We start from the raw sequence: 57,671 nt of genomic DNA on the forward strand, positions 1-57,671 counted from the left end.
TTTTTAAGCGGGGCTGCGGATGAAACTCCGTCATCGGATAAAACGGGGCGCTCCCTCACGGCGTTAAAATTCACCGGTTCAATGGAACATGCTTGCATCGTCCAAGCAATTTCGGGATTGGTAAATACCCGAAGCTCGCGCTCCCGGATCTCTGTCCATTCGGTCAAGCCCCGCAGCACGTCATCCACGTAACCGGGATGGCACATAATCTCGGTAATCCCATCCGGAGCAGAGCGGATATAGTGCAGCAGCCGCTGCAGGCCTTCGCTGTCGCCATAGGTGTCCAGAAGGACCCGGTCTGTCATTTTCAGAGCAGGCGGGGAAAGATGAGGGTGTTCAATCTGCGATCTCCGGAGCGGGATCCGGTGCCTGCACGCCAGCTCAGCCATCACTCGGTAGATCACAGGGTCGTCCTGATGCAGCAGCTGATGTGCATCCAGGTGTGTGGGGAACAGGGAGGTTTCCAGGAACCGGTTCCACTGGGCATCCAGCTCGGCGGCAACATCGGCGGCATTCCGGCTGCGTCTGATTTTACCATCAAGAAATACCCCGTTCTCTCTCACCAGCGAAGGGACGGCAGCCGGGTCCGACAAGGGCCGTCCATATGTCAGGTTAAAATGCAGCCCGACCCCGAGACCGGGCAGCGAGCGTGCTGCATGCACAGCGTCTGCCAAACCGGGCATATTGACCATCATCGAGGTGCTGGTGATTCCACCGGCTCGGTATGCCTCAATAATGCCGCGGTTCACGGCAGGTGACAGGCCAAAATCGTCGGCATTGATAATGACTTGCCGGTTCATCGCAGCGCACTCCCTCCATCGTTCATAGAATCTGGCCATAAATAACCGATTATACAGCTTAATGCGGTACGCAGGCGTTTGGAAACGTACGGACGCCCGGCTGGGAAGGTTTTCCCCCATCGTGCCCGGACAGCGGTGACCGGGCGCATTTTTATACTTTTTTTAGATTTGGTTTAGAGGCGTTTTAGAGACGGGGGATAAGATGGTGTTAGAGGGCCAGGGCGAGTCCGCTCCGAAGGCGGACGGCAGCTGCCATCCCGGGACCCGGGCTTTCTAATTCTTGAAACAATGGAGGATATGATGAGAAAAAAATTGTTGTCGGCAGGAGCGGTGGTCGGGCTGGGCGCGGTTATGCTGTTCGCAAGCGGGTATTCCGTCATGGCGAACACATCCGGATATGAAGCTTACAAATCAGCGTTTACGCATACGAAGGGTGCTGACAGTATGGCTTCCCATGTCGTATGGAGTTTGAGCGATAACGGTACGAAGGTGCTGTCCGGTACGGCGGACATGAAGGTCAATCACGCCAAGCAGGCGATGAGCATGACGGCGGTGATAGACGACGGTACACGGACACATACGATGCAGACTTACAGACAGGACGGCAAGATGATTCTTAAGAGCAGTGATTCGGAAGTATATCGGGTGATGGACCAGGCGCCAGAGTGGCAGCATGACGGTAAAGCGGCCCAAATGCCGCAAGCCGCGGAGCAGGTAATGGAAGCGCTGATGGGGAACATCAAGGATTTGGCGACAGTGGAGACGGGCAGCGACGGTACGAAGGAGGCGGAGCTCCATTTATCGGGCAGCCAGATTCCGGCCGTGGTGAATGCCGTAGGCTCACTCATCGCTTCCAAGGCCGGCAGCGCGGATGGCTGGAATCACGGTGCGGCGGCCCAGGGACATCTGCCGGCCGGAAATTCGGAATGGAAGATGAATCTGCCGAAGCTGACGGATGAGATCAAGGTGGTGCAGGTCGATTTGGATGCCAAAATCGGCAAAAACGCTGCCTTGGAAAACCAATCGGCGGAAATCCGGGTTACGGGGAAGGATGCGGCAGGAGCAGCGCATGTGCTCACCTTCCAGCTGAACGCCGGCTTCTCGGGGTATGACGCAACGACGCCCGATCGGATCGATCTCGCGGGTAAACAGACCGAGAAGGTCGAAAACCATTGGGATAGAAACGGCTGGAAGCATCACTAAGCAGGAAGGCTAAGCAGGAAGGCGGCGGCCGGGCAGGAGAAGGTCCGGCCGCCCTTTTTTAGAAGGAGGGATTGAACGCATGAACAGCGTACTTGAAGTGGAGGGAATCACCAAGCTTTTCCGTAACCACCGCGGGGTCAAGGATGTGTCATTTACCGCCTTGGAGGGCGAAGTATTCGGATTCATCGGGCCCAACGGCGCGGGCAAGACGACGGTGCTCAAAATCATCACGGGCTTAATCCAACCGGATCGGGGAAACGTCCGGATCATGGGGCATGATATCGCGGAGCGTTTTGAACAGGCCGTCAGCCATACCGGGTGTATCATTGAGACCCCGGAAGCTTATGAATACATGAGCGCCCGCGATAATTTGAAGCTGTCAGCACGGTTTTACAGGGATCTGCCGGCGAGCCGGATTGACGAAGTATTGGAGAAGGTCGGTCTCAAGCCATACCGCCATGAACGGGTGCGCGGCTTTTCGCTGGGAATGAAGCAGCGACTGGGGCTGGCTTCGGCGCTGCTGTCCGCTCCGCGGCTGGTACTGCTCGACGAACCGACGAACGGTCTGGATATCGAAGGGATGGCCGATTTTCGCAGCACGGTCCGGCAGCTGGCAGACCAAGGAATCACCTTCCTCATTTCCAGCCACCTGATCCACGATCTGAGCTTGATCGCCGACCGTGTCGGCGTGATGCGTGAGGGTCATCTGATCAGCCTGGGAAGGGAAGACGAATGGAACGGGGCAGGTATGTCGCTGGAACAATACGTTACCTTTAAATTGCTGGAGTCCAAGGAGGGGGAGCGCGATGCACAGCTTATACGCCAATCTGCTGAATGAAACGGAGAAGCTCTGGCGGCAGCGCCGGACGAAGGGATTTCTGCTGTTGGCTTTGATCCTTCCGGTCGTTACCGTGCTGCTGTCCAGCCTTCTGAAGATAAGGGCGGGGATGCTGTTTGGATTGGAGGGTAGCCTCCCGGTGGCCATGCTTCACTTGTTCACCTTTGCGATCATTCCGCTCTACATGGCGGCTGCGGCGGCCCACTCGTTTGCCGGGGAGGTGGCGGCCCGCACGATGAAGCTGGTTCTGCTGCGGCCGGTTACGCGTGCCCGGGCGTACGCGTCTAAAGTGATCGCCATCGCGGTGTTTGCCGCCCTATGCCTTGGCGTGCTCTGGATCGCCTCAACCGTATCGGCGTGGGCGGTCGGGGGACCGGCAGGCGGCATGGCGGACAGCCTGAAGGCGTACACCGCTTCCTTTGTGCCGATGATGGCCATCGGCCTGGTGTGCGTATTCATGGCGCAGCTGTTTTCGTCCGGAACCAGCGCCTTAATGACCATCGTGCTGATTTACGCCGCGGCCAAAGCGCTGCCTTTGCTGCTGCCGCAGCTTTCTGCCTGGTCTGTCTTTTCCTACACACGCTGGGATGTGCTGTGGACCGGCAGCGGGGCGCCGGCGGGTACACTGCTCAATACGTTTCTCCTGCTGCTGTCTTATATTATAATGGCTTATGCGGCGGGACTCATGATGTTCGCGAGAAAACAGCTCTAAGGAGATTGGCCCATGTCCATCAAAACAAGACTTTTGCTTTCTTATATTGCGATGACCTTCATCCCGGTCGTTCTGTTCGCTGTGATTGCCGGAGGGCTGTATACTGTATTGTTCAAAAACATCGGGGAAGGCCGAGGCACCCCTGCCATTTGGGAAAAGGCAAGCCTTCGCGGCGAAATGGCCGCCGGCCTCAAGTTTATGATCCAGACCGAACCCGATCGGTTCGCCGATCCCTCCTTCGTGGCCAAAGCGGACGAACAGCTGACCCGATTGGATGCGGGGATCGTCGTAACAGAAGACGGCCGGATCACGTATGCCTCGGATCTGCTCCGCGGCGTCGATGTGGAGAAGGAAATCCAGAAGTGGCAGCCGGCCATGTCCTGGCACCGCTGGGGAGCGAAAGGAAGCGGCCGGTTCTCCGTGGAGAAATTCGGTGTCGCCTTCAGCGGCCAGCATACGGGAGCGGTCTACGTCTTGACGGATATGAGCACATTTTTTGCGGAAGCTAAAAAGTTATTCCCGCTGATGATGCTAACCCTGCTTCTGGTCATCGGATTGACCAACGGGATTCTGACCTACTCGGTCTCCCGGAGCCTGATCAAGCCGCTGTATGCATTAAAGCATGCCGCAGAGCAGATCAAGGACGGGGATCTGAGCCACGAAATCGCGTTGAAACGCAAGGATGAGATCGGGGAGCTGGGGGAGGCGTTTGAAGAAATGCGGAGCCGTCTGAGCGATTCGATTCGCCTGCAGCTGCAGTACGAGGATAACCGCAAGGAGCTGATCGCAAGCATCTCCCATGACCTGAAGACGCCGATTACCGGCATCAAGGCTTGCGTGGAGGGCCTTCAGGACGGGATTGCCGATACCGACGCGATGCGGGATAAGTATATGGGGATGATCGCGAAAAAGACGGAGGATATGGACCGGCTGATTGAAGAACTGCTGCTGTTCTCGAAGCTGGATTTGAAGAAGCTGCCTTTTCATATGGAGCCGACCGATCTGAAAGGGTATGTTGCGGACTGTGTTCAGGAGCTGCGGCTCGATCCCCGGATGTCCGGCGTGAAGATCGCGTGTGAGCTGCCTGATAGGGAGCGCGTTCAGGTGATGGCGGACAGGGAGAAGCTGCGGAGAGTGATCCTGAATATTATCGACAACAGCCTGAAGTATTTGGATAAGGCGGATAAGGAACTGTCCGTAAACCTGAGAGACGGGTCGGATGAGGCTGTGATCCGGATCAAGGATAACGGCTCCGGGATTGAAGAAGCGGCGCTGCCGCATATTTTCGACCGGTTCTACCGTGCCGAGCCGTCGCGAAATACGGATACCGGCGGGAGCGGCCTCGGGCTTGCGATCGTTAAGCAAATGATCGAGGGCATGGGAGGCAGGGTCTGGGCGGAGAGTCGGACCGGCGAAGGAACGAGCATTTATTTTGCGTTGCCAAAGATGACAAGAGATGGCGGTGAGCGGGCGTGAAGCGCATTTTGATCATTGAGGATGAACTGGTCATTGCGGAAGTGGAAAAGGATTATTTGGAGGCGGGCGGATATGCCGTCGAAGTCGCGGCAAGCGGGGATACCGGCCTGAAGAAGGCGCTGGAAGAGGAGTACGATTTGATCATCCTCGATCTGATGCTGCCGAAGGTGGACGGATTCGAAATCTGCCGCCAGGTCCGCGAGGCGAGGAACATTCCGATCCTGATGGTGACCGCCCGCAAGGAGGATATCGATAAAATCCGGGGACTCGGCCTCGGTGCGGACGATTATATTACGAAGCCCTTCAGCGTAGGGGAGCTTGTGGCACGCGTCAAAGCGCATTTGTCCCGCTATGACCGGCTGACGTCGGAGCACCGGCGGGAGCCGAAGAGCGAGCTGCGGCTGCGGGGAATCCGGATCGACCAGCTGTCCCGCAAAGTGTTCGTGAACGAACAGGAGGTGCTGCTGACCTCTAAGGAGTATGATCTTCTGCTGTTCCTGTGCAACCACCCGAACCGGGTGTTCAGCAAGGACGACCTGTTCGAACGAATTTGGGGACTGGATGCTATGGGGGATAACGCCACCGTCACGGTGTACATCAGCAAATTAAGGGAGAAAATCGAAGCGAACCCCTCCAAGCCGCAATATATCGAGACGATTTGGGGCGTGGGTTACCGCTTTAATGTATAGATGAAGATGCGCAATGGATCCTAATAACGCGTTTTGGGAAGGCCTTTACTGTCGGTAAAGGTCTTTTTGCGTTTTCGGAGCTTGGAGGCCCGAGCGTGTTTTTATACTTTTTTTAGATTCGGTTTAGAGCCGGTTTAGAAACGGGATCTATGCTGAAGAAGGAGGTGAATCGGATGAAAAAAATGACGGTGAAGCAGCGGAAATGGCTGCTGACCCTGCACTTGCTGTTTTCGGCCGTCATGCTGGGCACGGCTGTTATTTTCTTGTTCTTGAGCATTACGGCAGCCGTCACAGAGGATGAGGGCGTATTTCGCGCATGCTACAGCATCATGCATATGCTGTCCGAAAAGACGGTGCGCGTGTCCACGATCGCAACGCTCGTAACCGGCATCATGCTGTCGGTCTGGACGCCATGGGGATTGTTCAAATATTACTGGATCATCGTCAAGGAAATCCTGACGCTGCTTCTGGTCATTCTCGGACCCGTCGGCATGTATTTCTGGACGCTGCAAGCTGTACAATATGTCTCCGAGCCGGGAATGCAGGGTATCCTCAGCCCGGAATTTACGGTGAACAACGTACAGCTGTGGACCGGGATCATTCTGCAGATCGTTTCGCTGGCAGGGTTATTTATCATTTCGGTATTCAAACCGTGGGGAGCAAGGCGGGACAAAGCAAGACTCCATGTTAAAAGATGAAAGGGAGCGGTAAGGAATGGGTGGCAGGAACGAAAAGCAGGGGAAAAATGAAGCAAAAGGAGGATTCGGTACGAAATCGGAGCCTGGGTGGCAGTTCAACTCCGGTGATGCAGGAGCTGCAACGATGCCGGTCCGGATCCGAACCGTTAGGTGGATCTACGCATTGTTGGCGGCGGGTTACCTCGCCTGTGTAGTTGTGCAGGTGTTTTTCGCCGGCCTCGGCATTTTTGTGGATCCCGGCGATTTGCAGCTGCATCGTGTCTTTGCGAACGTTTTTGAGTTCGTTCCTATTGTAATGTTTGTCCTGTCCTTCTTGGGGGATATCCGGGGTGGTCTACGATGGTGGCCGCTCGCGCTGTTCGCCTTGACTGCGCTGCAGCACATCACCATTCAAAATGTGACAGGTTCGCTGCGTGCGCTTCATGCGGTGGATGCGCTGCTGCTGTTCGGGTTGTCGGTCCATTTGGCTAGACGTTCCTGGCCTTGTCTGCTGGGTACGAACCGAGCCGGGAAGGCAAGTGCGTCAGGGTCCGAAGATATGAAAGGCTAGTACATGTGATGTTTTCTGACGCAATAAAAAATATTAAGCGCTTGCATGAACTTTGTATTTACAAAAACGCGGATCCCTTGTTAGAATAAATAACAAAACAGCTTGTCCTTGCGGCTTATAGGTCGTCCGATGCCGCCCATCGAACATCCCTATGGGTTCAGCAGGAGAGCGAGGAGACGGGGGATGCGTCAATTGTACGATAAAGACACGATCTACATCGTCGGCGATGCACAGACCTCGGTGAATAATCCGATAACCCAGCAGTACAGCGCCTTTTTTATCGGGCTGGTCGTGGACACCGTCAGCCACAAAATCGTGGATGCCGCCTGTTCCTCCACGATTCCACTCACGTCGCAGTTTGTACGCTCCATCTTTCTCGGGAAGAGCATGCTTTCCCTTGAGCCGGTAGCGGAAGAGATTCGGACGAGGTATTACGGCTCTTCGCAGAAGGCGATCATCGTGGCGTTTAAGGATGCGCAGAAGAAGTACAAATTGGCGCTTTCGTCGAGGGAAACTTCGCCGGATTCATGAGCAGAGCTATTCAGAACGATTCATTTCCGTATTTTCCGTGATCCACCAATTGCATACCGCTGCTTTGTTTATCAGTATGGCGACATACGCGTAAATAAAACCCAGCAAATGACATATGCACGCCCGGGCAGCGCAGGCATATGACGTTTGCCGGGTTTTTTTCATAATATCAGAAAGTATAAACTCCAGAGCCATAGCTTCCTGATATTGCAAGAAAAATTACCTTTAAACGCGGTCTGTCTTCTGTGAAGGTACGTCGATAGACGTTTTTCTTATAATATCAGAAAGTTTAAACTCCAGAGCCATAGCTTCCTGATATTGCAAGAAAAAATACCTTTAAACGCGGTCTGTCTTCTGTGAAGGTACGTCGATAGACGTTTTTCTTATACCCAAATACGACAATCGGAGGGACTTGAAGATGAAATTGTACATATCCATTGATATGGAGGGCATTACCGGTCTGGTGGACGCGACATTCGTCGATTCCAGCCGCTACAACTACACCCGGGGCCAGCATATCATGACGGCCGAGGCGAATCACGTCATCGAAACCGCTTTTGAAGAAGGGTTCAGCGAGGTGATCGTCAACGACAGCCACTCGAAAATGAACAATCTGATCATCGAAAATCTCCACCCGGACAGCAAATTGATTTCCGGCGACGTCAAACCGTTTTCGATGATGCAGGGGCTTGACGGAAGTTATGCGGGAGCCGTCTTTCTCGGCTATCACGCGATGGCGGCCCGAAAGGGCGTCCTCAGCCATACGATGATTTTCGGCGTCCGGAACATGTATATCAACGACGTCTCCGTAGGCGAATTGGGATTTAACGCTTACGTGGCGGGACATTACGGCGTGCCGGTACTGATGGTGGCCGGTGACGACGAGACCGCTATCGAGGCCGAAAGCCTGCTGCCCGGCGTGACGACGGCGATCGTCAAGGAGCGTATATCTCGCACGTCGGCGCTGTGCCTGTCACCGGAGAAGAGCGGACGGCTGCTCCGGCAGAAGATGGCCGAAGCGATTGCCGGCCGCGACCGCGTCAAGCCGCTCGTTCCGCCGGTACGCCCGCAGCTGACGATCGAATTCGCGAATTACGGGCAGGCGGAATGGGCCCATCTGATGCCAGGCACCACGATCGAACAGGGATCGCCTGTCGTCTCGTTCCAGGCCAAAGATATTCTTGAAGCGTACCAGGCTATGCTGGTCATGACCGAGCTGGCCATGCGGACGTCCTTCTGCTGACGAAGGCCGCCTGTTTTCCGAAAATACGCTGTCAGGTTTATCCGAGGTAGATGGGCCCGAAAGAATGCACCATATGCCGAGTAAAGAGAGGGTGAGATTCATGGCGCAATACATTTTGAAGCGTTTCTTATCCATGCTGGTCACGCTGTGGCTGATCGTCACGGTCACCTTTTTCCTGATGCACTCGATTCCCGGCTCTCCGTTTGACCGCGACGGGAAGGAAGCAAGCGCAGCGGTCGTGCAGAACATGATGTCGTTCTACCATCTGGACAAGCCGCTGGGCGTCCAGTATTTGCTGTATCTCAAATCGCTGCTGACCTTCGATCTCGGGCCATCGATATCCCATTACCCGACAACGGTGAACACGATGATCGACCGCGGCTTCCCGGTATCCTTCCAGCTCGGCGCGGCGGCCATTCTGCTGGCGATTGCAGCCGGAATAGCGCTGGGTACGGTGGCCGCCCTGAAGCAGAACGGCATCATCGACTATATCGCCATGGTGCTGGCCGTCATCGGCATCGCGGTGCCGAGCTTCGTGATTGCTCCGCTCCTGATCAAGTATGTCGCCGTCAAATGGGGGCTGTTGCCGGTCGCTTCGTGGGGAACGTGGAAGCATGTAGTGCTTCCGGCCTTCGCTCTCTCGGTTGGTCCCATCGCCACGATCGCGCGCCTGACCCGGGCCAATCTGATTGAGGTGCTGACCCAGGACTATATGGAGACGGCTCGCTCCAAAGGGCTGTCGCCGGGGAGGATGATTGTCAAGCATGCGCTGCGCAATGCGGTGCTGCCCGTGGTGACGCTGCTCGGCGCGCTGCTGGCCAACGTGCTGACGGGGAGCTTCGTCATCGAGAAAATCTTCGCGATCCCCGGCATGGGGAAATACTTCGTGGACGGCATCAACAACCGGGATTACGCCGTCATCATGGGCACGACGGTCTTTTACAGCGCACTCCTCATCTTCATGATGTTTATTGTGGATATCGTGTACGGGTTCATCGATCCCCGTATCAAGCTGCATAGAAAGGGGGCCTGACGCATGCAGATACCGGACCATTTGTTTACCCCAATGTACAGAACGGCCGGAGAACAGGAGCGGATCGTCAGGCCGCGCCAGTCGTTATGGCAGCAGGCCGTCCGCAGTTTGCTCCGCAACAAGCTGGCCTGCTGCGGACTCGTCCTGATCGTGCTGCTGGCACTGCTGGCCGTGTTCGGCCCGCTGCTGACGGATCAGAGCTACTCCGGCCAGAATCTGCTCAGCGCGAACCAGCCTCCGTCCGGCGCGCACTGGTTCGGAACGGATGACCTTGGGCGGGACGTCTTCGCCCGGATTTTGTACGGTTCGCGCATCTCGCTTACGGTCGGTTTGGCCGCGGCCCTGATCGATTTTTTCATCGGTATCATTTACGGCGGCATCGCCGGATATTTCGGCGGGCGCGTCGATAACGCGATGATGCGTTTCGTCGATATGCTGTACGGCATTCCTTATCTGCTCGTGGTCATTCTGCTCATGGTCGTAATGGGCCCCGGGCTGCTGACCATTATTCTGGCTTTGACGGCAACGGGGTGGATCGGGATGGCGCGGATCGTCCGCGGGCAGGTGCTTCAGCTGAAATCGTCGGAGTACGTCCTGGCCGCCCGGACCTTGGGGGCCGGGTCGTGGTACATCATCCGCAGGCACATGCTTCCCAACGCCGTCGGGGTCATCATCGTGCAGGTGACGTTTTCCGTGCCGTCGGCCATTTTCGCCGAAGCCTTCCTCAGCTTCCTCGGTCTTGGCATCCAGCCGCCGCTCGCGAGCTGGGGAACGATGGCCAACGATGCCCTGCCGACCATTCTGTCCGGCAACTGGTGGCGGCTGTTCTTCCCGGCCTTTTTCATTTCGGTGACGATGCTCGCCTTCAACCTGTTGGGAGATGGACTCTTGAACGCCTTTAATCCGAAGCAAAGGAGGTAACGGAAGATGAACAACGACGCGCTGCTCGAAGTGGACAATTTGCATGTTTCGTTCTCCACCTACGGCGGGGAGGTGAAGGCCGTCAGGGGCGTCAGCCTCCGCGTGCACCGGGGAGAGACGCTGGCGATCGTCGGCGAATCCGGCTGCGGCAAAAGCGTCACCGCCCGCAGCATCATGCGGCTCCTGCCCAAGAACAACTCGAGGATTACGGAGGGCAGCATCCGTTTTAACGGACGCGAGCTGACGCGTTTGAGTGAAAAGCAGATGCGTGACGTGCGCGGCTCGGACATCGCGATCATCTTTCAGGATGCGATGACCGCGCTGAATCCGACAATGACGATCGGGGAGCAGCTGATGGAGGGCGTCATCCGCCACCTGCGGCTGTCCCGGACGGAGGCGAAGAAGCGGGCGGTCGAGATGCTGCAGTTCGTGGGCATCCGCGACCCGGAGCTCCGGCTGAAGCAGCACCTGCATCAGTTCAGCGGGGGCATGAGGCAGCGGATCATGATCGCGATGGCGGCGATCTGCAGTCCCGCCGTCCTGATCGCGGACGAACCGACCACCGCGCTGGACGTCACGATCCAGGCGCAAATCCTGGATCTGTTCCGCATGCTGCAGCGCACGACCCAGGCTTCGCTGATCATGATTACGCACGACCTCGGCGTCGTCGCCAGCATCGCCGACCGCGTCAATGTCATGTATGCGGGGCAGGTTGTGGAATCCGCACCGGTCAAGGAGCTGTTCCGGAATCCGCAGCATCCGTATACGCAGGGGCTGCTCGATTCCATCCCGCGCCTGGACCGGCCAAGTGGGGCGAAGCTCGACGCGATCCCGGGCACGCCGCCGGACCTGTTCGCACCTCCGAAGGGATGTGCGTTTGCCGCCCGGTGTCCTCACGCGATGGAGGTATGCGGCCTGTTCCCGCCGGACAGCGTGAAGCTGGACGGAGAGCATACCGTAGCTTGCTGGCTGCAGGATGCCCGGGCCAGAACAATGCCGCCGCGAGGGCCGGCGCAGGTTGAAACCGCATCGGCCAGCCAGGGATAAGGCATGAAGAGCACGGTTTTATCATTTTGCGGGAACAGGATCCTGCTTCAGGTTTGCTCTGCAAGCCTTGGGACTTGACCATAGATCAGCGTCTTGAATAGCGCAAGCTCATGAATAACGGAATAGCTTGTATTTGCAGCAACCAACCAATTCGGGATTAAGGGAGAGGGTCTCATGGAAAAGGCTGTCATGAACAAGGCTGTGAAAAGAAGGTTAGTACTGGTGCTGCTGACGTGCATGCTGCTCAGTCTGCTGCTGGCCGCATGCGGCGGCGGAACCGAAGGAGCAGGCGGCGGTGGAGGAGATACGGGAAGTAAAATCCTCCTGTACAACAACGTTCGCGAGCCCACTTCGCTCGATCCGCCGATCGGCTTCGATCAGGTTTCCTATGACATTTTGAACAATGCGATGGAGGGCATGACGCGTCTCGGCAAGGACCAGTCTCCGGAGCCGGCCATGGCGTCCGAGTGGAAGGTATCCGAAGACGGACTCAAATACACGTTCACGCTGCGCGACGGCGTACAGTGGAGCAATGGCGAGCCGGTTAAGGCGGGCGACTTCGAGTTTGCCTGGAAAAGAATGCTCGATCCGAAAACGGCGTCTTCGGCCGCGACGCTGGCCTATGTGTTTAAAGGAGCGGAGGCTTTTAACTCCGGCAAAGGGACGGCAGACGACGTGCAGGTCAAAGCCGCTGACGACAAGACGCTGGAAGTGACGCTGGCCCAGCCGGCGCCCTGGCTGCTGAGCATGCTGGCGAATCCGGCCTTCTTCCCGGTGCCGCAAAAGACCGTGGAGTCCAATCCGAACTGGACGGCGGAGGCCGATACGTTCGTCAGCAACGGCCCGTTCCGCATCTCCCAGTGGAATCACGATTCCGAGCTGAAAATGGTGAAGAACGATAAATATTGGGATGCAGCGAACGTGAAGCTGGACGGCGTCACGTTCAAAATGATCAACGATTCCAACACGGAATACCAGCTGTACCAAAGCGGCGAGCTGCACATTGCCGGCGTTCCCGCCGATATGAGCGACCAGTTGTTCTCGGAAGGCAAGGTGAACGTTCAGGATTCGGCAGGTACGTATTTTTACCGCTTCAATACGACCATGAAGCCGTTCGACAACGCCAAAATCCGCAAAGCCTTTGCGCTCGCGGTGGACCGTCAGAAAATCGTGGACCTGGTGGTCAAGCAGAAGCAAAAGCCGGCCGGGGGTTTCGTATCCTACGGACTCAAGGAGCCGGACGGACGCGATTTCCGCGAGGTGGGCGGCGACCTGATTACATTTGACGCAGCGCAGGCCAAGAGCCTGCTTGCGGAAGGCATGAAGGAAGCGGGATACAGCACGCTGCCCGAAGTGACGCTGACTTACAATACAAACGATTTGCATCAGAAAATCGCCGAAACGCTGCAGGCCATGTTCAAGGAAAACCTGGGTGTCGACGTCAAGCTCGCGGGCAAAGAAGGCAAAGTCCTCACCGCGGAGCAGAAGCAGCTTCAGCTGCAGTTTTCCCGGTCGTCCTGGCTGCCGGATTTCGCCGATCCGATCAACTTCCTGGACATCTTCCAAAGCAAAAGTCCGAACAACCGTACGGGCTGGAGCAATGCCGAATACGACAAGCTGATCCAGGCCGCTTACCAGGAGACGGACGAGGCGAAGCGCTATGACCTGATGCACCAGGCCGAAAAAATCCTGATGGACGAGGCGCCGATCATGCCGATGTATTTCTATGATTCTGCTTATCTGCAAAGCGACAAGCTCGTCGACGTGGTACGCCATCCATACGGCTACATGGACTTTAAGTGGGCTGATTTGAAATGAGAAGGCTGAGACCGTTCATGCATGCTGCCGATTCGGGCATAGAAGGGGCGCAGGCCGGTGCCGGGAGAAGGCCGATCCGGCCGACCCGGTTGAAGCCGGGGGACACGGTGGGCATCACCGCCCCGGCGAGCCGCGGGGACGCGGAGGCGATCCGCCGTTCGGCCGAAGTGTTCGAAGAGCTTGGCCTGAAGGTCCGGTTTGGCGATTCGCTGAACCGCGGCCACGGCTACCTCGCCGGAACCGACGCGGAGCGGGCCGCCGAGCTGAACGCCATGTTTGCGGATCCCGGCATTCAGGCCATCGTTTGCGCCCGGGGAGGGTACGGCACGGCCAGGATTGCGGAGAGGCTCGATTACGATCAGATCCGCCGGCATCCCAAAATTTTGTGGGGGTACAGTGACATCACCTTCCTGCATGCCGCCATCTGGAAGATGACCGGATTGATCACAGTGCATGGGCCGATGATGATCTGTCTTGGGGACAAGGACGTGCACCCGTTGACCCGGCAGAGCTTCGCCCAGCTGGTCCGGCCCGAGCCGTTCCGCTACACCGGGGACATCACCCCGCTGCATACCTTGGTGGAGGGCAAGGCCAAAGGCCCGCTCGTGGGGGGCAACCTGACTTTGCTGATGAGTACGCTCGGAACGCCGTTTGAGATCGATACCAGGGGCTGTCTCCTGTTTATCGAGGATATCGGGGAGGAGCCGTACCGGATCGACCGTATGCTGAATCAGCTGCGGATGGCGGGCAAGCTGGAGCAGGCGGCCGGTATCCTGGTGGGCGACTTCCGAGATTGCGAGCCGGTGAAGCGCCCGGTCTCCTTTACCTTAGAGGAGGTCATCCGGCATTATGTGACCGAAGCGGGCAGACCTTCCCTGATGGGCTTCGGGATCGGGCACGGCTCGCCCAACGTCGCGGTTCCGCACGGGATGGAAGCCGAGCTGAGCACGGCTGACAAAAAGGTGGAAGCGCTGGAGTCAGCCATTATATAGAGGAGGCAACCGGCAAATGCGAATACATGATATCGAAGTGCTGCGCAAGTACACGCCGCTGACCAAACCGTTCAAGACGGCGCTGCGCACGGTTCATCAAGCCGAATCGATTGTAGTGAAAATGACGGCCGACGACGGAAAAGTGGGCTGGGGCGAGGCGCCGGCCACCGTCGTCATCACAGGCGACAGCCTTGAGGCGATTCAGTCCGCCATCGAGCATACATTCAAGCCGCTGCTGATCGGCCAAAGCCTGCTCGCTTACGAGCAGATCCTTCAGTCGGTCCATCAGGCCATGGTCGGCTGTACCAGTGCCAAAGCGGCCATCGATATGGCCGTATATGACTTGGTGGCCCAGCACGGACGTATGCCACTGTATCAGTTTCTCGGCGGCTACCGCGACCGGATCGAAACGGACTTTACGGTCAGCGTCAACTCGCCTGAGGAGATGGGAGAAGACGCGGCCCAATACGTTCAGGCGGGATTTACCGTGCTGAAGATCAAGGTCGGCAAGGATGACATCGAGCATGACATCCGCCGCATCCGGGAAATCCGGCAGCGCATCGGCAGCGACGTCAAGATCCGGCTGGATGCCAACCAGGGCTGGCAGGCCAAGGAGGCGATCCGCTCCATCCGGAAGATGGAGGACATGGGCCTCAACGTCGAACTGGTGGAGCAGCCGGTCCGGGCCGGGGATATTTACGGGCTGCAGCAGGTGACCGCCGCGGTGGACACTTTGATTATGGCCGACGAAAGCGTCTTTTCTCCAGTGCAGGCGCTGGAGGTGCTGCAGCGGCACGCGGCCGACCTGATCAACATCAAGCTGATGAAGGCAGGCGGCATTTACAAGGCGCAGCTGATCAACCAGCTGGCTGAAGAATACGGCGTCGAGTGCATGGTGGGCAGCATGATCGAATCCCGATTGGCAGTGACCGCCGCTGCCCATTTCGCCGCCAGCAAAAAGAACGTCACCCGCTACGACTTCGACGCGCCGCTGATGCTGCACCAGGATGATGTCGTCGGCGGCGTCATGTACGACGGCCGGGTGATGACCTTCTCGGATGCGCCGGGTCTGGGCATAACCGACGTGCGCACGACAGACGAAGTGGGGGTATGGTGATGGCGGATCGAGACGATCAGGCCTTATTCCCGGCATGGCGGGTGGTCAGCGTTCCGGTAGCCACCGTCTGGACCAGCCCGTCCTCTCCGCGGGCGCTGGACGCGCCGGCACTGGCCGGGTTCGCCCCTAGCGAACTTGAACGGGAGGCCAAGGACCAATCTGATTCGGGGAATCCGTTGGAGATGGAAAGCGATCCGGGGATTGCGCGGGGGAGCGGTATCGAGGTATGGCTCGCCGCGATGACGGTACCGGATAAGCTAGACCTGTGCGCGGCCAACCGCGTGCAGACCCAGGCGCTGTACGGCACGCCAGTCCTTGCTTACGAAGAGCTGGACGGCTGGAGCATGGTCGCCATCCCGGGCCAGCTCTCGCCCAAGGATGAGAACGGATATCCCGGCTGGATTCCGACGGAGCAGCTGCTGCCGCTGAGTGAGGAGGAAGTGCGTCGGCTGCTGGACAGCAGCGGAAACGTTCCAGGCGCCGCTGCTGCTCCAGCTTCTGCGATCGTTACGGCACCTACGACGGACTTGGAGATGTTATCCTCATCGGCGAAGATGCGTATCAGCTTCCTGACAAGGCTGCCGCTGGCGACCGAGGAGGAGCGGGGGACGGTGCTTGAGGTAGAACCCGGCGATGGAGTTCAAGCCGTCCCGGGTTTTCAAGCCGAAACAGGGGCAATACCGGATGTTGGAGCTCTTTCCCATACAGGAAGTCCTTCTAAAGGAGGCGTTGAGGCAGGAGCAGATTATCGTAGGGATGCTTTTGTCGTCGTGCAGACCCCGCACGGTCTTGCCCGGATCAGACGGGCAGACGTACAGGTGGTGGCTGAGCCTGGGGAATACCCGGGCTCTCGTGCGGATGAACAGAATAGGGGCCAGGCCATCGTGTCGCAGGCCAAGCGCTTTCTTGGACTGCCTTACTTGTGGGGAGGCATGTCGGCCTGGGGCTACGACTGCTCCGGGTTTGCCCACTCCATGCTTCTCGCCTGCGGCATCGTCATCCCAAGGGACGCCTCTGTCCAGGCGCTGCACGGAGCAAGCATCCCGCCGGAGGAGCTGCAGCCGGGGGATCTGCTGTTCTTTGCCTATGAGCAGGGCAAGGGACGCGTCCATCATGTCGGCATCTACGCCGGGGACGGGCACATGATCCATTCGCCGGATTCGGCTAGCTCCGTGGAGCTGATTCCGCTGAAAGGGTATAAGCTTGCTGACGAGCACTGCGTCACCCGTCGTTATTGGACGTAGAGGCACGCGGGAAAGGGAGCAGCGATGGGGACGACTAGCTGCGCTAGGAAGTGAGCCACTCCGGGAATAAGGCCGGTCGGAAACGAGGTGCCTGGAAAAAAGCTGGTCGGAGACAAGACAGGTGCCTGGAAAAATAATCGCCTGAAATGGGATCGCCGGAAAAGTTCGGGTTCTAATAGACCTGCTCATTCCCGGCAGGCCGCCCCTGAATTGTGAAGCTTGTTGATATGATACAGCCAAAGGGCCGTCCTCAGCCGCATGATACCCGCGGCGTACAAGACGGCCCTTATCATTTTCAAGTATGGGTCATTCCGATAAATCGGCGATCCTGACAGCCGCACCCGAGCGGGCCGACAGGTTGGAAGCTTCCATCAGCCGGGTCAGGTCAAGCGCCATCTCCGTATTGAACGAGCCGGGCTCGCCCGTGACGATATGGTCGACCCATTGCTCCATCGCCGAATGAAGTGCCTCCGGAAGCGGCCATTCCACGATCGGTTCGGCACCGTTCTCAGTGCTCGCGACGATCACCTTACGGCTGTGCGTGGAGTACTGCAGGCTGCCTTTCGTGCCGTGCACTTCCAGCGTGAACGGGGAGAGAGGATTCACGAAGCCGGCTTCAACGATGCCGAGCGCACCATCCCGGTAGCTGAGCACGGCTACCGCGTTATCCTCTACCTCGCGGCCAGTCACGTAGCCGTAGCTGGCGCTGACGATCTCCGGCATGCCGAGCACGAAGCGCGCCAAAATCATCGGATGGCAGCCGAGATCGATCATAGCTCCGCCGGCACTCTGCTGCGGATCGTAGAAGTACGCGGGCAAACCGTTTTCCGTAAGCGCGCCTTTGTGCGCCAGCCTGACGCGGGCGATCGTCAGCTTGCCGAGCAGACCTTTGCCGATGACCTCGCGTGCCGCCTGTGCGAAGGACGTATTCAGTCGCGGCAGTGAAACAGTAAGCATAACGCCGGCATTCCGAACGGCCGCGACGATCTCGTTGCATTCCCGGACCGTCTTCGCGAGCACCTTTTCCGTAAAAATATGCTTGCCCGCATTCGCCGCCGCGATCATAATCTCGCGGTGCATCGTCGTCGGCGCGGTTACTATTACGGCATCGATGCCCGGTTCGGCCAGCAGCACGGGCAGCTCCCTGTAAAATGGAACACCGAGCTCTTCCGCCTTTGCCCGGCCCCGCCCCGGATCCTCGTCCCATACCGCCTTGATGGATAAGTCAGGATGCTGCTGCGCCTGAAGCACGTAATCCTTGGCATGGACATGCCAGAAACTCAAGATGGCGACATTAATCATGTCTTTATTCCTCCAGTCTGCCGGGTCAATCGAAATAGACGGCTTTTCCGGTCCGGTTCGATTCGTAGAGAGCTTCGATAATTTCGGATACGACGCAAGCCTGCTCCGGACGAACCACGGGCTGCGTGTCGTTTATGACGGCTTCGATCCAAAGTCGAATTTCCTTGTCGTGCATGCTTTCCTTCCGGCCCTCGAAGAAGTCCGCACCCTTGACGTTGAATTGAATGTCGTTCGCGTACAGCCGCCCGTACTTCTCACCGTTAATGCGCAGCGTTTCCTTCACGTCGGCTCCGCCTTCCGTTCCACACAGCGTGTAGATCGCTTCCCGCGTATCGAGCATGTTCAGCGCCCAGCTGGATTCCAGCATGACCGTCGCGCCGTTTTTCATCACGATCATGCCGAAGGCCGAGTCCTCGACCGTGAACTTGTCCGGGTCCCAGGCGCCGCCTGCATTCGCTGCCTGCTTGCGCTGCGACAGCTTGTGATAGGCGGTGCCCAGCACGACACGCGGCTCGTAATTGTTCATGAGCCACAGCGTCAGATCGAGCGCATGCGTACCGATGTCGATAAGCGGCCCGCCGCCCTGCTTGTCCTTGTCGAGGAAGACGCCCCAGGTCGGTACGCCCCGTCTGCGGAGCGCATGCGCTTTGGCAAAGTAAATTTCGCCAAGCTCGCCATTCTCGCACATTTGCTTCATGAACAGGCTGTCGGGACGGAATCGGTTGTTGTAGCCGATCGTCAGCTTTTTGCCCGTCCGTTGTGCGGTCTCCGCCATGCGTCTGGCATCGGCCGCCGTCTTTGCCATCGGCTTTTCGCACATGACATGCTTGCCTGCTTCCAGCGCAGCGATGGATACCTCGGCATGGGCGTCGTTCGGTGTGCAGACATGGACGACGTCGATGGACGGATCGGCCAGCAGCTCACGGTAGTCCGCGTAAACTGTCGCATCGGCGGCTCCGAATTTTTCTTTAGCCTGCACCGCCCGTTCTTGTACGATATCGCAGAAGGCGACCAGCTCGACCTGCTCCAGTTTACTGAGCGAAGGCAGATGCTTGCCATTGGCGATCGAGCCGCAGCCTATAATCCCAACCTTAACTTGATCCGTCATTCGTTGTTCCCTCCTAGAAGCTCTTTGATCTCGGCGAGTCTATCCTTAATCCGCAAGGGTACTTCCGCGTGCAGCTCCGGCCAGGTGACATACAGGGACGGATCGATCCGGTATTCCGTAAACGTCATGGCCGGCTTGAAGCGGCGTGTCTTCAAATACCGTTCCACCAGGCGGTCCGTCTCATCATCGGTCGTGTAGACACCGTCGAACGGGCCGGTGATGAGCAGCCCGCGCCGGCCGGCGGTTTCGTCCGTGCTGGTCATCAGATCCGGCAGCAGATAGAACATTTCGGGCTGCGGCAGGAAGGCATGCTTGCCGGGCTGGGAATACAGCTTGACATGGGTGCCGTCAACGAGATTGCTGCGATCATGGAGCAGTCCTTTGAAATGTCTGCCATGGAAGCTGGCGTCGCAGTCTACGACTTCACCGTCACGACCAACGTAGACCCACACATGCTCGAGCTCGTACAGATGCTGGATATCGTAATCCCAGTAAATCGCGTATTCGATGATGGCTTTGACCTTGGGATCGTTAAAGTCGAACGTTCTCCGCGTCGAAGGAGACGGACCGGCTTGCTCCAGCACGGTAATGCCGACGCGGACGGGAAAGAACGGCTCATTGTCGTCAAAGTAAATATACGGGGCGTATTTTGCAATCCATTCGTAGTTCATAAGGTTCATCCTTTCATTGAAGCGATTTTGGATGTGATCAAGGCGTGACTTTTGTCGATTTCTTCGGGCAGGCATTGCGATTTCAGCTCATAAACTTTGATTGGCGAACGATCGATGATTTCCAGAAAATGATCGAAGAATACATCATCCTTGCTGTGAACGTAAGGGCACCAATGATCCGAGAGCCCGATCGTCTCATGGATGTGGACGCCTACGATATAAGGGCTGACCGCTGGCAAATCCTTCAGGTTGTCGTACAGCCCCATCCGGTCCATCATCATGGCGTGCCCGATGTCATACCACAGACCGACCGGGCTGCCTTTCAGACCGGCGATAAGCTCGCCCGCTTCCCGGAGCGTCGGAATCTGGTTGCAGCGGGCCCGGGTTTCGATGCCGACGGCGACGCGGTAGCCCTTCCGGGCGATATAATCGCTGATCTCCTCCAGGCTGCGCCGGATCCGTTTCAGATAAGCCGGAGCTTCAGCTTCCCGCCGCTTGGCCATCTGCTCCCACAGATCGCGATACTCCATGGATTCCGGGCCGTTATCACGGTAAATTCGCTTCAGCTGAGCGTCGACGTTAACCGGAAACGGTACCTCGCCGGGATGGACGACGACCGCACCTGCCCCGTAACGGACGGCGTATTCGACGGACTGCTCCAGCAGCTCCACCGCGCGTCTGCGTTTCGATTCGTCCTCGTAGCCGAGCATGACGGAATCCGTATCGTATTCCTTGTCGTCGACAAAAGGAAACGCGTGATGCACGCTGGAGATGCGGATCTCGCCGCGCTCAATCATCGGTTCAATTGTTGCGAGATGCCCCTGCGTCACGTTATAATTCAGCTCGACGCTGCCGAATCCGAGTCCTTTGATTTCTTCGATCATGGCTCGTCCGTCTTTGTGATTTTTGATGTTCCAACAGGTTGAGTATGAATAATCGCCTTTGTCCATCTCCGTTACCTACTCCTTTATGGATCCCAGCATGACGCCTGAGATAAAATATTTCTGCAGCCACGGATAGACGATCAGAATCGGTACCGTGGCGAACATGATGCTCGCCGCCTTGATGCTCTCCGGCATGATCGACACCAGCTGGTCGCCCTGCATCGACAGCGGGTCGTTGGTCATGCTGTTTACGATGACTTGGTACAGTTTCAACTGGATCGGATACAGCTTCGGATTGGTAATATACATAAGCGCATCCATGAAGCCGTTCCACCGTCCTACCGCGTAGAACAAGCTGAGAGTAGCGATCGCCGGCATCGACAGCGGCAGCACGATTCGCGTCAGCGTGCGCATCGGACTGCATCCGTCTATCTCGGCCGCTTCGGATAAGCCTGGCGGAAGCGACCGGATGAATGAAATGAGGATGAGAAGAAAAAATGGGTTGATCAGGGCCGGCAAAATCAGCGAGCCGATATGATTGGTCAGGTGGAGTCCCCGGATCAGCAGGTAATCGGGGATCGTGCCGCCGCTGAAGAACATCGTAAACAGGATAAGGAACATGAAGACGGATCTTCCTTTCAGCCGCTTGGAAAGCGGATAGGCCGCCGCGATCGTCATCAGCATGGCCAGGAAGGTATAGCCTGCCGTCAGGAGCACCGTCAGCCCGAGCGACTTCAGCATGGAATTGTCCTGGAACACCTTCCGGTAAGCCTCCAAATTGATGCCTCTGGGAAGCACACTCACTTCGCCCGAAAGAATCGCCCGGTTGGAGCTGAGCGACATGGAAGCGATATGCAGCAGGGGAGCCAGGCACAAGATAACCATCACGATAATCAAAATGACGTTGATATACTCAAAAGGCGTTCTTCTTCGGGCCATCATCCGCCCGCCGTTATCTGCCATCATTTACAGCACTCCGTTATCGGTTATTTTTTTGGCGATCGCGTTCGCCATAAGCAGCAATACGATCCCGACGACAGCCTGGAACAGACCGACGGCGGTCGCAATCGAATACTGAGCCGTCTGTATCCCTGTCTTGTAGACGAAAGTGCTGATGACCTCGGAGAAATCGCGGACGCTGACATTGCCGAGTACGTAAGGCCGGTCAAAGCCGATCTGGACGATTTCACCGATCTTCAGAATGAGCAGCATGACGATCGTCGGCCGGATGCCCGGAAGCGTCACCGACCACATGCGGCGCAGCCTTCCCGCTCCGTCGACGGAGGCAGCTTCGTACAGTTCGGAATTAACGCCCGTTATGGCGGCCAGGTAGATGATCGTTCCCCAGCCCGCGCTTTGCCAGACGCCGACGGCCAAATAAGTAACGAGCCAGGCGTACTTGTCTGTCAGGAACGGAACCGGATCGATGCCGAACCGGCCGAGCAGCAGATTGACGATGCCCGTTTTCGTAGCAAATACCTGGAACATGATGCCTCCGATAATAACCCAGGACAGAAAGTGGGGTAAGTACAGAACCGTCTGTGCAAATTTCTTGAACCGCCGTTCGGCCAGCTCGTTCAGCATAAGCGCGAGCACGATCGGGGCGGGGAAGGAGACGAGCAGATCGAGCAGGTTGAGCATGAACGTATTTCTAAGCGCTTCATAGAAGCCGCTCATCCCGAACACTTCCCGGAACACGTCCAGTCCGACCCATTCGCTGCCCGTCACCCCTTTGAACAGATTGTAGTCCTGGAAGGCGATCAGAATACCGTACATCGGGCCGTACTTAAAGACCAGGAAGAAGGCGAGGGGCAAAATCAACAGAGCGTACAGCTGCCAGTTACGATAGAGATAGAGTCTTAAGCTTTTCATTTCGGCACCCTCCCGTCCTGCATTATTTTTTCATGGCTGCGTAGGCTTCGGTCCGTTCCTGCTTGATGGTGTCGCCTCCGCTTGCCATATAGTCCTTAAGCAGATCGTCGTAAGTCTTATCGAAATCGCCCGGTTTGGTCATGATGCTTTTGACGATAAGTTCGTCGTACTTATCCTGCAGCGTAGGGATGTACTTGTTTTCAGCCTCGATCGGCGACGTGAAGTTCGCATAACGGATCGTATCCGTCATCGACATTTTGTAGGCGTCCACGACATAATCCCGGAATTCCTTAGGTACCGCCGCTGCCGCTGCCGCCCAATTCTTCTCGTCGCTGCCGAAATCCTGGCCCTGCGTAATCATGGCGATATCGTTGGCATTGAACATCCGTTTGCTCGTTTCTTCCGATTCGATGCGGTACGGCACGCCGTCCGTCAGCGTGTAATCCTCGCCTTCGATTCCGTTCATGATCGTATTCAGCACGTCCGGCTGCGCCATCCAGTCCAAGTATTTGATCGCCTCCACGCCGCGTTTACTCGCTGCGGGCACCATGAGGAAGAAGCCGGTCGGATCGTATTCGGGTTTGAGATGCTTGCCCGCGTTGTTTGTGTATGGATCGGTCGGAACCAGCTTGGCGCCGGGAACGTTCTGCGTCAGTACTTTGGCGATGCCCGGGGTCGCATTGAAGCTATTTCCTAGATTGTCGCTGTACATGCCGACTTTGCCGGTCATGACGTCTTGGAATACCTGCTTCTCGTCCTTGTCGAGGGAGAAATCAGGGCTCATCAGTCCCTCGTTGTACAGCTTGTTCAAGAACCGGACCGCTTCCTTGTGCCCGGGGAGAAGGAGAGGGTAGCCAAGGCTCTCCGACAGTGTATAGCGCTGCTCATCCGTCAGACCGTCCTCAATGAAGGACCAGACGATCGGTTCGATGGAAGCGGGAGTCAGCGAGAAACCGAGAGGAATGACGCTGCCACCCGTCTGCCCGGGATCTTTCTCCTTAAAGGCTTTCAAGGTCTGGTAGACTTCTTCCGTCGTCTTCGGCATCGGAAGCCCCAGCTTGTCCAGCCAGTCTTGGCGGATGAGGTTTTCGTATTTGCCGGTGTTCACGCGCCTTCCTGGAATCGAATATTGGACGCCGTCCACTTTGCCGCTGTCCAGGGCGGGACCTAAATATTTTTTCAGGTTCGGCCCGTACTGCTCGATCAGGTCGTCCAGTGGCAGCAGCCCTCCGTCTTTGGCATATCCATAGGCGGTGAGGGGGCTTGTGTTGGCGAATACGATATCCGGGGCATCGCCGCTCGACATCATCACATTGACTTTGTCGCTGGCGTCGGTGCGCGGAATCGGTACGAATTCGACCTTAATGTTATTCGGGTCGCCGAAGTTTTTCTGGACGTAATCGGTCCAATAATTTTCGGTTGCCGTATAACCTGCTGGCGCATTGCCCCTGTCAAAAATACCAACCTTGAGCGTGACCTGTTCCGTCTTCCCGCTATGATCTGAAGCCGTTGCGGAAGAGCTCCCTTCTTTGTTTCCCCCTTGCGAACAGCCTGCCAGCATCCCGGCGATCAGCGCCACAGCCAGCGTGAAACGCAATCCTTTCCCTCTCATAAGACACCTCGCTATTTTTTTTGGCCTGCAGCTTAAGTTATAGCGCTGCGCAATAGAACGGGCAATTTACACGTTTCAGCGGAGTAAACAAAAAAGCAGATTTGCGCATCTGCCTGGATTTTTGTATAGGACATACCTTTTTCTGGGGGTATACGAAAGGTCGGACTGTCTTCGGAAAATGAGACCTGCGGGAGCTTTCAGCATCTTCATACCTCCTCCGGTATGCGGGACGGCTGCATCAGCTTTCGGTAGTCCCCGGGCGACACGCCAACCGTTTTCTTAAACACCCTGCCGAAGGAAATCGCATGCTCGTAACCGACCTGTCTGGAAATGTCGCCGATCGTCAGCTCCGTCTCACGAAGTAGCTTCTGTGCCCGCTCAACGCGCAGCCCAATCAGGAAATCGACGAATTTGACGCCGAACTGCTCCTTGAACAGCTGGCTCGCGTATTTTCCGTTCATGCCGAATCGGTCGCTAATAAGATTCAGGGACAGCTCGGGGTTCGCAAAATGGTCTTCGATATATTTTTTGACCTCGTAGATCACAGGGTTGGTGCTGTTTTTATCCAGGATCGCAGCGTACTGATCGTACAGCTCCCCGATCAGCGACTCGTACAACTCGCGGATTTCCGCAACCGACCCTGTTTCCCGAAGCGCCCCGGCCATGCTGGAGTAGGAAACAGCATGCCAGAGCTCCTGAAGGGCCGGCGGCAGTTCCTCGATAAGCCTTGCGAACCGGTGGGTCAGATCGTTCAGAAGCAGCCGCAGTTCTTCCTCTTTCAGCAAGCGCTCTTCCAAATGGCCGAAAATCCGGTCAAGGTCGCTCCGCCATGCCGGCGCAGGCAGCCTGAAATGATGAATCAAATTTTCCGCCCATTTATAGTAATCCGTGTCGACTCGGTTTTCTCTGTTTTTTATTTCCGAATAGACGATCACCCGGTTATTCCCGGCCGTCATTTTGTACTGCAGGGCGGCAAGTGCTTCCCGGAAGGAGGTCTTGGCTTCTGGGAGGCCGTCAACGACCGAGCCGATTCCGATCGTGACCGAGAAGGGGAACGCGTCCTGCACCCAACTGCGCAAGCCGTCCATTAAAGCGTCCGGGCCGATCGTACCGGAGATGCTGTCCGTTCCGGCGTTAACCAGCAGGGCTAAGCGGCCGCCGGCAATCCAATCCGAGCCGGCAACCATAGCCGCGAGCTCGGGGCGCTTGCCGAGCTCCGTTTCCAACCGGTGCTTGGCTTCAAGAAGCTGCTGGCGGTCTCCGCGCATCAGGGGAACGTATTTGTCGATTTCCACGATCGCGACGGTGATGCCGCCGCCCTTCTCCGGCATCCGGAACAGCCGGGCATAATCCTCCCATTCACTCGCGGTGAAAGCCGTGTCTTCCTCCTGCAGCTCATAGAAAAAGCGTTTGCGGCGCATGATCGCGTTTTCTGCCTCCTGACGGTCGATCAGATTCATGCGGCCAAGCATGTTGTCAAAGACCTGCTCAATAATCGAAAATTCGTCGCTGGCATTTGGCTTCGTTTCATGCCGATAGTCAGATATACGGCGCACGATATTTTCGATAGGACGGTAATTCCTCCGGGTGACGAACATAATGTAAGCGAGGATGGCAAGGAGGGAAGGAATCAGGATGGACAGCGGTGCGAGCGAACGGACCGCGGCTTGTCCGAACAGATCCGGGGTAACCGGTCCGCTTGCGTATTTTAGCCCGATGTAATCCGATTCCAGATAAGTCGTCGGCTTCGTTTTCTGCGCGGCGGGTTCAGTCGAGAAGACCGTGCTGCCCTGAACGTCGGCGATGTCTAAGAAGGAGCGCTGTCCGCTGCCCGCGCTGCCGGCCATGGACAGCAGCTTGTCCACCTTTACGTTCAGCACGATGATGCCTTCGTTGCCGCGGGAATTTTTTACAATCGAAATGACCCGCTCCGGCGGATCGATTAAAGGAAACTCGCTGTAGAGCCGAATCGGTGACCAGCGGTTTTGTGTTGCCTTTGGCACGCTCTGGATAAAGGTCTTGTCCGTAAAGTCGTCAATTGGCGCGGCATAGCCGCCCGTCAGTACGAGCCCGTCCTTGTATCGGTAAAAATATACCGATTGGATAAGCAGGTTGCTGCGCATTTTGGCAATTTCGTTAGAAGCTTTGTAATTGACGAGACCGGAAGCGTTTGCGCTCCCGTTAAAGAAATCGTTAATAGCATCGTTGTTGACGGTCTGGCCGGCAAGCATCAGCTCGATATTTTTGAGTCTGGTCGTCATGCCATCCACCACTTGTTCCACATAAGTGCGGCTCTCCTTTTCGGTTTCTTTGCTCACGTTGCCGTATGCCACGGAAAAAACGATCGCGATGACGATCGTTCCGGAAATGAATAAGATGGAGAGATTCGACAGCAGAAACCGTTTATACCAAGTCCGATTGTCCATACTATTCCCGCTCCTTTCAGGTAGCCTTGGATCTGAGATGCCTCTGTTTTCCCATCTTACTCCCGGTATGTTATCGCAGTGTTGCCTGCATCGGATGGAAATTCCATCCGATATGCTGGGCGCATACAGGGGGTTGCCGGGAAGCAATAGAGGAGGGATACGTTCCGGGTTGTTGGTGGAGCGGAGTGGCGGTGGATGAGAACCTTGCACAGTAACTGAAGATCAAAAACTCCTGTCCAACAAAAGTGTAGTGCATTTGAAGATGTTGATTGGGTTTTGTGTGCGGGAAGGGAGACGATGATATCTTCCCAATGGAGCACAGACCGCTCAGGCTCGCTCAAGCTCGCTCAGGTATATTTTTACCGAAACCACCCATATTAAGGGAATCAAGCGCAGAAGCTGCTCGCAGGGTGGGGGAATGATGACTGTGGAAAGGCATGAGGAAAAGCATTTTAACGCACCTGATTTGATCAGGGATATTGTGATCGGAATGTCGGACGGTTTAACGGTTCCGTTTGCCCTTGCCGCCGGCTTGTCCGGGACCGTACCGAATACGAGCCTGGTCGTTGTGGCGGGGATGGCTGAAATCGCTGCGGGTGCTATCGCGATGGGGCTCGGCGGATATCTTGCCGCCCGGACGGACCGGGAGCATTATGCATCCGAACTCGTGCGGGAGCAGGAGGAAATCAGGGAAATACCGGATCAGGAAAGGGAGGAAGTGGCCGATATCCTGAGAGAGTGGCATTTTCCCGAAGAAATTGTGGAATCGGCGGTGGATGCCATCTGCCAGGACTCGGACCGATGGGTTCAATTTATGATGAAATATGAGCTCGGGCTCGAAGAACCCGAGCCTAAGAGGGCGCGCAACAGCTCGCTCACGATCGGACTGTCCTACATTATAGGGGGTGTAATTCCGCTGTCCCCTTACATGCTGATCAGGCAGTCGGGCACAGCTTTATCTGTTTCGGTGATCGTCACGCTGATTGCCTTATTCGTGTTTGGCTACGTTAAAGGAAGGTTCACCGGTACCCGTCCGTTCCGTAGTGCCTGGCAAACAACCATTGTAGGCGGAGCGGCCGCCGGAATCGCATTTTTCATTGCAAGACTCATATCTTGAGGGTTAACACTCAATGACTGTTTTCAGCGGATGAATCCGGGATGTTCTCTAGTAAAACGACAAATACTTCATCACATTCTCCGCCTTCTCCTCGCCCAGCAGCTGCACCAGCTTCGGCCTGACTTCCTCCACAAAGGCAGCCTCGATTTCAAACGTTTCTTCGTTGGTTACGTTCCCCTCCATTTTAAAAGCAACTTCGATCAAGAGGGCCAAGGCCGAAAAAAAGTCGGCCAGCGAGTCTGCAAGCGGGAATGCTCCGGATCCATCGATCCGCCCGTAAACCGGGGATGCCGGCGAAGCGGTGTCGACGATCAGCGGGTCGTCGTTGTAATTGGCAATGACCACATGCTCCGGAGGCCACGAAGGGGATGCTTGATACGGCTCCCCCGTTCCCAGCCAACGGTATCCCAGCTGCTGGCGAAACAAATGCTCCGGCTTCGGAAAGAAAAGAACGGCCGCATCTCCGATTTCCACGGCGGCGCTTTTCATTCCGAGCGATGTTTTATTATCAGCACCACTTCTTATTTCATACCTGGTGTAAAAATGCTGCAGTTCCGGCGAAAGCGGAATACGTATATCCACGCTGGGGTCACAGAACTCCGCCAACGGGCGGATGTCCTGCTCTTTGAAAAGTCCATATGCCTCGTTATATTGATCCTGCCATTTTAGAAAAGATGCCATGGCTTGGTCGAGCATGTCCATCAAGTTTCACCTCCTCATAAATCCCTTAATAAAAATCAAAATAACCGCGCCAGGTGCCGTTTTTTTTATGCTTGGCAAAATAAAAATTGCCGTCATCCACGATGTTGAGCCCGGCTTTGGCGTCTGAGGCGATTTGGAGGACAAAAGCGTATCCATCTCCAAAGTCGATGCCAGGCTGGGTGAAGGCGGCATATCCGCCAAGCTTGTGGACACGATATATTTCCCCGGCAATATCCTCGAAATAATTCAGCCCTTCCAGCTCTTCCAGTCGGAGAATCTCTTGTCTGTACGCTTCGGGTATATCATCGCTGTCCCATTGCGGGGAGTCATCTTGACAAGGCTCTGGGAACAGCGGGAAAGGTTTGATCGACATAAAGGCAGGCCCGAAGTCTTTCAAGACCAATTTCCCGGTATCGCTGTACTCTCGGATGCACATATATCCGCTCATATCATCGTGATCGAGGACGTTAGGTGACAAAAATATGGTCAGCAGTTCGGTTTCCTTCAGTTCGTCCGGAACATAGGGCAGCGCGGGCAGATATAGCTGAAGGATGGGAGCCATCGCCTCTCCGTCCACATCGACGGGCAGTTCCTCATCGGGCAATGCCAGGTTGACTTGTCCGATCCAGCACTGCTCCACCGAGGGGCTAGGCCTGCTTCCACCTGTTTGAAAAAGGGTCGCCGTGCGCTGCAGGGCACTTTGAAGCTCTACGATCCGTTCGTTACTCATACTTGCATCCTCCTTTAAGTGCCCATGCTCAGGTCACCTCAGCGTCCATCTGAAAAAACGAAGATCATCCATATATCATCATGTATGTACACGAAGCATCTTTGTCGCTTCTTTATAAACCCTCCTCGAGCAAGCCGTTGTTCGATCCCCTCTGCTTAACGCTCGGCAAATATGCCGTTGTTCGGATCCCGCTGCTTACCCTCTCGGAAAGTAGTAACCCATATTCCTTTCACCTTACGTATCCGTCCGCACGTCGTCCCATTCCTGGCCCATGTATCCGGTCAGCCAGTTTAAGGCACGGTGACGCTCATACACAACGCCTGCGTTCAGGCCGCCGGGAGCCGGCTGTCCTTGAATCCGGCTGTCGACGCAGAGCCAGTCGTAGCGGTAGATCAAATCGGCAGCGTCGAGAATTTCCATACTGCTCCGCAGCCGTGAGCCCGCTAAAAAGGCATCAAACGAATCATACTGCTGCAGCTTGGAGACAGCTTCGGGGACATCGCAAATATCTGTCGGGCTCCCCAAGGCGTCCACATGGCCCAAGGCCCACAGCAGCACCCAAAAGCCTTCATACCGCCAGGAGAACGGGACCGCTTCGGATTCATCCGCATGGCCGTTTTGGATAAACGCCTTCTCCTCGGGGGAAAAGAACCCGTCCGCCCTGTACTGGGCCGTAATTCTCGAGATCAGCTCCCGGGTATCCTCGGGGCTTTCGCCCGCACCGATGCATTCGCCCTTGACGGCGGTAATGCAGAGGGCGACGGCGCGCTGCGCGGTTTCCGTAAGCGTCCGGATTCGTCCCGCGGCTTCATCGCCGAGCCGTCCGGGCATCGGCGGCATCTTCTGGAAGCCTTGCGCCGACAGAACCGCTTCGGACCGCGCTTTGCGCTCCGTACCGGAAGCTGTCTCCGGCTCCTCGCCATGGAGGAAGCTCGTATGGGCGGTGACGGTGTAATCGTCCACTTCCGAGCGGCCGTCCGTACCCAGCAGAAGCCGTCCTTCCGGGTTCAGCAGCTGCCCGCCGCCCCAGAACATCAGCCCGTCCAGCGGCCGGATAATCGACAGCAGCCGGGTGAACAAGGATTCCGAAATGTCATCCTCCGTTTCGACGCCGATGACCATATTGAGCGTGCTGATCTTGATCAGCAGCTTTTGCTGCAACGGCTCGTTCTCCGCCGGGATCTGGGCAAAAAATTGCTCCATGCCGCTGCGCATGCTTGCAAACTCATCCGGGTGCGTTTTGCTGGTCATGATGTTAAAAGCGGTAGCCTTTCGGCGAAGCCAGCCCTTGCTGACGATTTCAATCCGGGTTTTGCTCTCATTGACGCTCATTTTTCCATTCGGGTCGATCGCCTTCATCAGGTCCACGATCTGATCCAGATCAAAGGTTGAGCTGTACAGCGCACAATTCTTCACATCGATTCTCCTCCCACATGTAAAAAAACAACCAGTAACAGTGTGCAAAAAGCACACATCAACCATTTTATACCGAATCCGTGCGTGACTTCCAGGCCGAAACTGATCTGCAGTAATGTCCTCGAAAACCTCCCACCTGCGGCTTGAAAAATGTACACCTGACGTGCCTGCGGTCTGTGCTAATATAGGGGGAAGAGGAGGGACCTGACATTCATGCTCAGATGGAAACAGCTAACGCAAAGCCTTTTCTTTAAATTTTCGGCATCCTTTATCCTCGTGGGACTTGTGCCGTTATCCCTGCTCAGCTACTATGCCGTGCAGTCGTTCACGTCGCATGTGGAGCGTTATACGACCAACAACCTTCGGCAGATGGTGCTCTACATGAGCTACAACGTCAACTCGGCGCTGACCAAATACGACGACATTTCCAAGCTGATGTACACCGGCCGGTATGACGGTTACGTCGAAGGATCGGACGAGAACCAGACCCGCAAGGTCAACGAACTGGAGCAGATCAATTCGGTCCCGATCGAAAGCTTTCTTAAAACGATTTTGTACAGCGATCCCTTTATCCGCAACGTGTATTTTGTCAGGTCCTCGGACATGAAGCTGTATTACCAGCTCCGGACGAATGCGGTGCTGATTCCGGAAGCGCTGCCATTACAAGACTGGCTCAGCGCCATGAAGGAGCGGCCGCGGAACATCGCCTATTTCGCTGCGCATGACGAGACCTATTTGGCCCGTTCGGACAAACAAGTCGTCACGATCGGGCGAAACCTGATCGATATCTCGCTGCCGCTTGAGAAGGAGCCGCATGTGGTCGGAACGCTGTTTTTTGACGTGAGCACGGACATGTTCAACCAATTCTTTTCCGAAATGAAATTAAACGGGAAGGACGAGCTGTATGTGCTGGACGGACAGGGGCGCGTCTATTTTGGTCATAGGAATAACGCCGGGAAGACCCTCACGGTATCAGATCCATCCGACGGTCAGATGCTGGCTCTAAGTGAACCGATTCCGGCTCTGCAGGGCCGCATCGTGACCCGCCTGTCCAAAGAGGAGCTGTACCGTCAGCTCGCGACGACCCGCACGGCGGTGTATATCGCGATCGTGATTTGCGCGGTGGTATTGATCGTGATGGGCGTCTGGTTCTCGCGGCGGCTGGCGGCGCCGATCCGCCAGGTGATTCAGAAGATGGTCACCGTGGAATCGGGAAATCTGGACACGCATGTTGAAGTCCGGAGCCAGGATGAAATCGGCCGCCTGGGCCATGGCTTTAACCGGATGGTCGAGCGGCTGCAGGCTTTTATCGACGAAGCCTATGTCGCCGAGATCAAGCAGAAGCAGACCGAACTGAATGCGCTCAAAAGCCAGATCCGCCCGCACTATTTATATAACACGCTGGAGGTGATCCGGATGAATGCCGTGCACAGCGACGTGCCGGAGGTCGGCGACATGATTCTGTCGCTGTCCAACCAGCTCAAGTACGTCATCGATTACGGTGAGGAATGGGTAACGCTGCAGCAGGAGCTCGATCATCTCCGGGACTATTTTTACATTATCGAAGTCCGGTTTGAGAACCGTTACGAGCTGCGGACACACATTGCGGACGATGTGCGCCTGTCATGGGGCGTGCCAAAGCTCTCCCTGCAGCCGCTTGTAGAAAATGCCGTCCAGCACGGCCTGCGGCCGCAGGGCAAAGGAACAGTCGGTATTTCCATCCGCAAACAGGAGGAACGCTTGGCCATCGTCATTGTCGATGACGGGGTTGGAATGGGAAAAGAGGAGGTCGAGCGGATCACGGCCAGGCTTGCTGAGGGGGGCGCACCGTCCGGACACGTCGGGATGAAAAACGTCCTGGAGCGTATCCGGTCGCTGTGCGGTCCGGAATTCGGGCTGTCGGTGACCAGCCGGCCCCATATCGGCACATCCGTAACGATCGAACTGCCTATCAAGGAGGTGCATGACGATGATTCGGGTTCTGCTCGCGGACGATGAGCCGATGATCCTCAAGGGACTGCGGAAATTGATCGACTGGAATGCGATTGGCTTTGACATTATCGGAAATGCCTGCGACGGCCGGGAGTTAATCGAGCTCATGGAAGCTCTGCAGCCCGACGTGATCATCAGCGATATCAGCATGCCGCACTTTACCGGTATCGATATGATCCGCCGCATCCATGAAGAAGGGCTGCCGATCAAGGTGATCTTTATCAGCGCCTTCCAGGAATTTACCTACGCGCGGGATGCGGTGGCTTACGGGGCGCTCGATTACTTGGTGAAACCGATCATCAAGCAGCAGCTCGAATCGGTGCTCTGCAAGGCGGCATCCCTCATCAACGAGCATCAGGAGGAAGCGATCCGCAAAGGAAAGCTGCAGCAGCTTGAGCACAAAATCCGTCAGGGCGAGCTGGAGTCGTGGCTGGCGCAGCTGATGGAGGGAACGCTCAAGCCCGGTTCCGCGCCTTACCGACACCTTGTGGGCGAGCTGCCAGGCCCGTTGTACAGCACCGGGGTGGTCTTGGCCGAGCAGCTTCCAGGTGACAGCGATAAGTGGAATGACAGGGAGACGAAGCTCGTGGAGTTTGCCGTCGGCAACATTTTGCAGGAAGTCGTCCGCCGGTCGGGATCAGGCCATGTATTTGTCCGATCTGGCCGGTTTCGTTACGTCGCCTGCCATGAGGGTCCCGAGGGAGCGTTAGAGCTGGCACAGGACGTGCAGCGCAGCATCCGGACCTATCTGAAGCTGAGCGTGACGATCGGGACCAGTCCGGCGGCGGCCGATTTCGGAAGCCTTCCGGAGGCTTGCCGGCAGGCGGAGCAGGCGCTTGGCCTGAAATATTTTGACGGACCGAACCGGGTTTATACCTACCGGGCCATGGACAACAAGCCGAAGCAGGATGAGCTGTACCGGCGTCAGCTGGCGGTGGTGAACGGCTTTACGGACGACAATTGGGAAGCGGTTGCAGAAGGGGTGGACCGCTTGCTCTCCTACATCTGCGTCAGCGCATACGGGAGCCGGTCGCTGGCGGTATCGACGGCGTTTTCGTCCGTCCTTTTGCTGGCGCAGGAATTGGGGAAATCAGGCCTATCTCTGCCTGAAGCCAGCCTGGATGCGCATGATGTTCAGCGGAGGCTGGAGCAGTGCGGCTCGTTCGCCGATCTACGGCGCGACATAACGGATACGGTCGAGAGGTTGTTCCGGATGGCCGGGGCGGAATCCGGCAATAAGGACAAAGCGCTGCTTGCCAAGGTGAAGCAGTATATTGAAGAGCACTATCCGGAGGAAATCACGCTGGAGTCGGCGGCCGGCATTACGTTCATGAATCCAAGCTACTTCAGCTTTTTTTTCAAAAAGCAGACCGGGATCAATTTCAAGCAGTACGTGACCGGCATCCGGATGAAACACGCGGTGCGACTGCTCCTGCACACCGATCTGATGGTGTATGAAATTGCCGAGGCCGTGGGGTATAACAACGCACGCCATTTCAGCGACATTTTCCGCAAAACGTACGGAAGCCTCCCGAACGATTACCGTCAGGACAAGAAAAGAAAAGCTTGACCGAAAGCTGCCCAAGTCATCCATCTACACCCTGCCATAGGATGCAGACCACCCTCCGGCCAGCCGGTTTTAAACGCCATCAGGCGTTTTTTTTCTGCATTATAGAATTTATAATTTTTGGGGGTCCCCGCAAAATATTTGGAATATGCACCGAAGTATAGGCACTACTTTGTGGGGATATTTCTTCAGGAAGTACTCGAAAATGCCTCACCTCGAACTCGAAAAAGTTCATTCTAGCGGCTTACGCATTTTGATAACCTAAGACCAAGGATCGGGCCGGACTCGCGCAGCGCAGTTATCCGGGCGGCATGGAACCCTACGATCCGCACGATTCGAACCGTACCATTCACAAAAAGGGAGGCAACACATCAGATGGCTCACAAATCCAAATTTCACATGCTCAGCCTGCTGCTGGCGCTCGTGCTCGTTCTGTCCGCATGCGGTAATGGCGGCACGGAATCAGACGCATCCGTAACAAGCGGAGAAGGCGCTTCGGACGGAGGAGGCCAGGCGGCGAAAACCTCGTTTACGATCGGCTATGCCACCGGCGACCCGGCATCCAAGCAAGCGATATCCGACGCAATTAAGGCGTTTACTGAAGCCAATCCGAACGTCGAAATCAAGGACGTCAGCGAAGGGACGACTTCATCTTATCTCGACTGGCTGAAGACGAAGGACGCGGTCGGCGAATTTCCAGATCTGGTGGAAATGCGCGATACTGAGGTTTTTCTGAAGGCCGGCAAAATCGTGGAGCTCCCGTCCGACCTGCACGATCTGTTCAGCACGCTGCCGGAAGTCGACGGCAAGGTGTATAACGCTCCGCTGACGCTGAACGCTCCGCAGGGCATTATTTACAGCAAGCAGGCGTACGAGAAGGCCGGCATTACCGAAGAGCCGAAGACGTACGATGAGTTTCTGGCCGACCAGGAGAAGCTGAAGGCGAGCGGCATCACCCCGATCGTCGTCGGCGGCAAGGATATTTTCCATATGGGCTTCTGGCTGAACAAGTTTCTGATCGATGATGTGTATGCCAAGGACCCGGATTGGAACTCCAAGCGCACGGCCAAACAGGTGAGCTTTACTGACGCCAACGTGGTTCAGGCGATGACAGACTATAAGGAGCTGTTCTCCAAATATGTGGACAAGGGCTGGCTGAGCACCGCCGACAACCAGACCGCATCCATCCTGGTGGCAGGCAAAGCCGCGCAGCTGTTCTCCGGTCCATGGATGTTCACGCAAATCCAGCAGGCGGATCCGAACTTTGCATTCGGCTTCTACGCGCTGCCGGACCGGGAAGGCAAACGCAATGTTATCGGTCTGCCGTCCCCGGCCGGCTGGACCTTGTCCGCCGATGCGGCCAAAGATCAGGCAAAAGTGGACGCCATGAAATCGTTTATCCGGTTTTTCTTCTCCAAAGAGCAGTACGCGAAGTATCTGTCCACGGTTAACGGCATTCCATCCACCAAGGAACCTGTGGAATACCAGGCGACCGAGCAGATGCAAACCGTTCTTGACCTGATGAAAGACGAATCGGTGACCAAATCGCTGGCGATCAACAACTGGTGGGGAGAGAATCAGATCCCGCCGCAATTCCGCAACTGGTATTACAAGCTGATGCAGGAAATGGTTCTGAAGAACGGCGACGTCGCGGAATATATGAAGAAGGCGGACGCCGAGTACGATACGGAAGTCGCGGCCAACAAGCAGTAAGGAGCATCTCAAGCAAAGGAGGATCCCAGCATGGCAATGCCTTATCCCGACAGCCATAACCAGATTCAGACCATGCCGATTCCGAAGAAAAAGCGAAAGGTGCAGCTCTACGCACTGCTGTTTATTCTGCCGTCGCTCATCTTGTATACGCTCTTCGTGATCGTGCCGACGGCAAGCAGCGTCTATCTCAGCTTTACCTCCTGGGATGGCGTGAGCAGCGACGTTCACTACATCGGATTTGCCAACTTCGTGGAGATCTGGCACAGCGATCGGGTGCACAATGCGCTGAAGAACACACTGATTCTGACGGTGTCGCTCGTCGTCCTCGAGAACGTGGCCGCCCTGCTGCTGGCGGTGCTGGTGGATCAGGTGCGCTGGTTCCGCAATCTGTTCCGCAGCATCTTTTATTTTCCCGTCCTGATGAGCGGGGTGGTCATGGGTTTTATCTGGACGATCATACTGAATTACAATTTCGGCGTCTTCAATCAAATATTGGATACAATCGGGCTGTCCTCGCTTATGGTCGATTGGCTGGGAAGTCCGAAATACGCGATGGTATCGATCATTTTGTCCACAGTCTGGAAATCGGCAGGCTATTATATGATCATTTACCTCGCAGGCCTGCAGAGCATCTCCGCCGATCTGACCGAAGCAGCTTCCATGGACGGGGCGAACCGGTGGCAGCAGTTCCGGCACGTGACGTTTCCGCTGCTCGCCGGTTCGATGACCGTATGCTCGGTATTGTCCATGATCAGCTCGCTAAAAATTTTCGACCAAATCGCGGTGATGACCGACGGCGGGCCCGGATTTGCTACCGAAACGCTGACCTACATCATTTATAAAGTCGGATTCGGCGAAATGCGGCAGGGATTCGGAACCGCCATGGCGATGGTGCTGTTCTTGCTGATCCTGGTTATTACGGTCATTCAGGTGAAGGTTTTGCGGAAAAGGGAGGTGCAGCTGTAATGATGGACCAACGGCGCAAATGGAACGACATGCTTATGTTTATCGTAACCTTGATTCTGGCCGTCATCTTCTTCTTTCCGATTTTCTTTAACCTCATGTCCGCCTTCAAGAGCAATCCGGAAATTATGCGGGACGCCATCGCCTTTCCGAAGTCGCTTTATTTGGAGAGCTTCAAGTACCTGCTGACCGAAACGGACTACCCGAAGGCGATGATCAACAGCGTTCTGCTGACCGTGCTCTCCATCTTGTTCATGGTGCTGATTATCCCGATGGCGGGGTATGCGATCGAGCGCCATAACAAGCGCTGGACGGGTTTCGTGTTCGTCTTCTACCTTGCCGGGATGATGATTCCGTTCCAGGCGTACATGATTCCGCTCTTTAAGGAACTGAAAATGCTCGGCATGTACGGCAACCTGATCGGGCCAATCGCTATTTATGTATCCGGCTCGGTGGGCTTCGGCTGCCTGCTGTACACCAGCTTCCTCAAAGGGGTTCCGCGCGAAATTGAGGAGTCGGCCGCCATCGACGGGTGTTCCCGATACGGCATCTTCTGGCGTATCGTTTTCCCGCTGCTCGGTCCGTGTACCGCAAGCATGGTCGTGCTGCAGGGGCTGGGGATCTGGAACGACTTCCTGATGCCGATGCTGGTGCTGCCTTCCGGGCAGCCGAAGACGATGATCGTGGAAATTTTTTATTACGTCGGCGAGTTTTCGTCGCGCTGGGATATGATTTTTGCCGGGACGACGATGTCGATCGTGCCGGTGCTGATCGTGTTTGTTTTCCTGCAAAAGTACTTTGTGAAGGGCCTCGCGTCCGGCGCAATCAAGGGGTGAGTCATTGATGGTCAAAAACAACGTGGAAAAGCCGGCGCCGCAGGCCGGATTGACGGCGGAGGAGCGGCAGTGGCTGGATGGCGTATGGGATAAGCTGCAGGTGAAAATGTCGGCTGAAGTGGACCGGATCGGCGACCGGATCCCGTATATTCCGGAGAACAGTGTATATCGCGAAGATAAGGCCGAGACGGATATTTACTGGTGGACCAACGGGTTCTGGCCGGGGATGCTCTGGCAGATGTACCACGCCACAGGGGACGCCAAGTACCGGGCGGCGGCCGAAAGCGTCGAGCGCAAGCTGGACGCCGCGCTGGAGGGCTACGACGGCCTTCATCATGACGTCGGCTTTATGTGGCTGCATTCGGCGGTCGCCAATTACCGCCTGACCGGCAGCGCCCGCGCCAAAACACGCGGCATGCACGCTGCGAATTTGCTCGCCGGACGCTATAACCCGGCGGGCCGGTTCATCCGCGCCTGGAACGACGACTGCACCGGGTGGATCATCGTCGACTGCATGATGAACATCCCTCTGCTGTATTGGGCAAGCCGTGAGACGGGCGATCCGCGCTTCGATGTTATCGCACGGCAGCATGCCGACACGACGCTGGCGAACGTCGTCCGCCCGGACGGCTCATGCAACCACATCGTCATTCTCAGCCCGGAGGACGGTTCGTTCGTGGAAGCGCCGGGAGGCCAGGGCTACGGGACCGGCTCCGCCTGGTCCCGCGGGCAGGCGTGGGCGCTGTACGGCTTCGCGCTGAGCCACCGTCATACGGGTGAAGCTCGGTACCTCGAGGCGGCCAAGCGGGTCGCGCACTATTTCATCGCGAACGTGGCGGCGACAGAATACGTGCCGCTGGTCGACTTCCGGGCTCCGGCCGAGCCGGTGGCCTGGGACACGACCGCCGGCATGTGCGCGGCCTGCGGCCTGCTGGAAATCGCCGAGGCCCTGCCGGCACTGGAGAAGCCGCTGTACGTAAATGCCGCGCTGCGCATCCTGCAGGCCACGGATAAGCGCTTCTGCAATTGGGACCCGGCCGAAGACGCCATCGTGGGCGGCGGAACCGGTTCGTATCACGGGCGCAACGGGGATTACGCCGTGCCGATCATCTACGGAGACTACTTTCTGATCGAGGCGGTGCTCCGCCTGAAAGGAATGGACTTCCTGATCTGGTGATCTGGGGGGACAAATCCCGTCCGAATGCCGATCTAAATAAGAAACCGAAAGACCCTGTCCATCCATTGGCGGGGTCTTTGTTTCAACTGCCAAAAAAAGCGGCACATGCGCCTAAAGAAACTGCATTCCAGGCATGACGGCCATTTTTTAAGATAGATAGGAGAAGACCATTTTTAGATCATGTTGTAAGCGGATTCATCCATTCCTATATCCAAAGGAGGAATGCGAAGAAGCATACCAGCCCAGAGGGCTGGAACTGAGGAGGGTAGTTGACTGAGCAAATTCGACTTAAACGGCAGTACATTTTCAGAAGGAAAGGAAGATGATCATGGAAGTGAAGCATAAGGCTCCGTTCAGTCAGGTTTGGAGGCGTGCGGGCATCGTGCTGCTGACGATCTCACTGCTGATCCAGCTGTTCCCTTCAAACCGGGCGGCGGCAGAGACTGCATCCGGTAATGGGGATGCTGCAATTACAGACTACCGGGTGGATATTCATGAAACCGTCAGCAGCGGATTCAAGCACCCCGGCGTCGGATTAACCGAAGAGATTCTGGAAAACGTTCGGACTCAGGTCCTGGAAAAAAAGGAGCCTTGGTATTCCTATTACCAGGCGATGCTTATCTCCTCTTCCGCTGCGAAGGATGTCACCTCGAGCAATCAGAGCGCGGCCGATTCGTCCAAGCCGGGGAGCGACGCGTTCGACAGCCAGGGGATCAATTCCAGATTTATTGCCGACGGACTGAAAGCTTACACGCAGGCGCTGTTGTACTATATTACTGGAGACGAGACATACCGGGGAAATGCGCTGCACATCATCCGGATCTGGTCCCAGATGGATCCGGCTAAATACAAGTATTTTCAGGATGCCCACATCCACACGGGAATTCCGCTGAACCGGATGGTAACCGCGGCGGAAATTCTGAGATATACCAGTTACCGCACGGAGAGCTTGAAGTGGACGGAGCAGGATACGGCCGATTTCACGAACCATCTGATCACACCGGTGATCGAGACCTTCCAGCATGACAACAACCATTTCATGAATCAGCACACATATCCGCTGCTCGGGGCGATGGCGGGTTATATTTTTACCGACAACCGCGAGCGGTACAATGAGGGCGTCGAATGGTTCACCGTCAATAAAACCGCTGTCGACCAGGGCATCAACGGCTCTATCCAAGCGCTCTTTCGCTTGGTGGATACCGATGCCGTGACCGGTGAGAAGCTCACAACTCCGCGTGTACAGCATGTTGAAATGGGGAGGGACCAAGCCCACGGCGGCGGCGACCTGAACAATGCGGCCATTCTGTCGCGGCTGCTGCTGGCACAGGGAACGAAAGTGGACCCTGTCAAAGGCACGGTTTCAACCGCCAGCAACGCCGTGAACTCTTATAAATTTTTGAATAACCGGATCTTGAGCGCGGCCGATTATTTCAGCCGTTACATGCTGGGCTACGATACCCCGTGGACCCCGGTGGCAGCGAGCATGGAACCGGACGGCAAGCCGCTCATCATCTACAAGCAGCTGTCCGAAATGTACCGGGGGAGAATGGTCACGACGAATATTTGGGACATCTATTTCTATTACAAGTACACCGAAGGCATGAACCTGAAGAAGGAGGCTCCTTATCTAACCGAAATGTTCGAGAAGCGCCCGCCATCCAACTATTATTACAAAGGCAATCTGGAACAGGCCTGGGACAACGTCGACGGAGGCGGGGACTTCTGGCTGTACATTCCGAAAAAGGCCGGCGCCGAAGGAAGTAAGCTCGTTCCCAAAGCACAGCAGGACAGCGCGCGGATCGACGTCGAAGAACGCTATACGGCATTTGACAAAAATGCAGCGACCCGGAAGGACGGGGAGGTTTCGTATATCGAGGTCAAAGCAACGGAGAACGGCAGCTGGCTGGCGCCGCTGAACGTGGCTTACGGCGACCGCTCGAAGCCGCTCCTGGTCGGCTTGAGGTTCCGGACGAACGGCCCGGCGAAGCTAGCGATGAGCAGGGCGATGGGCTCCGCGCCTTATCATACGCTGACGCTGCCGGATACCAAGGGCGAGTGGAGGTACATCACTTATGATATGGGCATCGATCATGTGACTTACAGTCAGGTCGACCCCAACCACAGCATCGTGTACTGGAAGGTGACCGGTCCCGGAACAAAGGTAGGCATCGACAGCTTGAACGTCAAGGCAGGGGAGCAGATGACCCCGCCGGTATTTAAGACGGGGAGCGGCGATCTGGAGCGGGTCGCTTATGTGGGTGCCGCAACGTCTTATGATTTTTCGGCCACCGACCCGGGTCCAAGCGATCGCGTGACCTATGAGGCGGAGGGGCTGCCGGCGGGCGCCGAGCTGGACCCAGCCACCGGGGTGTTCAGCTATAAGCCTGTGCAGGCCGGTAGTTACGCCTTCACCGTCACGGCAACCGACGGAACGACCGTCGCGACACGGAACGTCCGCTTCGAGGTGACAGAAGACAGGAAGTCTGCCGTAGATGCCGCGGCAGCGCTTTATGACGCCAACACGGGTTACGTGTCCTCGTCGCTGGAGCGCTTTAAGCAGGCCTATGCTGATGCACTGGCTTCCATCGGGGAAGCAAGCGATGAGCTCTTTGATCGCAAGCTGTCCGACGTTCTGCAGGCGGCAAAGGAACTGAAGCCGTTAACCCCGCATCTTCCCGACGGAAGCCTGGATTATACGGCGGGGGTCGTGGTGGCTTCCTCTTTCGGCGATTACCTGAGCAGTCTCACGGATGGGGACGATAATACCTTTGCGGCCTATGGACTGGCTGCCGATCTGTACCACACGATCGATTTCGGCAGCAGCTTCAAAGTGTCCGCAGACGCCTTCCAGATCCAGGGACGGCGAAGCTTTCCGGAGCGGATCGCGGGCATCGCGGTGCTCGGCTCCAACGACGGCGAGACCTGGACCCGCTTAACGTCCGGTATGACCGGGCTCACGGAGGATATGCAGAGGCTGGAGGTCGACGAGGCTTACCGGCAGGAGCCGTACCGCTTTTTGAAGATGCAGATGATTGCACCGCAGAGCACCATGCTTGAAGTGAGCGAATTCCGGATCGAGGGACAGCGCCACGAAATCCATAACGATCTGGACTCGGTGTCGATTGCATCGGAGCGTGCCCTGAAGCAGCGGGTCGTTCCCGGCGACCCGGTTCAACTATCCTTTACTTCCAAGGAGACGATCAGCCAAGTGAAGGTCAGCATCCAGGGTCAGGAGGCAGAAGTCCGCACGGATGATCAGCGCCATTGGACGGCGGACACCGTGTTATCGGATGACGCACCCATAGGGAACGTCAAGTTTAACATTACCTATACCAAGGCAGACGGAACACCGGGAACACCGCAGGTATTGACGACGGATAACTCGAAGCTGTTCGTCAGCCGGAACGATGACGTCATCGATGCCCTGCAAGCGGCCGATTTCATCGATTCAACCGGGCGGGCGGCGGCGGACACCCTTAAAAATGTCGCGAATCTGTTCGATGCCGATGTCGGCACCATTTCCGACTTCCGCCTGAACGGGGGCGGGGCCGGTGGCTATATCGTTTTTGACTTTAAAGAGGGCCATCAAGCACAGCTTACAGGCGTGGAGCTGATGGCAAGACAGGACAGTTACTTTTCCCGGATCAAAGGCACGGTCGTCCAAGGGTCCAACGATCTGACGGAGTGGACGGCGTTGACATCGCCGGCGCAATCTACCGCAGATTGGCAGGTGCTGCCGGTCAACGGAAAGGAAGCCTACCGCTACATCCGGATCTACAACGCCGGCACCTGGTTTGGCAATATGGCGGAGCTGCGGCTTCACGGTACGGTGCAGTCCTCGCTCGGGCGTTAAGCTTTGTCGAAGCCGAAATTGGCTCGGCAGCCGCGTCATTCCGCCTGCGTGCCGAAAAGTCACGCACGTATACCATTACGTACAGGGCGACCGATCAAGCGGGAAAACAAACGGCCCGTACGGTTACCGTCACGGTGCCGCATGATCAGTCCGGCGATCCGCCGAGTCCAGATGGGGCAGAAGAAAGCATTGAAGCGGAGGGAGGCGCTTCGATGGCGGAGCTCTGAACCCGAAAGCAGGCCACGATACAGAAGGTGGAAATGAACCCGCCGCCCGACGGACAATGCATGTCCGCCGGGCGGTTTTTTTAGGTCTAAGACGTATTAGCTTCAGCGACTGGGTTTCGTTATATCACAAGAAAACTGCCGCTATACGCGGTCTGTCTTCATTGAATGTACATCGATAGACTTCTTTTACTGAAGTTGTGCGATAAACCCGAATACTAGGGACAATGCATTTCCCATATAAATAGGCAGTAGAGGATATGCATCTATCACAACTATGGGGATGAAAGGAGGGGGCCGAAATCGCCTCGTCCATCGGAAAAGAAATTCTGAGAAAGGAATCCGGGCAGAAAGTGACCGGGGCGGCCCGTTACACAGGAGATACCTCGAAACCTGGCCTGCTGCACGCCGCCTTGGCTGTCAGCCCGCATGCCCATGCCCTGATGCTGTCGATCGATACCTCCGCGGCCCGGAGTGTTCCGGGCGTCCGTGCGGTCATCACAGGAGAGGATTTCCCGGTGCTCACCGGTTCTCCGCTGGAAGACCGGCCGCCGCTGGCCTTAGACAAGGTGAGATATTTCGGCGAGCCGGTCGCCGTGGTGGTGGCGGATGCGGAATATATCGCGGAAATGGCGGCGCTGCAGGTCCGCGTGGAATACGAGCCGCTGGCGCTTGTTCAGTCCCCGCTGGAGGCCTATAAGCCGGGTGCCCCGCTCATTCATGAACGTCTGGCCGAGTATAAGCATTATGAGGAGGTGTATCCGGAGCCCGGCACCAACGTTGCAAGCCACAACCGGATCCATAAAGGAAACATGGAGGAAGGATGGAGCCGCAGCGTCCACACGATCGAGGTCCGGGTGAGCATGCCGCAATCCGACCATGCCGCGATGGAACCGCGCTGCAGTACGGCGGAGCTGCTGCCGGACGGCAAAGCCGTCATCCATTCCGCGTCGCAGTCCCCCTACATTATCCGCAGCCAAATCAACAGATACTTTCATATCCCGCTGCAGCAAATCATCGTTCACACCCCGCTCGTTGGCGGTGGGTTTGGCGGGAAAGCGGCCGTTCAGCTGGAATTTCTCGCTTTTCTGGCTTCCCGGGCCGTAGGGGGGAAAGCGGTCAAGCTGGTCAATTCAAGGGAGCGCGACATGGTCTCTTCTCCGGTGCATATCGGACTGGAATCGAGAGTCAAGCTGGGTTGTACCACCGATGGAAAAATCGCCGCCGCGGAAATTACGCACTGGTTTGACGGGGGAGCCTACTCGGACCGGGGACCGATCATGAGCAAGGCGGGAGCCAGCGACTGCTCGGGTCCGTACCGAATCGACAATCTGCAGTGCGATTCGCTCTGCATGTATACGAATCACCCGTATTCCACTTCATTTCGCGGGTTTGGACATCCCGAGCTGACGTTTGCCATAGAGCGGGCAATGGATGTCATGGCCGCACGCCTCAGCATGGATCCGCTGGAGTTCCGCTTTCTGAATGCTATCGGGCCCGGTGACACGACGCCGACGCAAACGCTGCTGGACCGGAGTACGGTAGGCAATCTCCCGATGTGCATCGCCAAGCTGAAAGATATGATCCGATGGGATGAGCAGCCCTTGATTGAAGCAAAAGGTCACTTTGTCAAAGCCAGGGGCGTATGCTGTATGTGGAAAAATTCCAATACCCCCGCCGATGCCGGTGCGGGGGCGGTCATCATCTTCAATGCCGATGGCAGCGTGAATTTGCTCTGCGGCGCTGTGGAGATCGGGCAGGGCACTCGGACGTCCCTCGCCCAAATGGTAGCCGAGCTGCTCCGAATGGATGTGCACAAAGTATCGATCAGCACTGACGTCAATACGGAGACCGAGCCGCAGCTGTGGAAAACCGTCGCAAGCCGCAGCACTTTTCTGGTCGGCAACGCGATTCGGGCGGCGGCGCACGATGCCATCGTACAGTTAAAGAACACGGCCGCCCGGGTACTTCAGCTCCCGCCGGCTGAGCTGGAAATCGGAGGCGGAAGGGTTTACAGCAAGCGGGATCCGGGGATCGGCATTGAGATCACCAAGATTGCTCTTGGATACAAACTTCCGGAGGGGGGAACGATTGGAAGCCAGGTCATCGGCCGCGGCAGCTATGCGATGCGGGATATTAAGGAGCTGGACCCGATGACCGGCAAAGGAAAACCGGGCCCGGAATGGACGGTCGGCGCACAGATGGTGGAGGTGGAGCTGGATACGAGGGATTTTAGCTACCGAATCCTGCAGGCGGCAACCGTTATTGATGCCGGCAGGGTGATCAATCCGGTTTTCGCCCGCGGCCAAATAACCGGAGGCATGAGCATGGGGCTGGGCCTTGCCAGCAGGGAGGCCTTTGCGTTCAATGAAGAGGCCCAGGTGCTGAATCCGCAGTTCCGGACTTATCACATGTTGCGTTACGGAGAGCAGCCGGCGTATTTCGTCGATTTCGTCGAAACGCCGAATGCGGAGGCGCCATTCGGCCTGCGTGGCATCGGCGAGCATGGCATTATCGGCATGCCTGCTGCACTTGCCAACGCTTTGTCGGCAGCAACGGGCATCGCGCTAAATCGGCTTCCGCTTACCCCGGAGCGGATCTGGAGGACGGCCCATGATACCCTTTGATTTTGAATATTACCGGCCGTCTTCGGTGAAAGAGGCGGCCGATGCCTATCAGGCGCTGCAAGCCCAGGGCAAGCATCCGATGTATTGGTCCGGAGGGACGGAAATCATTACGATGGCCAGACTGAACGAGGATCACCCGGGTGCGGTCGTCGATTTAAAGGCGATCCCCGAGTGCAGTGTCATGGAATACCGCGAAAATGACCTGATCATCGGCGGCTGTGTCACGTTGTCCGCCGTTACCGGATCGAACCTCTTCCCGCTGCTCGGCAGGGCGGCCCAGGGCGTCGCCGACCAGACGTCCCGCAACAAAATCACGCTCGGCGGCAACCTGTGCGGCCGAATCTATTACAGGGAAGCGGTTCTCCCGCTGCTTGTGGCCGACAGCCGTTTGGTCATCGCTGGGAAAGGCGGAGTCAGGGAGGCTGCGATCCACCAGGTCTTCCGCGGGCAGATCCGTCTGGAACCCGGAGAGTTTCTGCTGCAGACCGTGACGGACCGTGAATTTGTATCTCTGCCGTCCGTTCATGTGAAGAAGCGGCAGATCGGTAATGTCGGTTACCCCTTGGTGACCTTGGTTGCCGTGAAAAAGGGAAGCCGCATCCGCTCGGCATTCAGCGGGGTCTGCGGGTTCCCGTTCCGATCAGCCGCAATTGAGCAGGTACTGAACACCCCCGGGCTTTCTGCGGAAGAGCGGGCCCACAAGGCAGCAGGACAGCTCCCGGCACCGCCGCTGACCAATACGGAAGGCACGGCCGATTACCGGCTCTTTTTATTTAAGCAAACCGTCAAAGACGCCATTCATGCTTTGGAAGGAAGGTGAACGTCCTGGAAAGCGCAAGCTCGAACTCGAATGCGATCTACCCGCTGGAGCTGGAGGTCAACGGGGAGCGCAGGTGGCTCTGGGTCCGTGCGGCGGAGACGCTGCTGCATACCCTCCGGGACCACCTTGGCTTAACGGGGTGCAAGCCCGGCTGCGAGAACGGGGACTGCGGCGCCTGCACTGTCATCCTGAACGGGTTGCCGATGAAATCCTGCCTGATGCTCGCCGTGGAGGCCGACGGACAGCGCATCACCACGATAGAAGGGCTGAAGCATTCGCCGGTCCAGGAACAATTTGTCCTGAAGCAGGCGTTTCAATGCGGCTACTGCACGTCGGGATTTATCATGAACGGTCACGGGCTGCTGAGCGCCCATCCGGACGCGGATCCGGAGACTATCCGGCTGTGGCTGGAATCGAACATATGCCGCTGCACCTCGTATGAAGAAATTCACGGGGCGATCATGGCGGCGCTGGCAGCGAACAAGGAAGGCGGCCCGGCAACCGGCGGCAGCTAAAAGGAGGAACGCGCTTGGAAGACATTCATCGGATTTTGGAAGCACTTCAGCAGTGCGGGCAGCGCAGCGTGCTGGCGACCATTACCCGGGTGGAGGGCAGCGCCTACCGTAAAGAGGGCGCATCCATGCTGCTGTTCGAGAACGGAACGCAGGTCGGCGTGTTGAGCACCGGCTGCCTGGAAGCGGATATCGCATCCCGCGTCCCGGAGCTGCTGGCAGCCGGGGTTCGGCACACCTATACTTTCGACCTGGACGCTGCCGATCCGCTGTCCTGGGGGGAAGGACCGGGCTGCGGAGGCGTGATCCAGGTTACGGCTGTGGCCGTCGGCGACTCGCTGCGGAGGCATCTGCTAATGCTGAAGGATTATTTGGACGATCAGACCGAAGTCATGCTGATTCTAAAAAATATCGCGGACCCCCTGGCTGTGGGATACAGCTTTGTCACCAGCTCCAGGCACCGGTTCGGCGAATGGCCGGGGGCGTTTCCGGAGGCTCTGTTGGATTGGGCAGTTGCCCGGATGGGGTGGCGGAGCGGGATGCAGATCGTGCCAAGAGAGGCGGAGGAAGTATTCGTTCACACGTATTTCCCCAAACCCCGGCTGACTCTGTTCGGTGCCGGGCCGGATGCCAGGCCTGTGGCCTCCTTTGCGGCCGCCGCCGGATTCACGGTCACCGTCGCCGATTGGAGGGCAGCCCTGTGCGACCGAAACTTTTTTCCGGATGCCCACACGCTGCTTGACGGCTTCCCGGAGGAAACGGCCGGGCGGATCCGGTGGACGCCAAACGATTACGTGGTCATCATGACGCATCACTTCCGGAGGGACCGGGAGCTCATCCGGATCCTCTCCAGCCATAACCTGGCTTATGTCGGCCTCCTGGGCTCGAAACGCAGGACACAGCGGCTTCTCGAAGGCGGCTCCCTGCCGGAGCATTGGCACGCCCCCGTTGGTTTGCCCATCGGAGCAGAAGGTCCGGAAGAGATCGCCTTCAGCATCGTGGCCGAATTAATTCAGGTGTACCGAACTTCCCGAAAGAGGCGCTTATCTTATGAAGCGACATAGCATCCACGGCATTTATTTGGCGGCGGGACAAAGCAGCCGGATGGGAACGAATAAGCTTGGTCTGCCGCTGAGGGGGATTGCGCTTGGCAATCATGCTCTGCTTGCCGCCCTGCAGGCCGGTTTGGAGCATGTATGGATCGTGACCGCCGAAGGGAAGGCGGATTGGATGGACTCAGCCCTTGTTAGCGATCGCTTTAGAGCAAAGTGGACGCTTGTCCGCTGTCCGGATGCGCATTCAGGACAGGCGCATTCGATCCGGTGCGGGGTGGAGGCGGCGATGACCGCGGGGGCCGAATCGGTTATGATTTTGCTCGCAGACCAGCCCTTCGTCACGGCTGCAATGATCAACGAACTGCTCTGCCGCTACGATCAGGCATCGGAACGGGAAGAGATTCATTTCGCCGCCGCGGAGTTCGGCGGTCTGGCGAGACCGCCGGTCATTTGCCACCGGCGGATGTTTCCGGAGCTGCTCCGGCTGCATGGGGACCAGGGAGCCCGGCAGCTGATCCGTCACGGAAGGCCGGGGATCTCTGTCCCTTTCGGATCGCCGGATCTGTTCCTCGACGTGGACACGCCGGAGGACTACGGACTGCTGTTGGACAAGGAGAACGTGGATTCCCCGCCAAAATCCTGAAGCAGCTGCCCGGCATTCATATACAGGGCGAGCGGGTACTGCTCCTGCTCCCAATGCGCCGGAGCCTGAAGGCTCAAGCTGATCTTGCCGGCGCTGCCGTCTATGGAGATGCCGGGACTGCTTGTATGCCATCGCTTGATCACCTGGGCGAGTTCTTGCAGTTGGTCGGCCCATTGCTGCTGCTGCTCCCGGGTAAAATGGCCGGTCCGCGACCACTGCCCCAGCACCCGGATCATATCCGACAGATTGGCGTAGCCCGATCGCAGCTGCTCCATCTGCCAGGTCAGTCGGTTCAGCAGATCGCGCTTCTTGGCGGCGAAAGGGTGGTACCGCAAGCTCTGGGCCGCCTTGTCCAACTCAGTGGTCGCTTGGTGCAGCTCCTGAAACAGAGCCTGCCAAGTCCATTTCAGCGTTTGCGCTTCACTTGGAGGACATCCCTGCTCCACCCATTGCCCGGCCTTGATAAAATGACCTGCCAAATGGTCCGCGAAGCGGGTCATTTTTTGCTTGGCGGATGGGATGGAATCCGGCGGGAACAACAGCGTCTGGACCAGTACCGCTAACACGGCACCGATGATCGTATCCCGGATCCGGTCGAGCGAATAGCTGGGCATTTTGTGCTGGAAGAACAGCACGAGCAGAATGCTGAGGGCCACCTGTGTGACCATGGTGTGGTCCAGCTTCAGGCGCTGGATGGCAAAGGCCGCGACCAACAGGCACGCTCCGATGCTCCATCCGTTCAGGGGGAGCCAGGGCGTTACACAGAGCGTCAGCAGGACGCCGGCAACCGTTCCCAGAACACGCTGCCAGGCGAACTGCATCGATTGGCTGACCGTGGCCTGTACGGACAAAATCGCGGTCAGCGGGGCGAGATAAGGATGTGAAGAGCCCGCCCACTTTGCGACCTCCCATGACAGCGCCGCAGCCAGCGGCATTTTCCAGACGACACCGCTGTTTTTGATCGTATTCCATAGATTGTCACTCATTCGTTGTGCAGCCCCATTTTACTTATTGTTGCTGCTATTGTTCCCATGGAATCAGGGGAGTAAACTCGCAAGGCAGGTGGGCTACTTTCTTTTTCGATAGCCGCTCGGGGTGGCCGATACGAATTTTTTGAACTGCCGCATGAAGTGGGTTTCGTTCTCGTATCCGCACATCTTGGCGATGCCGCCGATGGAGAGGGAGCTGTTATCCAGCAAATACTTCGCATACTCCAGCCTGCTGTTGATCATATCGGACGAGACCGAGCATCCGAACAAATCCTTGTACAGATGCTGAAAATAAGATTTGCTCAGGTTGACGCTTGCCGCGAGCTCGTCCAGGGAGTAGGAGGCCTGCGGAGAACGGTACAGCTCGCTGCGGATTTCCGACAGCTGGTGCAGATACCGGCCGGCATTTCCCTGGGCAGGGGGCAGATGCCGCCAATTGGCGAGCTTCATCAGCAGGCTGCGCAGGTCCAGGTCGATAATTTCCAAACGGTGTGGCCCGCCCAGCCAGTTCACGTTTTGAAGCTCCATGATGCCCCGGGACACGGACGCCGGGTAAGCCGCTTCAGCCGGACGGTCAAGCGGAAGCTGAAGCTGATGCAGATATGCGCCTAGCTCCGTTCCTTCGCAGTGGAACCAGTCGTTGACGAAGGGCTTCTCCAAGTCCCGGTACATGTAAGGAGTGCTGGGCTGCATCAAGATGTAGGCATTGTTATCCACGGTATAAGCCGTGCCGTCAATCACCACTTCCGCTTTGCTCCGAAAAAGGACAAAAGCGTAATTCCCGGCCCCGCTGCTGCGGTCGATCCGGATCCCGTCCGAGTGGACGAAGTTGTGCCCGCAGCTGACTAATTGAATCATAAATGCCTCCTCCATAAAAAGCACGATAGGTCAGTTTTTGGCCAGTATAAATCATTGTGGCATAACGCACAAGCTACTATACTGTGTGGGAGAAAACCGGGAAAGAGGAGGCTATTGGATGAGCAGCGTATTAAACGCAGACACGATTAAAGGCAAAATCAATAAAAACATTTACGGACACTTCTCGGAGCATTTGGGACGGTGCATTTACGAAGGAATCTGGGTCGGGGAGGATTCGCCGATTCCGAACACGAACGGCATTCGCAATGACGTCGTGGAGGCGCTGAAGCAAATCCGGGTACCGGTGCTGCGCTGGCCGGGCGGCTGTTTTGCGGACGAGTACCATTGGAAGGACGGCATCGGACCGCGGGAAAACCGCAAACGGATGATTAATACCCACTGGGGCGGCGTGGTGGAGAACAATCACTTCGGTACGCATGAATTCATGGAGTTATGTGCCCAAATCGGCTGTGAGCCTTATATTAACGGCAATGTTGGAAGCGGTACCGTGCAGGAAATGTCGGAATGGGTGGAGTACCTGACCTTCGGAGGCGTATCGCCGATGGCAGAGCTGCGCGAAGAGAACGGGCGCGAACAGCCCTGGTCGGTGACCTATTTTGGCGTAGGCAATGAAAACTGGGGCTGCGGCGGCAACATGCGGCCGGAATACTATGCGGATTTGTACCGTCAGTACCAGACGTATGTCCGCAACTACGGGGACAACCGGATTCATCGCATCGCTTGCGGCCCGAACTCGGACGATTACAACTGGATGGACGTGCTGATGCGCGAGGCCGCACGGTATATGGATTCCATTACGCTGCATTATTATACCGTCCCGGGAACATGGGGGAACAAGGGGCCGGCTACCGGATTCAGCCGCGAAGAATGGTTCACCACGCTGGAAAAGGCGCTGTTTATGGATGAGCTCATCACCAAGCACAGCACGATTATGGACAAATATGACCCAGACCAACGAATCGGACTGATCGTCGACGAATGGGGAACCTGGTATGACGTGGAACCGGGAACCAATCCGGGATTCCTGTATCAGCAAAACTCGCTGCGGGACGCGCTTGTGGCGGGACTAACCCTGAACATTTTCCATAAGCATTGCAACCGGGTGCGGATGGCCAACATCGCCCAGACGATCAACGTGCTGCAGGCAGTCATTTTGACCGAAGGCGAAAAAATCGCCCTGACCCCGACGTACCATGTGTTCGATATGTATAAAGTGCATCAGGATGCGGAACTGCTGGATCTGAATCTGGAGAGCGGTACATACAGCGCCTTCGGCCGGTCCATTCCGGAAGTGACGGGAACAGCCTCGCGGGACGCCGAAGGAAAAATCCATATCAGCTTGTGCAATTTGAACGACGAGAGCGCTTCGACCGTAACGATCGACCTGCGCGGCATTTCTGCGGCATCGCTGACGGTGACCGGAACGACGCTGACCTCGGAGGAGCTGGATGCGCATAACACGTTTGAACAGCCCGACCGGATCGCGCCGAAGCCGTTCGATGCGTTCAAGACAGATGGGACGCACCTGGTCGTCGAGCTGCCTTCCAAGTCGGTGACTGTGCTCGAACTGGTCTAAGTAAGTCTGCTTTGGGCTTGCCGGCAGGATGCGGGGGATGGGCGCACCGCCTCGCCGCGAGTGGAGCAGCGGATCCATCTTAGGATTGCACGACAACCGCGTACAGCGGAAGTTTTTCTTGCCATCCCGATCATGAAGATCAGCAGTTATACGTTCAATTCACATAAAAAAGCAATCTCCACAGCGCTGTCGTGAACAGCCCCGGAGATTGCTTTTGTTGTAGTTTCGTCGTTATTTCAGCTTCAGAATGCCCGTTGTGTCGAGCAATACGAGCAGCACCAGAATCGGCGCCACATAGCGGAGCATGAACAGCCATACCCGGAACCATCCCGATTTGAGGCCGGCCGCTTCGGCAGCACCTTTCCAGAAGTACCCGGCGAAAATGGTGGTGATCAGCCCGCCGACCGGCAGCAAAATGTTGGACGTAATGAAGTCGAGCCAGTCAAAGAAGTTTTTGCTGCCCATTTCCGACAGACCCGGCACGATGCCGAAGGACAGCGCAGACGGAAGGCCGAGCAGCAGCACGAGCACGCTGATGATGACTACCGATTTCGTACGGCCCCATTTCCAGCGGTCCATCAGGTACGTTACCGGCACTTCCAGCAGCGATACCGCCGACGTCAAGGCGGCGATCGCCAGCAGGACGAAGAACAGCCCCCCGAAGAACGCACCGAACGGCATGGCCGAGAAGGCGGCCGGCAGGGCGATGAACACCAGACTTGGCCCGGAGTCGGGCTCGATACCGAACGAAGCGGTCGTCGGGAAAATGATCAGCCCGGCAACGAACGCATAGATCAGGTCGCCAGCGCCGATGGCAATCGTGGCGGTTCCGAGTGACTGGCGCTTGTCCACATAAGCGCCATACGTAAGCAGGATGCCCATCCCCAACGAAAGGGAGAAGAAGGCATGTCCCAAAGCGACTAGTGCCGATTCCGGCGTCAGCTTGGAGAAGTCTGGATTCAAGAAAAACGATACGCCTTCACCCGCGCCAGGCAGGGATACGGCACGAATCATCAGGACGATGAGCAGGATGATCAATCCCGGGATCAGCACTTTGTTAAACTTTTCGATGCCGCCGGAAATCCCTTTGACCACGACAAAGCCGGTAATCAGGATGGCGACAGCTTGCCATACGATCGGCATGTAGCCGCCGATAAACGAATTGAACTGTCCTTTGAAATCCGGATTGCTGTACAGGTGTCCGCTGAAAGACTGCACGGCGTAATGCAGCGTCCAACCCGCGACGATGACGTAGAAAGTCAGAATCAGAAAAGGCGCGATAACCTGCAGCAGGCCGAGACGGCCGAACACTTTGCTGCCGCCCGCTTTCACAAACGAAGTGGCCGCACTGCCTCTGCCCGCGCGTCCGATGGCAAGCTCAGCGAGCAAAACAGGTAAACCAATGACGATCAAGCACACGATAAAGAGCAGAAAGAAGGCTGCGCCGCCGTTTTGTCCGGTGATGTACGGAAATTTCCACATATTCCCGAGACCCACAGAGCTCCCGATGGCGGCCAGGATAAAGCCTGCGGATGAAAACTGGTCTTTTTTTCCTGATGCCGCTGGGTTTTTTGGTGGTGTAGTCATAGAAGTTCCCCCAGTTTATTTTTGAAAGTTCATTCTATAATAATTTATTATCCCCGTAAAGGCATAGGAAATTTAATTTCACTCAATTAAAACAGCACGATACCCGCAAATCCGGAACAAACAATGACGGTTACCGGATGCAGTTTGTATTTGGTGATCGCGACAAACGCCAGCACGCCGATCAGCAGCGTGGCGAAGGTCGTCCAGTGATAGATGGCTTCCGACGGATTGGGGAAACCGAAGTGGATGGCCGCATAGACGATAAGTCCGGTAATGATCGGCCGGAGGCCGTAAAAGGAGGATTTGACCCAGGGGTTAGCATTCATCCGATAAAAGAAAGCCGCAATCAGGATCACAATGAGCAGGGAAGGCAGAACGATGCCGGCGGTAGCGGTAACGGCTCCAGCCAGGCCGGCGGTCTGGTAGCCGATCAGCGTCGCGCTGTTGGTGGCGATCGGGCCGGGCGACATGCCCGCGATCGATACCGTCCGCTGAAATTCCCCGGTGCTCAGCCACCCGTGCTGCTGCACTTCGTACTGGATCATCGGGATGACCGCATAACCTCCGCCGAAGGAGAGAAACCCGATTTTTAAAAATGAGATAAATAATTGCCAGAACAGCATGGGACTCCTCCTAGATGTAATATTCGATGACCGGCTCGTTCTCCTGGCGTGCCCTTTCGGTGTGAACCGGAAGCCCCAGCCGCTTCTTCAGCCGGATGACGGTGATGCCGAGCAACAGCCCGACCGCAATCAGAACCATGGGGTTCAGTCCGGTCAGCAGAAGCAGGGCCAGCGAGCCGGCGGCGGTGATGACGGTCGTCCGGTCAAACAGCGCATTTTTGCCCATTTTGAACGCGGCCACTGCGATCAGTCCGATGACAGCACCGTGAATGCCTTTGAAGGCGGCCTGGACTTTGGACTCCTCGCGGAACATCGAGTAGAACACGCTCAGCAGAAAAACGATGATAAACGTAGGGAGCGTTATGCCCAGCGTGGCTGCCAGTGCGCCGGGAATTTTGCCCAGCCGGTATCCCAGAAAGGCCGAAGCGTTCACCCCGACTCCGCCGGGCGCCGAGCCCGCGAGCGACATTAAATCGCTCATTTCCTGGCGGTCCATCCATTTGCGTTTATCGACGAATTCCTTCTCGATCATCGGCATCATGGCGTATCCGCCGCCAAATGTCGCCGGACCGATTTTGAAAAAAATCCAAAACAATTGAAGCAGCAGGTACGCTTTCGATGTCTTGTCGGTATGCACAACACGTCACCTCGAGTTAAATTCTGTCTGTATTATAACACCTTTTATCCAAAATGAAATTAACTTATTTGAAAATAGGCTAGAAGATATCGAAAGGGAAGTGAAGCAGATAGTAACCGGGGATTGGGATATCGGCTGCTGAATGTTTGCTTCGCCTTTGTAATGTCGAGGGATTTAGTGGGTTTTATCTTATTTGTATCAAGTTTGGAGGGAGGTTCCAAAAAAAGGATTTAAACCAAGCGGACTGCTCGACTTTAATTCATAATAGAATTAACTTAAGAGCGGATGACAAGCCGGTCGCCGATTTTGACTAATCTTATTGGGATCGGCTGATCTCAGTAGATTTGCAAGGCACAGCCTTGTGCATGAAGTATGAGCTTCAGCAGATGCTCAAACACAGGAACGACGATCCACGTCGATGCTGGATATACTTCCCGTTAATCGTTCCTGAATAAGTCAGCCGCTGGACAATTTAGATGCAGGTGCCATGGAAACCGGGGGGACTCCCCTTTGGTTCGAGGCAGCCGTTACCCTGTGAAGAATTGGGAAACGGCTGTTTTTTTTGAATACCCATAACTGAAAAAAACCTTTGCAGTCCGGACAAAACACCAGTTTTTTGGGAAAAGTGTACGCCGGAACACCCAGATGTACCTGTTCAGAAAATGAGGAAGTCCCTATCATCAGCAATATAGAAAGCGCTGTCATTTCGTGTTCGGTGGCCGGCCGTCTGTGGCGTCAGCGTCCTGGAAGCCAGCATCCGTCAAGCGGTCCGAAATAAGGTCATCCGTACAACGCGAAGGCGCCTCTAAGTTTTTCATGCTGGGAGGAGATGATGGAATCATGATGAAGCGGTTGGGAAGGAAGATGGGGCTTATCCTGCTGGTGATGCTGGTACTGGTGCAGACTGGATGGGCTGGACAAAAGCTGAACGTGGCCGAAGCGGCCAACAAGGAGCTGGCCCAAAAGCCGTACATGGGCTGGAGCAGCTACAGTATGCAGGTGTATGATTCTGCGGGCAACTGGACGTCGGCGGAGAGCATCAAGAAGCAGTCCGACGCGATGCGTGACAAGCTGCAGTCCCACGGATACAACTACATCAATATTGATGCGGGCTGGAACGGAGACATGGACGAGTACGGCAGGCCGATTCCGAGCACGAAACTGTATCCGAACGGATTTCAGGAGGTCATCGATTATGTGCACCATAACGGGCAGAAAATCGGTATTTATCTGATTCCCGGCCTGTCGATTGATGCCTATAAGAAGGATCTCGAAGTTTATGGGACTGGCGGCGCCTGCCGGGTCCGCGACATTGCAGCACAGCCGCTCAAGATTGTCGATGCCTGGAACTCATACACGTACAAAATCGACTTCAGCAACCCATGTGCGCAAAAGTATGTGGACTCCATCGCCGACATGCTCGGGGATTGGGGGATCGATTTCGTCAAATTCGACAGCGTCACGCCGGGATCGGGCAACAACAACCTGAACCTCGACTCCCGCGGGGACGTGAAGGCCTGGTCCGAGGCGCTGGCACGCCACGACATTTGGTTCGAGATCTCGTGGGCGCTGGACCACAACTACGTGGACTTTTGGAAAAAGTATGCCAACGGCTGGCGCATTCAATGGGATGTAGAAGCCTATGACAGCAATGTCGGGCTGACGCAGTGGGCCAATATCGCCCGCCTGTTCCCGGATGCAGCGGTATGGTGGAGGGACGCCGGGCCGGCCACCGGTTGGAACGACTTTGACTCCCTGAACGTCGGCAACGGCTCGATGGACGGCTTGACCAAAGACGAGCGCCAGACGGCCATGACCTTCTGGGCGATATCGGCGGCGCCGCTCTATATCGGCAACGATATGACCCGGCTTGATGACTACGGGCTCAAGCTGCTGACCAACGACGAGGTGATCGCTGTCAATCAGTCGGGACGCCCGGCCCACCCGGTGTCGATAGACACCCAGCAGCAGGTGTGGTACGCCAACAACGGGGACGGCACCTACAGCGTTGCCTTGTTCAATCTGGGCAGCCGCAGTACCGAAGTCAAGGTTAACTGGAAGGACATCGGTCTGGCCGGCTCGGCCAAGGTGAGGGACTTGTGGAGCCATGCGGAGCTTGGAACCTTTGATGACGGATACGCAGCCGTATTGGAGCCGCATGCCTCCCGAATGTTCAAGGTAACGGCTGTTCAAGGAACATCGGCAGTTAATGACGACGATACGGGCATCCGATATACCGGGGACTGGCAGCGGAACGGCGGCTACGAGCAGACGCCTGCCGTGCAAAATCTGGCTGTGACGATTAAAGACTCCGCATCTGTACAAGGTGTAGGGCCCGAGCAAGACAAAGGCGGCGTTCAGCCGGGGGCTGCAGGTGGCGCTCAACCGGAAAAAGCAGAGGCCGTTCAGCCGGAGGAGCAAAGTGATGATATTCAACCGGATGGCGCCGGCCAATCCGCCGCCACGCAGCCTGATGCAGCCGCGGACAGCCAGACCTCTGACTCCGGTAAGGCAATTTCCAGCCCTTCGGACAAGAGCGCCGCCGATGTCCCTGCATCCGCAGAAGCGACGGTCACTCATTCGGTGTATATCAACGATGATGATCCTGGGATTACATACAGCGGCAGCTGGTTGTCACAGGGA

The 57,671-nt window shown here is 56.6% G+C and carries 48 protein-coding genes (2 of these 48 cut by a window edge); 31 read left to right on the forward strand and 17 right to left on the reverse strand.

The genetic code is table 11. The annotated features are described in order from the left end of the window. A protein-coding gene (locus IAE55_RS19885) for a carbohydrate deacetylase (protein ID WP_200633675.1) crosses the window boundary here: on the reverse strand, positions 1 to 800 show its 5' portion. Its footprint begins 133 nt before the window's first position; only the first 800 of its 933 coding nucleotides appear in the window; it begins with the start codon at positions 798 to 800; its stop codon lies beyond the left edge, outside the window. Between the two features lie 297 nt (positions 801 to 1,097). On the opposite strand from IAE55_RS19885, the gene IAE55_RS19890 reads away from it, so the two are divergent. From IAE55_RS19890 to IAE55_RS19965, 16 genes are all read left to right on the forward strand, one after another. Next, positions 1,098 to 2,003 carry a hypothetical protein gene (locus IAE55_RS19890; protein WP_200633676.1) on the forward strand — a complete coding sequence of 302 codons (906 nt, stop codon included), beginning with the start codon at positions 1,098 to 1,100 and terminating at the stop codon, positions 2,001 to 2,003. Positions 2,004 to 2,082: 79 nt separating this feature from the next. Beyond that, positions 2,083 to 2,841: an ABC transporter ATP-binding protein gene (locus IAE55_RS19895; protein ID WP_200633677.1), complete on the forward strand. Its 759-nt coding sequence runs from the start codon at positions 2,083 to 2,085 to the stop codon at positions 2,839 to 2,841. Further along, entirely contained in the window at positions 2,810 to 3,553 is a 744-nt protein-coding gene (locus tag IAE55_RS19900; RefSeq protein ID WP_200633678.1) for an ABC transporter permease, read from the forward strand. Before IAE55_RS19895 ends, IAE55_RS19900 begins: the two co-directional genes overlap by 32 nt. A 12-nt stretch (positions 3,554 to 3,565) precedes the next feature. After that, a complete protein-coding gene (locus tag IAE55_RS19905; RefSeq protein ID WP_200633679.1) occupies positions 3,566 to 5,029 on the forward strand; it encodes a sensor histidine kinase in 1,464 nt (487 codons plus the stop codon). Next, entirely contained in the window at positions 5,026 to 5,718 is a 693-nt protein-coding gene (locus IAE55_RS19910) for a response regulator transcription factor (protein ID WP_145156587.1), read from the forward strand. The genes IAE55_RS19905 and IAE55_RS19910 overlap by 4 nt, the downstream gene beginning before the upstream one ends. A gap of 173 nt (positions 5,719 to 5,891) precedes the next feature. Next, positions 5,892 to 6,416: a DUF2269 family protein gene (locus IAE55_RS19915; RefSeq protein ID WP_145156588.1), complete on the forward strand. Its 525-nt coding sequence runs from the start codon at positions 5,892 to 5,894 to the stop codon at positions 6,414 to 6,416. A 16-nt stretch (positions 6,417 to 6,432) separates the two neighbouring features. Further along, the gene (locus IAE55_RS19920) at positions 6,433 to 6,966 is read left to right on the forward strand and encodes a DUF6220 domain-containing protein (protein ID WP_200633680.1); all 534 of its coding nucleotides are present in this window, start codon (positions 6,433 to 6,435) and stop codon (positions 6,964 to 6,966) included. Positions 6,967 to 7,158: 192 nt separating this feature from the next. Beyond that, positions 7,159 to 7,497: a DUF3870 domain-containing protein gene (locus IAE55_RS19925; RefSeq protein ID WP_145157466.1), complete on the forward strand. Its 339-nt coding sequence runs from the start codon at positions 7,159 to 7,161 to the stop codon at positions 7,495 to 7,497. 418 nt (positions 7,498 to 7,915) lie between these two features. Next, positions 7,916 to 8,740 (forward strand): M55 family metallopeptidase, encoded by an 825-nt coding sequence (locus IAE55_RS19930; protein WP_200633681.1) that lies wholly within the window; start codon positions 7,916 to 7,918, stop codon positions 8,738 to 8,740. Between the two features lie 100 nt (positions 8,741 to 8,840). Then, positions 8,841 to 9,773 (forward strand): ABC transporter permease, encoded by a 933-nt coding sequence (locus IAE55_RS19935; RefSeq protein ID WP_200633682.1) that lies wholly within the window; start codon positions 8,841 to 8,843, stop codon positions 9,771 to 9,773. 3 nt (positions 9,774 to 9,776) lie between these two features. Then, positions 9,777 to 10,694, forward strand: a complete 918-nt coding sequence (locus IAE55_RS19940; protein WP_105443815.1) for an ABC transporter permease — start codon at positions 9,777 to 9,779, stop codon at positions 10,692 to 10,694. Positions 10,695 to 10,700: 6 nt separating this feature from the next. After that, positions 10,701 to 11,741: an ABC transporter ATP-binding protein gene (locus IAE55_RS19945; protein WP_200633683.1), complete on the forward strand. Its 1,041-nt coding sequence runs from the start codon at positions 10,701 to 10,703 to the stop codon at positions 11,739 to 11,741. Between the two features lie 189 nt (positions 11,742 to 11,930). Next, on the forward strand, positions 11,931 to 13,559 hold the full coding sequence (locus IAE55_RS19950; RefSeq protein WP_442793343.1) for a peptide ABC transporter substrate-binding protein: 1,629 nt from the start codon (positions 11,931 to 11,933) through the stop codon (positions 13,557 to 13,559). 17 nt (positions 13,560 to 13,576) lie between these two features. After that, on the forward strand, positions 13,577 to 14,551 hold the full coding sequence (locus IAE55_RS19955; RefSeq protein WP_200633800.1) for a S66 peptidase family protein: 975 nt from the start codon (positions 13,577 to 13,579) through the stop codon (positions 14,549 to 14,551). A 16-nt stretch (positions 14,552 to 14,567) separates the two neighbouring features. Continuing rightward, on the forward strand, positions 14,568 to 15,668 hold the full coding sequence (locus IAE55_RS19960) for a mandelate racemase/muconate lactonizing enzyme family protein (protein ID WP_145156591.1): 1,101 nt from the start codon (positions 14,568 to 14,570) through the stop codon (positions 15,666 to 15,668). Beyond that, positions 15,668 to 16,912 carry a C40 family peptidase gene (locus tag IAE55_RS19965; RefSeq protein ID WP_234489715.1) on the forward strand — a complete coding sequence of 415 codons (1,245 nt, stop codon included), beginning with the start codon at positions 15,668 to 15,670 and terminating at the stop codon, positions 16,910 to 16,912. The genes IAE55_RS19960 and IAE55_RS19965 overlap by 1 nt, the downstream gene beginning before the upstream one ends. 306 nt (positions 16,913 to 17,218) lie before the next feature. Here IAE55_RS19965 and IAE55_RS19970 read toward each other — a convergent pair whose 3' ends face one another. The 8 genes from IAE55_RS19970 to IAE55_RS20005 form a co-directional block, all read right to left on the reverse strand. Beyond that, entirely contained in the window at positions 17,219 to 18,214 is a 996-nt protein-coding gene (locus IAE55_RS19970; protein ID WP_145156592.1) for a Gfo/Idh/MocA family protein, read from the reverse strand. Positions 18,215 to 18,239: 25 nt separating this feature from the next. Next, the gene (locus IAE55_RS19975) at positions 18,240 to 19,322 is read right to left on the reverse strand and encodes a Gfo/Idh/MocA family protein (RefSeq protein ID WP_200633684.1); all 1,083 of its coding nucleotides are present in this window, start codon (positions 19,320 to 19,322) and stop codon (positions 18,240 to 18,242) included. Continuing rightward, complete coding sequence (locus tag IAE55_RS19980) at positions 19,319 to 19,993, reverse strand: hypothetical protein (RefSeq protein ID WP_308737735.1); 675 nt, start codon at positions 19,991 to 19,993, stop codon at positions 19,319 to 19,321. The genes IAE55_RS19975 and IAE55_RS19980 overlap by 4 nt, the downstream gene beginning before the upstream one ends. A 5-nt stretch (positions 19,994 to 19,998) precedes the next feature. Further along, positions 19,999 to 20,943 (reverse strand): sugar phosphate isomerase/epimerase family protein, encoded by a 945-nt coding sequence (locus tag IAE55_RS19985; RefSeq protein WP_105446235.1) that lies wholly within the window; start codon positions 20,941 to 20,943, stop codon positions 19,999 to 20,001. 9 nt (positions 20,944 to 20,952) lie between these two features. Then, on the reverse strand, positions 20,953 to 21,819 hold the full coding sequence (locus IAE55_RS19990; protein ID WP_374954766.1) for a carbohydrate ABC transporter permease: 867 nt from the start codon (positions 21,817 to 21,819) through the stop codon (positions 20,953 to 20,955). 24 nt (positions 21,820 to 21,843) lie between these two features. Next, positions 21,844 to 22,749 carry an ABC transporter permease gene (locus IAE55_RS19995; RefSeq protein ID WP_105446236.1) on the reverse strand — a complete coding sequence of 302 codons (906 nt, stop codon included), beginning with the start codon at positions 22,747 to 22,749 and terminating at the stop codon, positions 21,844 to 21,846. 22 nt (positions 22,750 to 22,771) lie between these two features. Next, on the reverse strand, positions 22,772 to 24,361 hold the full coding sequence (locus IAE55_RS20000) for an extracellular solute-binding protein (protein ID WP_200633685.1): 1,590 nt from the start codon (positions 24,359 to 24,361) through the stop codon (positions 22,772 to 22,774). A 206-nt stretch (positions 24,362 to 24,567) separates the two neighbouring features. Further along, entirely contained in the window at positions 24,568 to 26,787 is a 2,220-nt protein-coding gene (locus IAE55_RS20005; RefSeq protein WP_200633686.1) for a helix-turn-helix domain-containing protein, read from the reverse strand. Positions 26,788 to 27,205: 418 nt separating this feature from the next. On the opposite strand from IAE55_RS20005, the gene IAE55_RS20010 reads away from it, so the two are divergent. Next, on the forward strand, positions 27,206 to 27,904 hold the full coding sequence (locus IAE55_RS20010; RefSeq protein WP_234489716.1) for a VIT1/CCC1 transporter family protein: 699 nt from the start codon (positions 27,206 to 27,208) through the stop codon (positions 27,902 to 27,904). A 48-nt stretch (positions 27,905 to 27,952) separates the two neighbouring features. Here IAE55_RS20010 and IAE55_RS20015 read toward each other — a convergent pair whose 3' ends face one another. The 3 genes from IAE55_RS20015 to IAE55_RS20025 all read right to left on the reverse strand — a co-directional run bounded on the left by IAE55_RS20015 (position 27,953) and on the right by IAE55_RS20025 (position 30,752). After that, positions 27,953 to 28,606 carry a hypothetical protein gene (locus tag IAE55_RS20015; protein ID WP_200633687.1) on the reverse strand — a complete coding sequence of 218 codons (654 nt, stop codon included), beginning with the start codon at positions 28,604 to 28,606 and terminating at the stop codon, positions 27,953 to 27,955. Between the two features lie 25 nt (positions 28,607 to 28,631). Continuing rightward, positions 28,632 to 29,336, reverse strand: a complete 705-nt coding sequence (locus tag IAE55_RS20020; RefSeq protein WP_200633688.1) for a DUF1963 domain-containing protein — start codon at positions 29,334 to 29,336, stop codon at positions 28,632 to 28,634. A gap of 234 nt (positions 29,337 to 29,570) precedes the next feature. Continuing rightward, complete coding sequence (locus tag IAE55_RS20025; RefSeq protein ID WP_145156599.1) at positions 29,571 to 30,752, reverse strand: DUF4272 domain-containing protein; 1,182 nt, start codon at positions 30,750 to 30,752, stop codon at positions 29,571 to 29,573. Between the two features lie 213 nt (positions 30,753 to 30,965). On the opposite strand from IAE55_RS20025, the gene IAE55_RS20030 reads away from it, so the two are divergent. The 12 genes from IAE55_RS20030 to IAE55_RS20085 all read left to right on the forward strand — a co-directional run bounded on the left by IAE55_RS20030 (position 30,966) and on the right by IAE55_RS20085 (position 48,737). Continuing rightward, positions 30,966 to 32,750, forward strand: a complete 1,785-nt coding sequence (locus tag IAE55_RS20030) for a cache domain-containing sensor histidine kinase (protein ID WP_200633689.1) — start codon at positions 30,966 to 30,968, stop codon at positions 32,748 to 32,750. Then, a complete protein-coding gene (locus IAE55_RS20035) occupies positions 32,722 to 34,314 on the forward strand; it encodes a response regulator (RefSeq protein WP_200633690.1) in 1,593 nt (530 codons plus the stop codon). The genes IAE55_RS20030 and IAE55_RS20035 overlap by 29 nt, the downstream gene beginning before the upstream one ends. A gap of 372 nt (positions 34,315 to 34,686) precedes the next feature. Beyond that, positions 34,687 to 36,024: an ABC transporter substrate-binding protein gene (locus tag IAE55_RS20040; protein WP_145156602.1), complete on the forward strand. Its 1,338-nt coding sequence runs from the start codon at positions 34,687 to 34,689 to the stop codon at positions 36,022 to 36,024. Between the two features lie 30 nt (positions 36,025 to 36,054). After that, positions 36,055 to 36,990: a carbohydrate ABC transporter permease gene (locus IAE55_RS20045; protein ID WP_145156603.1), complete on the forward strand. Its 936-nt coding sequence runs from the start codon at positions 36,055 to 36,057 to the stop codon at positions 36,988 to 36,990. 2 nt (positions 36,991 to 36,992) lie between these two features. Beyond that, entirely contained in the window at positions 36,993 to 37,823 is an 831-nt protein-coding gene (locus IAE55_RS20050) for a carbohydrate ABC transporter permease (RefSeq protein ID WP_145157474.1), read from the forward strand. Between the two features lie 7 nt (positions 37,824 to 37,830). After that, positions 37,831 to 39,000 carry a glycoside hydrolase family 88 protein gene (locus IAE55_RS20055; protein WP_145156604.1) on the forward strand — a complete coding sequence of 390 codons (1,170 nt, stop codon included), beginning with the start codon at positions 37,831 to 37,833 and terminating at the stop codon, positions 38,998 to 39,000. 322 nt (positions 39,001 to 39,322) lie between these two features. Continuing rightward, positions 39,323 to 42,856 (forward strand): putative Ig domain-containing protein, encoded by a 3,534-nt coding sequence (locus IAE55_RS20060; protein ID WP_200633691.1) that lies wholly within the window; start codon positions 39,323 to 39,325, stop codon positions 42,854 to 42,856. 577 nt (positions 42,857 to 43,433) lie between these two features. Further along, positions 43,434 to 45,707 (forward strand): xanthine dehydrogenase family protein molybdopterin-binding subunit, encoded by a 2,274-nt coding sequence (locus tag IAE55_RS20065; RefSeq protein WP_325168668.1) that lies wholly within the window; start codon positions 43,434 to 43,436, stop codon positions 45,705 to 45,707. Next, positions 45,694 to 46,527 (forward strand): FAD binding domain-containing protein, encoded by an 834-nt coding sequence (locus IAE55_RS20070; protein ID WP_200633692.1) that lies wholly within the window; start codon positions 45,694 to 45,696, stop codon positions 46,525 to 46,527. Before IAE55_RS20065 ends, IAE55_RS20070 begins: the two co-directional genes overlap by 14 nt. Beyond that, positions 46,524 to 47,042 (forward strand): (2Fe-2S)-binding protein, encoded by a 519-nt coding sequence (locus IAE55_RS20075; protein WP_313960345.1) that lies wholly within the window; start codon positions 46,524 to 46,526, stop codon positions 47,040 to 47,042. Before IAE55_RS20070 ends, IAE55_RS20075 begins: the two co-directional genes overlap by 4 nt. 14 nt (positions 47,043 to 47,056) lie before the next feature. After that, a complete protein-coding gene (locus tag IAE55_RS20080) occupies positions 47,057 to 48,103 on the forward strand; it encodes an XdhC family protein (RefSeq protein ID WP_200633693.1) in 1,047 nt (348 codons plus the stop codon). Beyond that, positions 48,090 to 48,737 (forward strand): nucleotidyltransferase family protein, encoded by a 648-nt coding sequence (locus tag IAE55_RS20085; protein ID WP_200633694.1) that lies wholly within the window; start codon positions 48,090 to 48,092, stop codon positions 48,735 to 48,737. Before IAE55_RS20080 ends, IAE55_RS20085 begins: the two co-directional genes overlap by 14 nt. On the opposite strand, the gene IAE55_RS20090 is transcribed toward IAE55_RS20085, so the two are convergent. After that, positions 48,686 to 49,723 (reverse strand): FUSC family protein, encoded by a 1,038-nt coding sequence (locus IAE55_RS20090; protein WP_200633695.1) that lies wholly within the window; start codon positions 49,721 to 49,723, stop codon positions 48,686 to 48,688. The genes IAE55_RS20085 and IAE55_RS20090 overlap by 52 nt on opposite strands. A gap of 81 nt (positions 49,724 to 49,804) precedes the next feature. Next, positions 49,805 to 50,584, reverse strand: coding sequence for a helix-turn-helix domain-containing protein (locus tag IAE55_RS20095; RefSeq protein ID WP_200633696.1), 780 nt, complete (start codon positions 50,582 to 50,584; stop codon positions 49,805 to 49,807). A gap of 118 nt (positions 50,585 to 50,702) precedes the next feature. On the opposite strand from IAE55_RS20095, the gene IAE55_RS20100 reads away from it, so the two are divergent. Further along, positions 50,703 to 52,181, forward strand: a complete 1,479-nt coding sequence (locus tag IAE55_RS20100; protein WP_089546388.1) for an alpha-N-arabinofuranosidase — start codon at positions 50,703 to 50,705, stop codon at positions 52,179 to 52,181. Positions 52,182 to 52,412: 231 nt separating this feature from the next. Here IAE55_RS20100 and IAE55_RS20105 read toward each other — a convergent pair whose 3' ends face one another. The 3 genes from IAE55_RS20105 to IAE55_RS20115 form a co-directional block, all read right to left on the reverse strand. After that, positions 52,413 to 53,768: a sodium-dependent transporter gene (locus IAE55_RS20105; RefSeq protein ID WP_200633697.1), complete on the reverse strand. Its 1,356-nt coding sequence runs from the start codon at positions 53,766 to 53,768 to the stop codon at positions 52,413 to 52,415. 86 nt (positions 53,769 to 53,854) lie between these two features. Then, on the reverse strand, positions 53,855 to 54,391 hold the full coding sequence (locus IAE55_RS20110) for a chromate transporter (RefSeq protein ID WP_105443797.1): 537 nt from the start codon (positions 54,389 to 54,391) through the stop codon (positions 53,855 to 53,857). Positions 54,392 to 54,401: 10 nt separating this feature from the next. Beyond that, positions 54,402 to 55,028 carry a chromate transporter gene (locus IAE55_RS20115; protein WP_200633698.1) on the reverse strand — a complete coding sequence of 209 codons (627 nt, stop codon included), beginning with the start codon at positions 55,026 to 55,028 and terminating at the stop codon, positions 54,402 to 54,404. Between the two features lie 840 nt (positions 55,029 to 55,868). Here IAE55_RS20115 and IAE55_RS20120 point away from each other — a divergent pair. Beyond that, on the forward strand, positions 55,869 to 57,671 hold the start of the coding sequence (locus IAE55_RS20120) for a X2-like carbohydrate binding domain-containing protein (protein ID WP_200633699.1). 2,553 nt of this gene lie beyond the right edge of the window; the window shows 1,803 of its 4,356 coding nt (coding positions 1-1,803); its start codon is at positions 55,869 to 55,871; the stop codon falls past the right edge of the window.

The organism is Paenibacillus sp. S28, assembly GCF_016624415.1.
GTDB lineage: Bacteria > Bacillota > Bacilli > Paenibacillales > Paenibacillaceae > Paenibacillus_AQ > Paenibacillus_AQ favisporus.

Excerpts from the sequence above, each read along its gene's own strand:
- IAE55_RS19945 (WP_200633683.1), top strand. The coding sequence starts at position 10,701 with ATGAACAACGACGCGCTGCTCGAAGTGGACAATTTGCATGTTTCGTTC.
- IAE55_RS20085 (WP_200633694.1), top strand. The coding sequence starts at position 48,090 with ATGAAGCGACATAGCATCCACGGCATTTATTTGGCGGCGGGACAAAGC.
- IAE55_RS19895 (WP_200633677.1), top strand. The coding sequence starts at position 2,083 with ATGAACAGCGTACTTGAAGTGGAGGGAATCACCAAGCTTTTCCGTAAC.
- IAE55_RS20055 (WP_145156604.1), top strand. The coding sequence starts at position 37,831 with ATGGTCAAAAACAACGTGGAAAAGCCGGCGCCGCAGGCCGGATTGACG.
- IAE55_RS19950 (WP_442793343.1), top strand. The coding sequence starts at position 11,931 with ATGAACAAGGCTGTGAAAAGAAGGTTAGTACTGGTGCTGCTGACGTGC.
- IAE55_RS20045 (WP_145156603.1), top strand. The coding sequence starts at position 36,055 with ATGGCAATGCCTTATCCCGACAGCCATAACCAGATTCAGACCATGCCG.
- IAE55_RS19965 (WP_234489715.1), top strand. The coding sequence starts at position 15,668 with ATGGCGGATCGAGACGATCAGGCCTTATTCCCGGCATGGCGGGTGGTC.
- IAE55_RS20015 (WP_200633687.1), bottom strand. The coding sequence starts at position 28,606 with ATGGACATGCTCGACCAAGCCATGGCATCTTTTCTAAAATGGCAGGAT.
- IAE55_RS19995 (WP_105446236.1), bottom strand. The coding sequence starts at position 22,749 with ATGAAAAGCTTAAGACTCTATCTCTATCGTAACTGGCAGCTGTACGCT.
- IAE55_RS19915 (WP_145156588.1), top strand. The coding sequence starts at position 5,892 with ATGAAAAAAATGACGGTGAAGCAGCGGAAATGGCTGCTGACCCTGCAC.
- IAE55_RS20090 (WP_200633695.1), bottom strand. The coding sequence starts at position 49,723 with ATGAGTGACAATCTATGGAATACGATCAAAAACAGCGGTGTCGTCTGG.
- IAE55_RS19905 (WP_200633679.1), top strand. The coding sequence starts at position 3,566 with ATGTCCATCAAAACAAGACTTTTGCTTTCTTATATTGCGATGACCTTC.
- IAE55_RS20035 (WP_200633690.1), top strand. The coding sequence starts at position 32,722 with ATGATTCGGGTTCTGCTCGCGGACGATGAGCCGATGATCCTCAAGGGA.
- IAE55_RS20050 (WP_145157474.1), top strand. The coding sequence starts at position 36,993 with ATGGACCAACGGCGCAAATGGAACGACATGCTTATGTTTATCGTAACC.
- IAE55_RS20110 (WP_105443797.1), bottom strand. The coding sequence starts at position 54,391 with ATGCTGTTCTGGCAATTATTTATCTCATTTTTAAAAATCGGGTTTCTC.
- IAE55_RS19935 (WP_200633682.1), top strand. The coding sequence starts at position 8,841 with ATGGCGCAATACATTTTGAAGCGTTTCTTATCCATGCTGGTCACGCTG.
- IAE55_RS19955 (WP_200633800.1), top strand. The coding sequence starts at position 13,577 with ATGCATGCTGCCGATTCGGGCATAGAAGGGGCGCAGGCCGGTGCCGGG.
- IAE55_RS20010 (WP_234489716.1), top strand. The coding sequence starts at position 27,206 with ATGATGACTGTGGAAAGGCATGAGGAAAAGCATTTTAACGCACCTGAT.
- IAE55_RS20000 (WP_200633685.1), bottom strand. The coding sequence starts at position 24,361 with ATGAGAGGGAAAGGATTGCGTTTCACGCTGGCTGTGGCGCTGATCGCC.
- IAE55_RS20105 (WP_200633697.1), bottom strand. The coding sequence starts at position 53,768 with ATGACTACACCACCAAAAAACCCAGCGGCATCAGGAAAAAAAGACCAG.
- IAE55_RS19920 (WP_200633680.1), top strand. The coding sequence starts at position 6,433 with ATGGGTGGCAGGAACGAAAAGCAGGGGAAAAATGAAGCAAAAGGAGGA.
- IAE55_RS20005 (WP_200633686.1), bottom strand. The coding sequence starts at position 26,787 with ATGGACAATCGGACTTGGTATAAACGGTTTCTGCTGTCGAATCTCTCC.
- IAE55_RS19900 (WP_200633678.1), top strand. The coding sequence starts at position 2,810 with ATGCACAGCTTATACGCCAATCTGCTGAATGAAACGGAGAAGCTCTGG.
- IAE55_RS19940 (WP_105443815.1), top strand. The coding sequence starts at position 9,777 with ATGCAGATACCGGACCATTTGTTTACCCCAATGTACAGAACGGCCGGA.
- IAE55_RS19975 (WP_200633684.1), bottom strand. The coding sequence starts at position 19,322 with ATGACGGATCAAGTTAAGGTTGGGATTATAGGCTGCGGCTCGATCGCC.
- IAE55_RS19930 (WP_200633681.1), top strand. The coding sequence starts at position 7,916 with ATGAAATTGTACATATCCATTGATATGGAGGGCATTACCGGTCTGGTG.
- IAE55_RS19890 (WP_200633676.1), top strand. The coding sequence starts at position 1,098 with ATGATGAGAAAAAAATTGTTGTCGGCAGGAGCGGTGGTCGGGCTGGGC.
- IAE55_RS19985 (WP_105446235.1), bottom strand. The coding sequence starts at position 20,943 with ATGGACAAAGGCGATTATTCATACTCAACCTGTTGGAACATCAAAAAT.
- IAE55_RS19980 (WP_308737735.1), bottom strand. The coding sequence starts at position 19,993 with ATGAACTACGAATGGATTGCAAAATACGCCCCGTATATTTACTTTGAC.
- IAE55_RS20100 (WP_089546388.1), top strand. The coding sequence starts at position 50,703 with ATGAGCAGCGTATTAAACGCAGACACGATTAAAGGCAAAATCAATAAA.
- IAE55_RS20020 (WP_200633688.1), bottom strand. The coding sequence starts at position 29,336 with ATGAGTAACGAACGGATCGTAGAGCTTCAAAGTGCCCTGCAGCGCACG.
- IAE55_RS20030 (WP_200633689.1), top strand. The coding sequence starts at position 30,966 with ATGCTCAGATGGAAACAGCTAACGCAAAGCCTTTTCTTTAAATTTTCG.
- IAE55_RS20095 (WP_200633696.1), bottom strand. The coding sequence starts at position 50,584 with ATGATTCAATTAGTCAGCTGCGGGCACAACTTCGTCCACTCGGACGGG.
- IAE55_RS19990 (WP_374954766.1), bottom strand. The coding sequence starts at position 21,819 with ATGATGGCCCGAAGAAGAACGCCTTTTGAGTATATCAACGTCATTTTG.
- IAE55_RS20040 (WP_145156602.1), top strand. The coding sequence starts at position 34,687 with ATGGCTCACAAATCCAAATTTCACATGCTCAGCCTGCTGCTGGCGCTC.
- IAE55_RS20070 (WP_200633692.1), top strand. The coding sequence starts at position 45,694 with ATGATACCCTTTGATTTTGAATATTACCGGCCGTCTTCGGTGAAAGAG.
- IAE55_RS19970 (WP_145156592.1), bottom strand. The coding sequence starts at position 18,214 with ATGATTAATGTCGCCATCTTGAGTTTCTGGCATGTCCATGCCAAGGAT.
- IAE55_RS19960 (WP_145156591.1), top strand. The coding sequence starts at position 14,568 with ATGCGAATACATGATATCGAAGTGCTGCGCAAGTACACGCCGCTGACC.
- IAE55_RS20060 (WP_200633691.1), top strand. The coding sequence starts at position 39,323 with ATGATCATGGAAGTGAAGCATAAGGCTCCGTTCAGTCAGGTTTGGAGG.